Origin of the sequence: Paenibacillus sp. FSL H8-0079 (genome assembly GCF_037991315.1) — a bacterium.
Lineage (GTDB): Bacteria > Bacillota > Bacilli > Paenibacillales > Paenibacillaceae > Paenibacillus.
Map to the genome: position 1 here is coordinate 3,805,073 of NZ_CP150300.1, position 57,671 is coordinate 3,862,743.

The 57,671-nt window shown below is 45.2% G+C and carries 55 protein-coding genes and 2 riboswitches (2 of these 57 running past the window's edge); of the genes, 12 read left to right on the plus strand and 43 right to left on the minus strand.

The features are described from left to right. Both MHI06_RS16870 and MHI06_RS16875 read right to left on the minus strand, forming a co-directional pair. A protein-coding gene (locus MHI06_RS16870; protein WP_340398526.1) for a glucose 1-dehydrogenase crosses the window boundary here: on the minus strand, positions 1–82 show its 5' end (the start). Its footprint begins 692 nt before the window's first position; the window shows 82 of its 774 coding nt (coding positions 1–82); its start codon is at positions 80–82; the stop codon falls past the left edge of the window. Positions 83–379: 297 nt separating this feature from the next. Beyond that, positions 380–868 (minus strand): GNAT family N-acetyltransferase, encoded by a 489-nt coding sequence (locus MHI06_RS16875; RefSeq protein ID WP_145148348.1) that lies wholly within the window; start codon positions 866–868, stop codon positions 380–382. A 177-nt stretch (positions 869–1,045) separates the two neighbouring features. Here MHI06_RS16875 and xerS point away from each other — a divergent pair, with 177 nt between their 5' ends. Beyond that, positions 1,046–2,152 (plus strand): tyrosine recombinase XerS, encoded by a 1,107-nt coding sequence (gene xerS / locus MHI06_RS16880; protein WP_340402135.1) that lies wholly within the window; start codon positions 1,046–1,048, stop codon positions 2,150–2,152. A gap of 241 nt (positions 2,153–2,393) precedes the next feature. Here xerS and mobB read toward each other — a convergent pair whose 3' ends face one another. Both mobB and glp read right to left on the minus strand, forming a co-directional pair. Continuing rightward, positions 2,394–2,927, minus strand: a complete 534-nt coding sequence (gene mobB, locus MHI06_RS16885; protein WP_340398527.1) for a molybdopterin-guanine dinucleotide biosynthesis protein B — start codon at positions 2,925–2,927, stop codon at positions 2,394–2,396. Between the two features lie 7 nt (positions 2,928–2,934). Then, a complete protein-coding gene (glp, locus tag MHI06_RS16890; protein ID WP_340402136.1) occupies positions 2,935–4,203 on the minus strand; it encodes a gephyrin-like molybdotransferase Glp in 1,269 nt (422 codons plus the stop codon). A gap of 171 nt (positions 4,204–4,374) precedes the next feature. On the opposite strand from glp, the gene MHI06_RS16895 reads away from it, so the two are divergent. After that, entirely contained in the window at positions 4,375–4,665 is a 291-nt protein-coding gene (locus MHI06_RS16895; protein WP_169481005.1) for an HNH endonuclease, read from the plus strand. Positions 4,666–4,773: 108 nt separating this feature from the next. Here MHI06_RS16895 and MHI06_RS16900 read toward each other — a convergent pair whose 3' ends face one another. The 5 genes from MHI06_RS16900 to MHI06_RS16920 form a co-directional block, all read right to left on the minus strand. Next, entirely contained in the window at positions 4,774–5,520 is a 747-nt protein-coding gene (locus MHI06_RS16900; protein WP_340398528.1) for a DUF4247 domain-containing protein, read from the minus strand. A gap of 11 nt (positions 5,521–5,531) precedes the next feature. After that, on the minus strand, positions 5,532–6,038 hold the full coding sequence (locus MHI06_RS16905; protein ID WP_169481007.1) for a DUF4178 domain-containing protein: 507 nt from the start codon (positions 6,036–6,038) through the stop codon (positions 5,532–5,534). 23 nt (positions 6,039–6,061) lie between these two features. Beyond that, positions 6,062–6,463 (minus strand): DUF350 domain-containing protein, encoded by a 402-nt coding sequence (locus tag MHI06_RS16910; RefSeq protein ID WP_169481008.1) that lies wholly within the window; start codon positions 6,461–6,463, stop codon positions 6,062–6,064. A gap of 95 nt (positions 6,464–6,558) precedes the next feature. Further along, positions 6,559–7,230 (minus strand): PspA/IM30 family protein, encoded by a 672-nt coding sequence (locus tag MHI06_RS16915; RefSeq protein ID WP_076331579.1) that lies wholly within the window; start codon positions 7,228–7,230, stop codon positions 6,559–6,561. Between the two features lie 112 nt (positions 7,231–7,342). Continuing rightward, on the minus strand, positions 7,343–7,684 hold the full coding sequence (locus MHI06_RS16920; RefSeq protein ID WP_169481009.1) for a hypothetical protein: 342 nt from the start codon (positions 7,682–7,684) through the stop codon (positions 7,343–7,345). 154 nt (positions 7,685–7,838) lie between these two features. On the opposite strand from MHI06_RS16920, the gene MHI06_RS16925 reads away from it, so the two are divergent. After that, positions 7,839–8,630 carry a polysaccharide deacetylase family protein gene (locus MHI06_RS16925; protein ID WP_169481010.1) on the plus strand — a complete coding sequence of 264 codons (792 nt, stop codon included), beginning with the start codon at positions 7,839–7,841 and terminating at the stop codon, positions 8,628–8,630. A 105-nt stretch (positions 8,631–8,735) separates the two neighbouring features. Here MHI06_RS16925 and MHI06_RS16930 read toward each other — a convergent pair whose 3' ends face one another. The 3 genes from MHI06_RS16930 to MHI06_RS16940 all read right to left on the minus strand — a co-directional run bounded on the left by MHI06_RS16930 (position 8,736) and on the right by MHI06_RS16940 (position 11,999). Beyond that, positions 8,736–9,368: a 3D domain-containing protein gene (locus tag MHI06_RS16930; RefSeq protein ID WP_340402137.1), complete on the minus strand. Its 633-nt coding sequence runs from the start codon at positions 9,366–9,368 to the stop codon at positions 8,736–8,738. Between the two features lie 44 nt (positions 9,369–9,412). Further along, positions 9,413–9,608, minus strand: a riboswitch (cyclic di-AMP (ydaO/yuaA leader). A gap of 218 nt (positions 9,609–9,826) precedes the next feature. Continuing rightward, positions 9,827–10,549, minus strand: coding sequence for an amino acid ABC transporter ATP-binding protein (locus tag MHI06_RS16935; protein WP_017688094.1), 723 nt, complete (start codon positions 10,547–10,549; stop codon positions 9,827–9,829). Further along, positions 10,536–11,999, minus strand: a complete 1,464-nt coding sequence (locus MHI06_RS16940) for an ABC transporter substrate-binding protein/permease (RefSeq protein WP_169481012.1) — start codon at positions 11,997–11,999, stop codon at positions 10,536–10,538. The genes MHI06_RS16935 and MHI06_RS16940 overlap by 14 nt, the downstream gene beginning before the upstream one ends. 183 nt (positions 12,000–12,182) lie before the next feature. Between MHI06_RS16940 and MHI06_RS16945 the strand changes: the two genes are divergently transcribed. Both MHI06_RS16945 and MHI06_RS16950 read left to right on the plus strand, forming a co-directional pair. Beyond that, positions 12,183–13,358 (plus strand): M20 family metallopeptidase, encoded by a 1,176-nt coding sequence (locus MHI06_RS16945; protein WP_169481013.1) that lies wholly within the window; start codon positions 12,183–12,185, stop codon positions 13,356–13,358. A 419-nt stretch (positions 13,359–13,777) separates the two neighbouring features. Further along, the gene (locus MHI06_RS16950) at positions 13,778–15,559 is read left to right on the plus strand and encodes an alpha-glycosidase (protein WP_340398529.1); all 1,782 of its coding nucleotides are present in this window, start codon (positions 13,778–13,780) and stop codon (positions 15,557–15,559) included. 134 nt (positions 15,560–15,693) lie between these two features. Here MHI06_RS16950 and glgA read toward each other — a convergent pair whose 3' ends face one another. Further along, complete coding sequence (glgA, locus tag MHI06_RS16955; RefSeq protein ID WP_340398530.1) at positions 15,694–17,136, minus strand: glycogen synthase GlgA; 1,443 nt, start codon at positions 17,134–17,136, stop codon at positions 15,694–15,696. Beyond that, entirely contained in the window at positions 17,133–19,139 is a 2,007-nt protein-coding gene (gene glgB / locus MHI06_RS16960; RefSeq protein ID WP_340398531.1) for a 1,4-alpha-glucan branching protein GlgB, read from the minus strand. Before glgB ends, glgA begins: the two co-directional genes overlap by 4 nt. 193 nt (positions 19,140–19,332) lie before the next feature. On the opposite strand from glgB, the gene MHI06_RS16965 reads away from it, so the two are divergent. Further along, positions 19,333–20,559 carry a glucose-1-phosphate adenylyltransferase gene (locus tag MHI06_RS16965; protein WP_340398532.1) on the plus strand — a complete coding sequence of 409 codons (1,227 nt, stop codon included), beginning with the start codon at positions 19,333–19,335 and terminating at the stop codon, positions 20,557–20,559. Between the two features lie 122 nt (positions 20,560–20,681). On the opposite strand, the gene MHI06_RS16970 is transcribed toward MHI06_RS16965, so the two are convergent. The 5 genes from MHI06_RS16970 to MHI06_RS16990 all read right to left on the minus strand — a co-directional run bounded on the left by MHI06_RS16970 (position 20,682) and on the right by MHI06_RS16990 (position 26,210). Beyond that, complete coding sequence (locus tag MHI06_RS16970) at positions 20,682–22,181, minus strand: HAMP domain-containing sensor histidine kinase (RefSeq protein ID WP_340398533.1); 1,500 nt, start codon at positions 22,179–22,181, stop codon at positions 20,682–20,684. Beyond that, complete coding sequence (locus MHI06_RS16975; RefSeq protein WP_017688086.1) at positions 22,178–22,876, minus strand: response regulator transcription factor; 699 nt, start codon at positions 22,874–22,876, stop codon at positions 22,178–22,180. Before MHI06_RS16975 ends, MHI06_RS16970 begins: the two co-directional genes overlap by 4 nt. Continuing rightward, positions 22,869–24,188: a hypothetical protein gene (locus MHI06_RS16980; protein WP_169481019.1), complete on the minus strand. Its 1,320-nt coding sequence runs from the start codon at positions 24,186–24,188 to the stop codon at positions 22,869–22,871. Before MHI06_RS16980 ends, MHI06_RS16975 begins: the two co-directional genes overlap by 8 nt. A 22-nt stretch (positions 24,189–24,210) precedes the next feature. After that, positions 24,211–24,936: an ATP-binding cassette domain-containing protein gene (locus MHI06_RS16985; RefSeq protein ID WP_062834868.1), complete on the minus strand. Its 726-nt coding sequence runs from the start codon at positions 24,934–24,936 to the stop codon at positions 24,211–24,213. An 83-nt stretch (positions 24,937–25,019) separates the two neighbouring features. Next, positions 25,020–26,210, minus strand: coding sequence for an MFS transporter (locus tag MHI06_RS16990; RefSeq protein WP_340398534.1), 1,191 nt, complete (start codon positions 26,208–26,210; stop codon positions 25,020–25,022). Between the two features lie 391 nt (positions 26,211–26,601). Here MHI06_RS16990 and MHI06_RS16995 point away from each other — a divergent pair, with 391 nt between their 5' ends. Both MHI06_RS16995 and MHI06_RS17000 read left to right on the plus strand, forming a co-directional pair. Continuing rightward, positions 26,602–27,522: a helix-turn-helix domain-containing protein gene (locus MHI06_RS16995; RefSeq protein ID WP_340398535.1), complete on the plus strand. Its 921-nt coding sequence runs from the start codon at positions 26,602–26,604 to the stop codon at positions 27,520–27,522. A 49-nt stretch (positions 27,523–27,571) separates the two neighbouring features. Continuing rightward, a complete protein-coding gene (locus tag MHI06_RS17000; RefSeq protein WP_340398536.1) occupies positions 27,572–28,336 on the plus strand; it encodes an HAD family hydrolase in 765 nt (254 codons plus the stop codon). Positions 28,337–28,371: 35 nt separating this feature from the next. On the opposite strand, the gene MHI06_RS17005 is transcribed toward MHI06_RS17000, so the two are convergent. The 9 genes from MHI06_RS17005 to pdhA form a co-directional block, all read right to left on the minus strand. Beyond that, a complete protein-coding gene (locus tag MHI06_RS17005) occupies positions 28,372–30,711 on the minus strand; it encodes a DNA topoisomerase 3 (protein ID WP_340398537.1) in 2,340 nt (779 codons plus the stop codon). 125 nt (positions 30,712–30,836) lie between these two features. Beyond that, positions 30,837–31,328: a Fur family transcriptional regulator gene (locus tag MHI06_RS17010; protein ID WP_036613667.1), complete on the minus strand. Its 492-nt coding sequence runs from the start codon at positions 31,326–31,328 to the stop codon at positions 30,837–30,839. Between the two features lie 274 nt (positions 31,329–31,602). Continuing rightward, positions 31,603–33,090 (minus strand): glutamate synthase subunit beta, encoded by a 1,488-nt coding sequence (locus tag MHI06_RS17015; protein ID WP_340398538.1) that lies wholly within the window; start codon positions 33,088–33,090, stop codon positions 31,603–31,605. A gap of 616 nt (positions 33,091–33,706) precedes the next feature. After that, positions 33,707–34,195: a dihydrofolate reductase gene (locus tag MHI06_RS17020; RefSeq protein ID WP_062834874.1), complete on the minus strand. Its 489-nt coding sequence runs from the start codon at positions 34,193–34,195 to the stop codon at positions 33,707–33,709. A gap of 50 nt (positions 34,196–34,245) precedes the next feature. Then, the gene (thyA, locus tag MHI06_RS17025; RefSeq protein WP_091020739.1) at positions 34,246–35,040 is read right to left on the minus strand and encodes a thymidylate synthase; all 795 of its coding nucleotides are present in this window, start codon (positions 35,038–35,040) and stop codon (positions 34,246–34,248) included. A gap of 530 nt (positions 35,041–35,570) precedes the next feature. Continuing rightward, the gene (lpdA, locus tag MHI06_RS17030; RefSeq protein WP_169481026.1) at positions 35,571–36,986 is read right to left on the minus strand and encodes a dihydrolipoyl dehydrogenase; all 1,416 of its coding nucleotides are present in this window, start codon (positions 36,984–36,986) and stop codon (positions 35,571–35,573) included. Positions 36,987–36,989: 3 nt separating this feature from the next. Next, the gene (locus MHI06_RS17035; RefSeq protein WP_340398539.1) at positions 36,990–38,312 is read right to left on the minus strand and encodes a dihydrolipoamide acetyltransferase family protein; all 1,323 of its coding nucleotides are present in this window, start codon (positions 38,310–38,312) and stop codon (positions 36,990–36,992) included. Positions 38,313–38,488: 176 nt separating this feature from the next. After that, positions 38,489–39,466: an alpha-ketoacid dehydrogenase subunit beta gene (locus MHI06_RS17040; RefSeq protein WP_017688073.1), complete on the minus strand. Its 978-nt coding sequence runs from the start codon at positions 39,464–39,466 to the stop codon at positions 38,489–38,491. A 101-nt stretch (positions 39,467–39,567) separates the two neighbouring features. After that, positions 39,568–40,635 carry a pyruvate dehydrogenase (acetyl-transferring) E1 component subunit alpha gene (gene pdhA / locus MHI06_RS17045; protein WP_017688072.1) on the minus strand — a complete coding sequence of 356 codons (1,068 nt, stop codon included), beginning with the start codon at positions 40,633–40,635 and terminating at the stop codon, positions 39,568–39,570. Positions 40,636–40,891: 256 nt separating this feature from the next. Between pdhA and MHI06_RS17050 the strand changes: the two genes are divergently transcribed. Both MHI06_RS17050 and MHI06_RS17055 read left to right on the plus strand, forming a co-directional pair. Further along, positions 40,892–41,626 carry an alpha/beta hydrolase-fold protein gene (locus MHI06_RS17050; RefSeq protein ID WP_169481028.1) on the plus strand — a complete coding sequence of 245 codons (735 nt, stop codon included), beginning with the start codon at positions 40,892–40,894 and terminating at the stop codon, positions 41,624–41,626. A 618-nt stretch (positions 41,627–42,244) separates the two neighbouring features. Beyond that, a complete protein-coding gene (locus tag MHI06_RS17055; RefSeq protein WP_340398421.1) occupies positions 42,245–42,385 on the plus strand; it encodes a hypothetical protein in 141 nt (46 codons plus the stop codon). Between the two features lie 121 nt (positions 42,386–42,506). On the opposite strand, the gene MHI06_RS17060 is transcribed toward MHI06_RS17055, so the two are convergent. Both MHI06_RS17060 and MHI06_RS17065 read right to left on the minus strand, forming a co-directional pair. Further along, entirely contained in the window at positions 42,507–42,977 is a 471-nt protein-coding gene (locus MHI06_RS17060) for a low molecular weight protein-tyrosine-phosphatase (RefSeq protein WP_340398540.1), read from the minus strand. Position 42,978: 1 nt separating this feature from the next. After that, positions 42,979–43,680, minus strand: a complete 702-nt coding sequence (locus MHI06_RS17065; protein ID WP_169481030.1) for a trimeric intracellular cation channel family protein — start codon at positions 43,678–43,680, stop codon at positions 42,979–42,981. Between the two features lie 131 nt (positions 43,681–43,811). Between MHI06_RS17065 and MHI06_RS17070 the strand changes: the two genes are divergently transcribed. Both MHI06_RS17070 and MHI06_RS17075 read left to right on the plus strand, forming a co-directional pair. Next, entirely contained in the window at positions 43,812–44,453 is a 642-nt protein-coding gene (locus MHI06_RS17070) for a thiamine diphosphokinase (protein ID WP_062834879.1), read from the plus strand. Between the two features lie 296 nt (positions 44,454–44,749). Beyond that, positions 44,750–45,250 (plus strand): C40 family peptidase, encoded by a 501-nt coding sequence (locus MHI06_RS17075; protein ID WP_169481032.1) that lies wholly within the window; start codon positions 44,750–44,752, stop codon positions 45,248–45,250. A 108-nt stretch (positions 45,251–45,358) separates the two neighbouring features. Here the strand turns inward: MHI06_RS17075 and MHI06_RS17080 are convergent, their stop codons facing one another. From MHI06_RS17080 to MHI06_RS17140, 13 genes are all read right to left on the minus strand, one after another. Then, positions 45,359–46,063: a response regulator transcription factor gene (locus tag MHI06_RS17080; protein WP_340398541.1), complete on the minus strand. Its 705-nt coding sequence runs from the start codon at positions 46,061–46,063 to the stop codon at positions 45,359–45,361. Between the two features lie 118 nt (positions 46,064–46,181). Next, positions 46,182–47,234, minus strand: a complete 1,053-nt coding sequence (locus MHI06_RS17085; RefSeq protein ID WP_340398542.1) for a ThiF family adenylyltransferase — start codon at positions 47,232–47,234, stop codon at positions 46,182–46,184. Further along, a complete protein-coding gene (locus MHI06_RS17090) occupies positions 47,231–47,998 on the minus strand; it encodes a thiazole synthase (RefSeq protein WP_340402138.1) in 768 nt (255 codons plus the stop codon). Before MHI06_RS17090 ends, MHI06_RS17085 begins: the two co-directional genes overlap by 4 nt. Before the next feature lie 2 nt (positions 47,999–48,000). Next, on the minus strand, positions 48,001–48,204 hold the full coding sequence (thiS, locus tag MHI06_RS17095; protein ID WP_062834883.1) for a sulfur carrier protein ThiS: 204 nt from the start codon (positions 48,202–48,204) through the stop codon (positions 48,001–48,003). Further along, the gene (thiO, locus tag MHI06_RS17100; RefSeq protein WP_340398543.1) at positions 48,201–49,370 is read right to left on the minus strand and encodes a glycine oxidase ThiO; all 1,170 of its coding nucleotides are present in this window, start codon (positions 49,368–49,370) and stop codon (positions 48,201–48,203) included. Before thiO ends, thiS begins: the two co-directional genes overlap by 4 nt. 14 nt (positions 49,371–49,384) lie before the next feature. Continuing rightward, positions 49,385–50,047: a thiamine phosphate synthase gene (locus MHI06_RS17105; protein ID WP_340398544.1), complete on the minus strand. Its 663-nt coding sequence runs from the start codon at positions 50,045–50,047 to the stop codon at positions 49,385–49,387. A gap of 228 nt (positions 50,048–50,275) precedes the next feature. Continuing rightward, a riboswitch (TPP riboswitch) is annotated at positions 50,276–50,385 on the minus strand. 75 nt (positions 50,386–50,460) lie between these two features. After that, positions 50,461–52,011, minus strand: a complete 1,551-nt coding sequence (locus tag MHI06_RS17110) for an ABC-F family ATP-binding cassette domain-containing protein (protein WP_036613631.1) — start codon at positions 52,009–52,011, stop codon at positions 50,461–50,463. Between the two features lie 137 nt (positions 52,012–52,148). Then, positions 52,149–53,132: a hypothetical protein gene (locus tag MHI06_RS17115; RefSeq protein ID WP_340398545.1), complete on the minus strand. Its 984-nt coding sequence runs from the start codon at positions 53,130–53,132 to the stop codon at positions 52,149–52,151. Continuing rightward, positions 53,119–53,670 carry a hypothetical protein gene (locus tag MHI06_RS17120; protein ID WP_340398546.1) on the minus strand — a complete coding sequence of 184 codons (552 nt, stop codon included), beginning with the start codon at positions 53,668–53,670 and terminating at the stop codon, positions 53,119–53,121. The genes MHI06_RS17115 and MHI06_RS17120 overlap by 14 nt, the downstream gene beginning before the upstream one ends. Then, the gene (locus MHI06_RS17125) at positions 53,667–54,065 is read right to left on the minus strand and encodes a hypothetical protein (RefSeq protein WP_340398547.1); all 399 of its coding nucleotides are present in this window, start codon (positions 54,063–54,065) and stop codon (positions 53,667–53,669) included. Before MHI06_RS17125 ends, MHI06_RS17120 begins: the two co-directional genes overlap by 4 nt. A 16-nt stretch (positions 54,066–54,081) precedes the next feature. Continuing rightward, a complete protein-coding gene (locus MHI06_RS17130; RefSeq protein ID WP_062834890.1) occupies positions 54,082–54,567 on the minus strand; it encodes a hypothetical protein in 486 nt (161 codons plus the stop codon). Between the two features lie 62 nt (positions 54,568–54,629). Continuing rightward, positions 54,630–56,696 carry a hypothetical protein gene (locus MHI06_RS17135; protein WP_340398548.1) on the minus strand — a complete coding sequence of 689 codons (2,067 nt, stop codon included), beginning with the start codon at positions 56,694–56,696 and terminating at the stop codon, positions 54,630–54,632. Next, positions 56,686–57,671: the 3' portion of an ATPase, T2SS/T4P/T4SS family gene (locus MHI06_RS17140; RefSeq protein ID WP_340398549.1), read on the minus strand. It continues 841 nt past the right edge of the window; the window shows 986 of its 1,827 coding nt (coding positions 842–1,827); its start codon lies off the right edge, out of view — the gene reads right to left on this strand; the stop codon is at positions 56,686–56,688. Before MHI06_RS17140 ends, MHI06_RS17135 begins: the two co-directional genes overlap by 11 nt.

Sequence of the window (57,671 nt, forward strand, 5' to 3'; positions counted from 1 at the left end):
TCGCAATTGCTTTTCCGATCCCTCTCCCCGCGCCTGTCACTAGTGCTGTCTGTCCATCGAGATGGAATGTAGGTACGTTCATGTCACTCACTCCTTCATCAGATTTATAAGTTGAACTAAAGATTATTTACACTGACACTACGATGACAGAATAACCTTCCAATCGCTGTTATCCCCAGATTTTTTGATTCCCTTTTTCGAAGGGGAAAATCCGGGGATAGCTTATGCTTCCGATGCAGCTTTCTTTCAGAAAGCTTTTAGGCGAACGCTTCGCTTTTTCAGTTTTTTTCTGTCCTCTCCGTTATCGTGTAAATGATTAGTTCAACTTATATCGCAAATCATGCAAATGCTTTATATGTAAGTGAAGCCCCGATTGGGATCAGGTTACAAAATACTGGCTTGGATTGCCCAGCTCTGGATGGAACTTTTCTCGAAAGCGGCCTCCTGTATACTCCCCTATAATTTTTCGCCAGAACGCCTGCGCAATGACATTGTTACGAACCTGAGTCACTTTCCATCTTCCTGGGAAACGTTTAAACAATTCATAGGCTGCCCGTGTGCCCACGCCACTGCGCCGATATTTTTGCATTACAAAAAATTCAGTCAAATAGTAGTCATTATCCTTACTTCCAGGCTCCAGTTTCTCCACCAAAGCAAACCCTGCAGGTGCCCCATCACTTGTAATCAAAAAAGGAAACTTGCGGTCCTCTTCTGTCCAGAATGCTTCCAAACCCGGATATTCCGGAAAAATACCGTTACTGTCCACATCAATATTCAGATATTTGGTAAAATCATAGAGATAAAATTGCATTAAATGCCGAATCACCTGACTGCGTTCCCGGGGAACCAGTTCTATTTGCATATTCATCCGGTTCACCTCCTCTGCTCTACGTATACTGATTACTTTAAAGGTTTACGCGCTGAAGGGCAAGGAAGCATCCGCTACCTGCTACCTGCTTCAGTGAACAAGTTGTGAGCATGTAAATTATGGTACACTAGAGCATAGAATACTAACACATTGAATATTAATTTATATGTTTTTCACATGGAGGTGTCGAACTTGACCAACGTGCAAAAAGAGATTGATCGACGCAAGCTGGATGACAAACTACCTTCCATGCCTTGGTTCGTTCAGCAATTCATGGACTACAAGCTGCCTGACCTGTCCCCCTCTACCCTGCTCGAATATTTAAGAGATTACGAAGCTTTCTTCGGTTGGTTGCGAGCAGAGGGGCTGTCCGAGGCAAGCTCTAATAAAGAAGTTACTTTAACTGAACTGGAAGTCCTACGCATGGATTCGGTTACCGCCTATCGGTTATTTCTCACAACCAAACGGGAAGGAACCAATTCCAGAATTACCGTCTCTCGCAAACTCTCTTCCCTTCGCTCCCTTTTCCATTACCTGAGCCAGATTGCGGAAGACGAAGATTTCTACCCTTTGCTGAAGCGGAATATTATGGCCAAAATCGAGATCAAGCGCACGCATAAACCCAAGGATACCGCTGCCAAACTCAAAGGTAAAATTCTCGAGGAAGAGGAACTTCTGGAATTTATCGGTTATATCCTTGAAGGTTACGCTGTCGATATGGAGAAGAACAAGCAGGCTCTGTACTCCCATGAAATCAACAAAGAACGGGACGCCTGTATTGCCAGCCTGATTTTGAATTCCGGCTTACGTGTGTCGGAGGTCGTGAACCTGAACGTCGATGACCTCGATCTGAACAACAAACTCCTGTATGTTTATCGCAAAGGTAACAATGATGAGACGTACAAAACACCCGTTTATTTCAGGGAACAGGCCAAGGACGAACTCGCGACTTATATGAACCTGCGGCAATCACGTTACCGTACACCCAAGCGCGAAAAAGGTCTGTTCATTGCCATGCGCAACGGAGATTCGGAAGGCAGCCGAATGACCAAAAGAGCGATCCAGGCCATGATCATGAAATACGCCAAACGTTTTGGCAAGCCATTCTTGACCGTGCACAAATTACGCCATTCATTCGCAACTGACTATTATCTGCAAAATGATATCTACAAAACGAAGGAGCAGCTTGGGCACGCTTCAACGGAAACAACCGAAATTTACGCTCATCTCACCGACAAAACGATGTCCGAAGCTATCGAACGCCGTACTGACGATGGGATGTAACATCCCGAACATAATAAAAGCAGCAAGCCGCATCAAGGATTTCGATCCGAGAAAGGTCTGCTGCTTTTTTTGTTTTTTACATCATTCAAGGAAAAGAAGCACCAATAATTTTAGTTTACATAATAAATGTTACGTTATATTAGAAATGGATCAATAATGCTCTCTGTACATTCAATCATGTGCAGCGACGATAATGTCCCACTTCTTTACGTTTCCACGATTCGATTTCAGTATTCTTCCTTCACTTGCTCTCAACCATCTGTAACAACGCTTGGGCTATATACTCCGTTTCATGAACCGAGTACCACGTTATATCCCTGTTTACGACGCTTAGCTCCATCACCTGATCTAGAGATAACCATGAGATCATACCCATTACCCTTTCAAGGCGATCCACTAGTGTCAGATCTTTCTCTTCTCGAACCATCACCAACTTGGGATAAGAAGCCTCTTTGAATCCCTCTATAACAATCCAATCATACCCGGATAGACGACTTAACATATCCTCCAGCCTGGTTGCTTGTCGCTCCATAATGGCAGTGCGTTTCTCTGACATAACAACCACCGCCGCGGCCCCTGCCTCCCCAAATCGATACGAATCCGTTCCTTCTTGATCCATCTCGAAATGGTCGTGTCCATCATGCTTAATCGCGGCTACCTTTAGTCCCATGGAAGAAAAGTGATCAATTAGCGCGGCTGTCATGGTCGTCTTGCCCGTGTTCTTGTATCCAACTATCTGTATGATATGTGGTTTTGTTCCACTCATTTTAGTCATATACCAACTACCTCACATGACCTGAGGGCAGTTTGAGAATGCGCACCTGTTCCCCCGCAGGAATGCCTTTTTTCTCAGGAGGAATAACAATTAGACAATCACTGTCCTTAATCGTAATCATCACGCTGGATTCATCTACACGGGCAGCAGCGGGTATGGCATACACCATTCCGTTGCGGATCTCTGTGCGTCCACGTACGAATCGTGTGAAATTGTTTACTTTGGCGTACCCTTCTTCCAAGGTCGCAGTCCATTCTTCCAAATAAGGATGAGCATCGGCTTGCATGGAACGAATGGTTGGACGAACAAATAGACCAAAACCCACAAAACAAGCCCCTGGGTTACCCGAAAGCGCAAAAAGTAATTTGTCTTTGTACACAGCAGCTGTGGTTACACTGCCTGGTCGCATCGTCACTTTGTTAAACAACATCTCCACATGTTCTTCCAACACAAGTTCACCCATAATATCATAATCCCCGACAGACACTCCGCCTGTGGTCACCACGATATCATTATCTTGAATGGCTTCTTCCAGCTTCACCCTTGCTGTGTTCACATCGTCAGCAATGGAACCATACATTACCGGCTCTCCACCTGCTTCAACGACTAGAGAACGCAACATATAACTGTTGCTGTTCCGAATCCGACCTGGTTGCAGTGGCTCATCTACATCAAGCAATTCCGTTCCTGTGGCGAATATCGCAACCTTAGGACGTTGAAATACAGGTACTTCTGCAATGCCAAAAGTCGCTAACACGGACTGCTCTCCTGCCCTGATGATCGTTCCTGCTTCAAGCAGTTGCTGACTCTCCTGGACTTCCAGTCCAATGGGTGTGATGTTAGCGCCCGACAATATCTGCCGTTTCAATGCAATCCACTGTTCTCCGTTCTCTTCCTTACTCTCGGTCATCTCCATCATGACCACGGCATCCGCACCTTCAGGAACCTGTGCTCCTGTCATGATGCGAGCCGTTGTACCTGAAACAATGGTGTGGTCCGAGGTGTAACCGCAAGGAATTTCGTCAATTACCCGAAACCAGATTTGATGATCACTAGATGCATCTAGGGTATCTGTACTTATAATTGCGAATCCATCCATACCCGATCTGCGGAAGAATGGATACGGATGAGGTGCCTGAATAGTCTCTGCAAGTGTACGTCCATGGGCAGATTCGAGGCGAACTTTCTCTATGGAGCCTGAAGTCACGCGTGCAGCTATTTTGGCTTGGGCATCCGGTACCTGTACAGCTGTACGATTGAACTTGGCAGTTGTCATATCATATGAATGTGAGTTTAGTTTCAAAAGTATTCTTACCTCCTAGAGACATATCATCGTTTAAGAAAAGTGTAGCCCGAATGCGGTAAGATGACAAGTACATCGCTCACATCCAACATGAAAGCAAGCGTATATGCCCATAATACAAATGACAAAGGGAGGCGATACATCATGAGTGAACGATGTGAATTATGCGGAAGAGAACCTGTGGACACGACCATTCATCATCTGACACCCAAAGAAATGGGCGGAACTTTCCTGCCTACGGCCAATCTGTGCATCCCCTGTCACAAACAGATTCATTCGCTATACACCAATCGCGACATTGTAACTCTTGGTCTCACGGACCTGCAATCCTTGAGACAGGATGAACGAATGATGCCATTTATCCGCTGGATTCGCAAGCAGCCTGCTTCAACGATTCCCCGCGTACGCAAATCCAATCATGTTCGCAAATCGTAAACCAAAAAGAACAGCTCCAAGGTAATGTGCCGGCGAGATGAATCCGCCTTCCCTTTTCGCTGTTCTTAAATAAACTATTCGATTGACAGCGACGCTTACGATTAAATGTTATCTACGCCTCATAATGCGGCCGCCGCCCACTCTGGTTTTTGGTTTTTTATAAGATTTCTTAGGTGAATCAAACAATCCGCCCAGGCCACCACTGCTTTTGTTGCGATCAATGGTTCCCTTGCTCTGATCCTTGTTACGGTTGAATAATCCTCCGCCAGATCCCACGCTTGAATCTTTATCGCTTCCGCGCCTTGTAATTGTACCTTTCCGATCCACAGTAATGGGTGGAGCAACCTTCTTGTCATTACTCGTTGGTGTACGGTAAGATCCTGCACTCGGTTTATACGTATCTTTATTGGTATAACCCCGATAATTACCATTGCCCCGTCCACCAAAAGAATCGAACAGATTACCTATTAATGTAGCAGTCAGGTAACCTTGTAAAAAAGATGAATCGTAGTTCTGCCGAACATACTCCTTTGAGTCCACCTCAACCAAGGTATCCTCCGGCTTATTCGGATCTTGTTGCAGATGATAATACTCGTCCTGATACACCAGGAACATACGCTCCGTGTTCTCTGCCGAGATCTGATCCGGTTGCCTTTGGTCAGACAATTCCTGAGCCACTTCCGGAACCGTTCGGTCCGAGGCCCGGTACACATAGGACGTTGAGTTACCACTGCCACTAACCGATTCAAGCGGATATGTGTCCTGAACAGAAGGTGCTCCGCACGCGGACAACAGAGACATCACAAGGCTGAGGACCAGCATTAATTTTAATCCATGTGCCAAGCGTTTTTTCATTGGAACCTCTCCTAGCTCGAACGAATCACTTTGATATCCGCAGGAATAATGGACTCACCCTCATACAATGTAAATCTTCTGTCTTGCCACTCTACGCGAAGAAGCATATTATCATCCGACTGATACTGCCATACCAATTGTTCTCCTGCCTGGCCATACGGAGTTCTGCCTGCCGTAGATACCATGCCATCATATTCTTCCTCCAGATGATATGCGCGTCCATCCAGGTCCAGCAATGTAGGCACCTCATCAGGTGCATCTAGTCTGCCATCAATTGCTATATATAAGGCATAACGGGTAATTTCCCGTTCTTCGATATGCAAATATCGAAAGGCGGTACCATCCTGCAGCGTAAGCACAACTGCATTTCGAGCGCGATTTTGTACCCGACCAACGACTTCATAAGTGACGAGAGAAACCTCACAGATATCACCAGGTGCAAGCTGTAGCATGGTTTTCTCTGCCTGCGGCGGTTCAGGTTTCGTTAGTATTCCTTTAATTCGTTTCCATACACTCATGAGAATTACTCCTGTTCCTTATCTTATAAACAAGCTGCAATAATCAGTGCGCCCACGATATGTAAAGCGCCAGAGAACAACCCATATCCTGTTTTTCCTTGCTGAATTCCGGTATCCAGATCCAAAGTGGCCCATTTGCGAATCATAAAGTGTACGACACTCTCCAGAATCAACAAAATGATAAAGGATACAACGGAGACCAACAGTGCTTCTCCCAGGTGACCAGCCGTAGAAATAGACGTAGCGAGTACATACCCTTGTGCAAATAACTTCATAACCATACGTGTAGTAACGGCCATATTGCCAGCCTTAACTTCAGCAAAATCCTTATATTTCGTGAACAGTGAATCAACATACATCAGGACAAACAGCAAAACCGAACCAGATACGGTCCAGACCAGCATCGCCAAAATGTTCAAATCCATTTACACAGCCCCCACATATCAACATGAACCGCATTTAAAAGCGAAGGAGAAACGCTCTTCTCCTCCGCTGGTTAACCCTGCTGACAACCAAGGTGTTAGTTCTTATTATCGTACTGTTTCATCAATGCTGCGAGTTCGTCTTCAACAGCCTGGTCTTTACCCAACTTCTCGAACTCTTCGTCCAAAGACTTGCCTTTGGAGGACATTTCGTTGCTTGCTTCTGCCTGTGCTTCCATCTGCATCATTTTCTCTTCCATACGCTTCATGCCAGCACTTGCCGTATCAGAGCCAAACCCATTCAACGCTTTGTTGATTTCCGTTTGAGCTTTTGCTGCATTGTAACGTGCTACCAATGTCTCACGTTTGTTCTTCATTTGAGTCAACTGCTTACGCATCTCGTCGAGCTTGCCACGCAGGTTATCTGCAGAAGCCTTGTTCTGATCATAGCTGGTTTTGTACTCAGCCATCTTCTCTTCAGCAACCTTTTTCTCTTCTAAAGCACGTCGAGCCAGATCCAAATTCTGAGCACGAGCCGCCGTATGCGCCTGCTCTTCACGTTTCTTCACCAGAGCTTCCTGCTCTTCGAATAGCTGCTTGAATTTCTTCTCAATGGCAATCTGTGCGGCTACTGCTTTCTCCGCATCTTCCAGATCCTCTTGCATATCACGGATATATTGGTCCGTCATCTTGATTGGATCTTCCGCCTTGTCAATAATGGCATTGATATTAGACATTGTTAAATCACGCAATCGTTTGAAAATGGACATTATGTTATTCCTCCTAGTCGATATTACATCGTATATAAACATACATACGTAACAATCTACAACTCGTTTCAATTTTAGCAAATAAAATCAAAACTTGCGATTGCTCTTCATGTTAGGAAGATCCTTTATCCTTGTTCAGATGATCCTCCATTAGCCTCTCTGCAGTCTGCACGATTTCGTCGATCTGCATCCGTGTAATGGAATCAAAATGGATACCCATGATCACCGTAACGGTTACTTTCAGCTGAAGGGCAGCCTTTCGGGCAAGCCGCTCACACAGCTCTTGTTCCTTGTGACCCGGAATATGTACCGTCGTCCCGCTTACGCGCTCATGATCCACGTAGAACGTGGCTACAGCGCCAATATGCGCCTTTCCTCCGGTAACGAGAAAAACCTTATCATCTCCTGCCTCAATCACTTGTAAACGTATCGATTTCAAATCATATGTACTCATAACCATCCACCTATCCTTCTCTATATGTTATATATGGAGGAATTATGGCTTTAACAAGATAAATCCGCAATGAAAATTCTCACACTACGCATATTTTATGGACACCTCGGACATACCAAGGAGAACATCATTTTTGGAAAAGGAGGCCGTTATTATGCGCGTACGCCTCATTATGCTGATGGTTATCGTTATTTTTTTCGGAGGATACCATGCTCCAGCTTCATCGCGGGATGCTTCAAGCCCGCCAAGTGAATCAGTATCAGTTTCAGATTCCGCGGAAGAAGAACAACTGACATTGGGACAATTACGTCAAAAATATGCGGATACGTTCAAAACGAATGGTCCTTCAACGAAGCAGGTTGCCCTGACTTTTGATGACGTGCCCGATCCACGATTTACTCCACAGGTATTAGATGTATTGAAGAAATATAAAGTCAGAGCTACATTCTTTATCGTTGGTAGTCGTGCTGAGAAACATCCGGATCTGGTGAAACGTATAGTTAAGGAAGGGCATATTGTTGGCAATCACAGCTACAATCATCCGGAATTCAGTAAGCTGTCGATGAATGCCTTTCGCAAACAAATTTTACATACTGGGGATATCATTCATCACCTAGCAGGATATACGCCCAAGATGATCCGGCCACCTTACGGAGATATTAATGAAGAACAGCTGCAATGGGCTGCCAGACAACACTATAGCATTGTGAACTGGAACGTTGACTCACTGGACTGGAAAGGCCTCTCCAAGGAAGAGGTGAAGGATAACATCCTATCTGCCGTAAAACCCGGTTCCATCGTTCTGCAACATGCCGGGGGCGGTGTGGGTTCGAACTTGAATGGCACGATTGAGGCTTTACCTGAAATTATTGAGGAACTGCGTAATCGGGGGTATGAACTGGTCACCTTGGACGAGATGTTGGGGTTGCCAAAAGCCAAGGATTAGGATGTCCATGTAGGAAATGATGACGATGTTAAAAGGGTGCCTGTTCAATCGCAAGTAGCGACTGGCAGACACCCTGTTTGATTTCGGTTAGATGTAATTAATTTTCTACTTCAGAATATACAGCTCGATATCCTGGAAACCAAATGTGCTTACGGACTGCTTGCTACCAGGGATAAAGATATCAATCCGGTGACCCTTGATTGCACCACCAATATCACGTGCTGTCGCTACAAAAGCCTGCTTTGGCAATCCCGGATGGCTGTGACCGGTTACCAGTACTTTGGTTCCAAGTGGAATCACACTGGGATCAACCGCAATCGTACCCAATTCAAGATCATTCCCGAAGTAATCCACAGCACCCCATCCCCCATTTTCGGACGGATCTGCAGAGTATGCCGTTGCTTTCACGTTCACTGCTTTACTGTAATCGAACGTTTTTCCCCAGGCTTGAACAACTTTGTTATCTGCGTTAACGTCCAAGCTTGCTGTAGTCACAGTCTTCGCTTGGGTCTTGCTCTCCGTAGCCGCGGCAGCTGCTACATTGTTCGCCTTACCGGGAATCGTAATTTTCAAACCACCATAAATGTTGTAAGGCGAAATGTCGTTGTTTGCTTTAACCAACGTGTTGAGTGCTACTCCATACTGTTTCGATAAGGTGTAGAAGGTATCCCCTTCTTTGGCCACATGAACTGAATCTGCGTGAGCCGGAACGGCTTGAATGAGCATTACTGTTGTCATTAATGCTACTGCTGTTTTGGCTATACGTTTCTTGTTAATCATGGTCTTCCTCCCTCATTATGCCTGCGAAGTTAGTTGTCGGATTCGGATGAGGAGCCACCCTATAGGTTCTTCGTTACATTTGAAACATTATGTACCCCTAATTCACCCCAAGCAGTGTGCCTTAGATCTTCCCCCTGCACGGTCTGCATCGTTACATCCCCCGCACTCCCTGTCCGGAAGTTTCGGCAGAGTTCAATATATCACAATTTTGTAACCTGAACTTGTAGTAATTCTTACCAAATGGTTTTCAGCATGTCATCAACTGTAAGAATACTGGATAATTCAGAATAGTTTGACGAACCGATTTCTTTATATTTGGTAACAGAAAAGTTACTTTTCGAATCCTTAAGTGATTATTTCGCATAAAAAAATAGCGTCACCGACTCGAAGTCAGTAACGCTATTTGATCAGTTCTTTTAGAGTACTTTCGCAAGAAAATCACGTGTACGTGAATTTTTCGGTGCTCCAAACACCTCATCTGGTGTTCCCTCTTCTACAATAACCCCGCCATCCATGAACAGGATCCGGTCTCCCACTTCACGTGCAAAACCCATCTCGTGCGTCACAATGACCATGGTCATCCCGCCTTCTGCAAGACGTTTCATGACATCCAGCACTTCACCGACCATCTCGGGGTCCAGTGCTGAAGTAGGCTCGTCAAACAGCATCACATGCGGTTGCATGGCCAACGCTCTTGCAATGGCGATCCGCTGCTTCTGTCCACCGGACAGCTGATTTGGGAATGTATCTTTTTTATCGTACAAGCCTACCGTGTTAAGCAGATCAGCAGCAATTTTCTCCGCTTCCTGCGTGGATTGCTTCTTCACTTTAATTGGAGCAATCGTGATGTTTTGCTGAACCGTTTTGTGTGGGAACAGGTTGAAATGCTGGAACACCATGCCCATTTTTTCACGAGTCGCATTGATGTTGTGCTTCGGATCGGTGATTGATACGCCTTCAAAATCAATCTCTCCCGAGGTAGGCTGTTCCAACAAGTTCAGACAACGCAAGAATGTACTTTTACCTGAGCCGGAAGGACCGATAACCACGACAACCTCACCTTTGCCAATCGTCACGTTAATGCCCTTAAGTACATCGTTATTACCATAAGATTTGTGTAATTGTCTAACGTCTATCACTTGCACTCAACTTCCTTTCCAGTCGTCCCAGCAGCTTGGACAAAATGAACGTCATTACAAAGTAGATGGCTGCTGCAATTAGAAACGGACTCAACCCTTGGAACGTAATGTTCTTGACCACGCTAGCCTGATACATAATATCCACCATACCGATAACGGAGATAATGGAGGATTCTTTGATAATAGTCACGAATTCATTACCGATCGCTGGTAATACAGCTTTGAAGGCTTGCGGCAATATAATGTAACGCATTGCTGCCCCTCTGCCCATTCCGAGGGAACGCGCTGCCTCCAACTGACCACGATCCACACCTTGGATACCTGCACGGAAAATCTCAGCCAGATAGGCACCACTATTAATGGAAAGTGTGAGAATACCCGCTTGAAGAGCAGAGAAATTAATTCCAAACGTCAAGGAAATACCATAGTAGATAATCATCAGCTGTACCAGCATCGGTGTACCACGGATAACTTCAACATAAGCCGTACCGATCCAGCGCAAGATTGCAGCGTCATGCAAACGGAACAAACAGATGATCAATCCGATGATAACCCCAAATATTACACCAAGTGCAGATAACAGGAGCGTGTATCCTACACCTGTTGCATAGAAACTTTTGTACTCCCAGAATACTTGGAAAATATTTTGTGATTTGTTCGCTTTATCCGCCATCAAGAGGCTGGCGTCCGTCACCATCTGATTGATTTTATCTTCACTTTTCAGTCGCTCCAGTGTTCCATTTACTGCAGCTAGCAGCTCGGTATTACCTTTACGAATCCCGATTGCCGCTTCTGCTTGCTCTTCGTCCGGAACAGCAGCAGCAAGTCCAATGATATCGTCCAGATAACCTGCAGCAACCGTATCTTCAACGATTGCCGCGTCAATTCGTTTTGTTTGAAGTTGAAGCACGATATCCGAGATTTTATCCAGCGCAGTAAGCTTCGCTCCTGGAATACTCTGTCCGATCGTTTCCTGAATGGAGCCTTTCTGAACGCCAATCTTCGCATTTTCAAGTTCTGCCATGGTTGGATATTTGTCTTTATCCACATTGCGAACCATAATCACTTGTTTTGATTTATAATAGGTGTCGGAAAAATCGATACTTTTCTTCCGCTCATCCGTCGGCGTCATACCTGAAACCACCAGATCAACACGCCCGCTCTGCAATGAAGGCAGAAGACCGTCGAAGCCCATATCCTCAATCACAAGCTCAGCGCCAAGATCTTTGGCAATCTCTTTGGCGATCTCAATATCGAAGCCGACGATTTCATCTTTGCCATTAATCACTTTATGGAATTCATATGGTGCAAAATCGGCACTTGTACCGAGCACCAGCTTTTTACTGCTTGAATTATCTGTAGTTCCACTTGCAAATGCCACAGGAACGGCAGTCGTCAGCAGAATAACAAAGGTCAACAGCATCATGGTGTAACGACTTATCAATTTCAACCTTTTTCTCTCCCCTTACAATACTTTGTATGCTTCTCATGTTGATGACTGAGTCATTATAAAGTACAATGCATGATTATGCAATGCATTTTGACATTACAAATCTTGACTTGTTTCTGAAAAAATGAAGCAAACATGATATAATCAATGGATTATTTTCATTTTTGCATAAGGAGTTTACTAATGACATCTAATAAATCACAGATCCTGACGGTTATTGATCAATATACTTCCCGTTTTAAAGCCATTTCATCATATATCGGTGCCAACCCCGAACTGGGAAATGAAGAGTATCTCGCTTCTGCCCGTTTGAAAGAAGAATTGCTCTTCCATGGTTTCACTGTAGAGGCTCCAATTCTGGGACTGGACACAGCCTTTATCGGAACCTATTCGGCCGCCAAACCCGGCCCTACCATCGCATTACTGTGTGAGTATGACGCTTTGCCGGAGATCGGTCACGCCTGTGGTCACCATCTAATCTGCATGATGAGTCTTGGTGCTGCTGTTGGGCTGAAATCCATTCTGGATGAAGTAGGTGGAACGATTAAAGTGTTTGGTACACCAGCTGAAGAGACACGAGGTGCGAAAGTTCCGATGGCAGAAGCAGGCTTGTTCGATGACTGCGATGTCGCTCTCATGGCGCATCCGTATTATGCCTACGAAAAGTCCGGCAGTTCACTGGCTATTGATGCTGTACAATTTGAATTCCATGGCCGCTCTTCACATGCTGCTGCAAGTCCGCACGAAGGCATTAATGCACTTGATGCTGTCATTCAAACGTTCAACGGGATCAACGCATTCCGGCAACAAGTGAAAAGCACCGTTCGCATTCATGGTGTGATTAACAACGGAGGGCAGGCAGCAAATATCATTCCTGACTATGCTTCAGCCCAATTTTATGTACGTGCAGCAACTCGCAAAGAACTGAATATCCTCACAGAACGTGTCATTCAGATCGCTGAAGGTTCTGCTCTCCAGACAGGTTGCAAGCTGGTGACATCCAACTATGAAACGTCCTACGATGAGATGGTCACCAATGAAGCATTCTCAGCTGCTTTTAGTCAAAATCTAATGGAACTCGGCATCCCGCAAGAAGAGATTGTGAGTGGTAACGATCATGGCTCCATGGACATCGGTAACGTCTCCCTGAAATGTCCTGCCATCCATCCCTACATTCGTGTTGTAGACGAAGTGCACACACTGCACTCCATAGCCTTCCGTGATCTTGCACTCCAAGAGCGTGCGCTGGACGGGATGATTTTGGGAGCCAAGGCACTAGCTACAACAGCCTACGACGTCCTGAGCCAGCCGGAGTTGCTTCAATCCATCCGTACAGAGTTCGAGCAAGCTATTCGCTAAGAATCGCTTCAACATGCTATACAGGGGTGCCCTGAACAGACTTGAAATCCAAGCTTGTTCAAGGCACCCTTTTCTTGATTTAGCTGTGAGTATATTCAGTAAGAAGCTGGATATGCTGTGAAAGAAACCCTTGAAAACACTGAAAACAATACATTTTATTACAGGAATTGTGTTTCGTTTGCTGGCTAACTTGGTTAATTATAACTATAAGTGCGTGTTCAAAAGACCGGTTTTCAGTACCGAGAAGATGGGATAAAGCTAGAAATGGAGTAGCGGAGCGTAGGCAAAACTACGTGAGCAACGGACATTTCGGCTGAATTCCATATTCGATGCCAATGATGCCGATAGGCATCACTTGTAATCAAAAGCGGGCTTTTGAACAACCTCTATAACTTATCCTATATTCAGGAGGTGCTGTCATGCTGCTTGAAGCCATGTATCATGTTCCTCGTGACAAGTGGGCCTATGCCTATGATTCGTCTACCATACATCTACGCGTACGAACCAAGCGAAATGATGTGCAATACGTGACTGCACTGACCGGAGATAAGTACAATTGGAATGGAACTTACAAGGAAATTCAACTGGAGAAGGCTGCTGCCGATAGCATGTTTGATTATTGGGAGGCTGCCGTCAAACCTCAATTCAAACGCCTCACCTATATATTTCGGATAACCGCCGGTTCGGAAGATGTTTTCCTCGCGGATAACGGCATTCATTATGAGGCCCCCTATCCAACCGGAGGATATTATGAGTTCTCTTATATACATGAGATCGATGTGTTTAAGGTACCCGAGTGGGCCAAAGAAGCTGTATTTTATCAGATCATGACCGAGCGGTTTGCCAATGGAGATCCCAAGCTGAATCCTCAAGGAACCCACGACTGGGGTGGCAAACCTGAGCTGGACAATTATTTTGGTGGAGACTTGCAAGGTGTGCTGGATCATCTACATGACTTGACTGAACTTGGCGTGAACGCCATTTACTTTACCCCGTTATTCCAGGCTAATTCCTACCACAAATACGACACCATTGACTATAAAAAAGTTGACCCCCATTTCGGTGATAACGCCATGCTCAAACAAGTGACAGAAGAATGCCATCGCCTGGGTATCCGTGTCATGTTGGACGCGGTGTTCAACCATTGCAGTGAAGACTTCCCTCCTTTTCAGGACGTACTCCAACATGGAAAAAATTCAACGTATGCCGATTGGTTCCACATCAATGAATATCCGGTTCAGATCAAGGAGGGTATACCCACCTACGATACGTTTGGGTTCTATGGCAACATGCCCAAGTTCAATACAGCCAATCCTGAGGTTAAGGCATATCTACTCGATGTGGCTGAGTACTGGATAAAGGAAATCAAGCTGGATGGCTGGCGTCTGGATGTAGCGAATGAAGTGGACAACCATTTTTGGCGTGATTTTCGCAAAGTTGTTAAAGCCGCGAATCCCGAAGCCTATATTGTTGGTGAAGTATGGAGTGACTCCTTGACCTGGCTTATGGGGGATCAATTTGATTCCGTCATGAATTATCCTTTTGCCGACAAAGTGCTTCAGTTCTTCTGTGGATCAATGGATGGTTATCATTTTGCCAACGAAATGGGTTCATTGATTATGCGATACCCACAACAAACGAATGAGGTCATCTTCAATATGCTGTGTAGCCATGATACCCCTCGCCTGCTCACCCGGTTAGGAGAAGACAAACGCCGATTAAAGTTGTCAGTTGTATTTCTCTTCACCTATATCGGTACACCTTGTATTTTCTACGGCGACGAAGTTGGAATTAGTGGTGATGCTGACCCCGATTGTCGAAAATGTATGGAATGGGACCCGGCCAAGCAAGACAGAGAACTTTATGATTTTTATCGTCTAATGATCGATCTACGCAAAAGCAATGAAGCCCTGCGCAAAGGACGTTTCCGTTTCCTCAAGGCTGATCATAATGATCCCTGTATCGTGTACGAACGCGTAGATGACAACCTCCACTTTACTGTTTGGATGAACAATACACCTCAAGATCGTACGCTCTCACATCCCATGGAGACGAAAGACTGGAAAGATGCGTTAACCGAAGAGCCTGTGTTTCCAACCGATGGATTGATGAATATTAAGCTCGACCCCTATGGGTACCGCATTTTGTACAGGCAGCTCGATCCGGCGACCATCCATTTTAACGATTCAGTCCAAGCATAATCATGGCAAAGGGAAAACACTTCTACCACTTTCAGATAAATGGAGTACGTTCATTCTGAAGTCTCGAAGTGTTTTTTTGCGTAAAAAAGCCACAGCATCACATGCTGTGGCTCATTCACGACTGCATTAATTTATTAATTTATAGGTTCAAGCGTAATCCGGCGATAGATATCCATATATTCCTCAGCTGAGACGTTCCAGCTATATTCTCCGCCCATGGCATTCTTCACAATTTTCTTCCAGTGTTCTGGCTGTTTGTAGATCTCCTCAGCACGCCGAATCGTATTCATCATGTCATGTGCGTTAAAGCTCGTGAATGAGAAGCCATTCCCTTCTCCTGTATACTCGTTATATGCCTGCACGGTATCATTCAGACCACCTGTTTCCCTTACGAGAGGCACACTGCCGTATCGCAGAGCCAGTAGCTGGCTAATACCACATGGCTCGAATCTGGATGGCATCAGGAAGATATCACTGCCTGCATAGAAACGACGGGATAACCCATCGTTGAATGTAATCTGGGCAGACATTTTGAGCGGATAACGATTCGCAGCTTCACGGAACCAGTGTTCATACGCCTGCTCCCCTGTTCCCAGTACCGCAAATTGAATGTCATCATAGTACAATAATTCATCCAGGATGCGGCAGACCAGATCAAGCCCTTTGGAGTCCACGAGCCTTGTGACCATGACCATGAGAGGTACATCCGGGCGAACAGGAAGTCCGAGTTCCTTTTGCAGCTCAATTTTGTTCTCCGTTTTCTTGGACAGACTCGTTCTGTATTTCACTGGTATCTTAGTGTCCGTTGCCGGGTTGTAGCTCTTGGTATCAATTCCGTTCACTATCCCGCTGAAGCGATCTCCAAGAGAACTGAGCAGTCCGTCCAAGCCATACCCATAGTAGGATGTCTGCACTTCCTCTGCATACGTTGGACTCACGGTCGTTACATGATCTGCGTACACAATTCCTGCTTTCAGGAAATTGACATTACCATAATATTCGGCCCCATCCACAGTGAAATATCGATCGTCCAGCTCAAGGATTTCACTGAATAACTCATGCGGGAATACCCCTTGGTACAACAAGTTATGTATGGTGAATACTGTACGTATCTCACTATAGAATGAGTCGTGTCTATAGTGAGCTTCCAGCAACAAAGGAGTCATTCCCGCATGCCAGTCATGACTGTGCAGTACGTCAGGCTTGAACTCAATCTGTGGCAACACTTCGAGCACTGCACGGTTGAAGAAGGCGAAGCGCTCGCCATCATCCATATACCCGTACACTCCGTCACGCCCAAAATAATACTCATTATCCACAAAGTAAACTGGAATTCCATCAAAAACCAGCATTTCTATTCCACAATAGGGTCTACGCCAGCCAAGGGGCACATCTGTTGTAATGACTGGCTGTAATGCGTCTTTATACTCATCGGGAATTCCCTTGTATTTAGGCATAATCACCCTCACGTCTGCCCCGCCCTTCTTCAAAGCGAACGGGAGAGCACCGATTACGTCAGCTAGGCCTCCTGTTTTGATAAATGGATGTACTTCAGCAGCAGCAAATAGAATATTCATGCCTTTGTCCTCCTCTTCGGTTTGAGCGTATTACTTTCATTCTTATTCTTCGTTTTTGAACTGACGGAAGTTATACTCGCAGGCGATTCATCCGTTTTCCGACGCGTGTTCTTTTTTAAAATCACGATGCTCAGCGGAGGCAAAACCAATTCGAGACTATATGGATGCCCATGAAAAGGAATCTTTTCGGTAGGTAGCTGCATATCATTAGTAATGCCTGAACCGCCGTAAACGGAATGGTCACTGTTCAGTACTTCGGTATACATACCGGGACGCATGACACCAATCCGGTAACGCTCCCGCTTGACCGGCTGAAAGTTAATGAGCACAAGGAGTGTATCCGCAGGTTTTTTTCCTTTGCGTACATATGAAATGACACTCTGGTCCTGATCATCCGGAGTGATCCATTCATAACCGTCCAAGGAATGATCAAGCTCCCACAAAGCTTTTTCGCTCAAGTACAGGTTAGACAGCTCACGCTCAAACTTATGCAAATTGCGGTGACTGTCATAATCCAGCAAGAACCAGTCCAGTTGATCTTCATCTTTCCATTCGATGAACTGGCCAAAGTCTCCACCCATAAACAGCAGCTTTTTCCCTGGGAAAGTCATAAAATAGCCCAGAAAAGCACGCATGCCGGCAAATTTCTGTTCATAGGTTCCTGGCATCTTGTCGAGGAGCGACTTTTTGCCATGAACAACCTCGTCATGAGACAGAGGTAGCACATAATTTTCAGCAAAGGAGTATACGACCGGGAAAGTCAGCAAATGATGTTTGGAAGGACGCTCATGAAAATCAGATTCCATGTAATCAAGCGTATCATTCATCCAGCCCATGTTCCATTTGTAGTTGAAACCCAGGCCACCCTCATCTACAGGTAACGTCACCATTGGCCATGCGCTGGATTCTTCAGCCATCATCAATGCATAAGGGAAATACTTGAACACTGTCTCATTCAGCTGCTGCAAAAAAGCTACAGCTTCCTTGTTCTCAAGACCCCCTTCATCATTGGTAAGGTATTGTCCTGGCTGCTTCTCAAAATCAAGCCGAAGCATACTCGTAACCGCATCAACACGAAGTCCGTCAAAATGATACATCTCCATCCAATACAGTGCATTGGAGATCAGAAAGGAACGAATCTCAGGTTTCGAGTAGTCAAAACTGAGCGTACCCCAGCCTGGTTTCTCCGCTAACATCGGGTCTGCATACTCATACAAAGGCGTTCCATCGAACATACGCAACCCATGAGCATCTTTGGCAAAATGTGCAGGTACCCAATCCAGCAATACGCCAATTCCAGCCTGATGCAGTGTATCCACAAGATACATCAGATCTTTCGGGTGCCCGTAACGGCTCGTTGGCGCGTAAAATCCTGTATTCTGGTATCCCCAGGAAAGGTCATAGGGATGCTCACTGAGAGGCATCATCTCAACATGTGTATATTTCATTTCTAATAAGTAAGGAACGAGCAAGTCAGCCATCTCACGATAACTATAGAGGCTACCATCTTCTTTGCGCTTCCAGGTTCCCATGTGCATTTCGTAAATATGTAGAGGTTTGTTATACATGGCACGTTGTTTACGTCTCCAGGCTCCATCATTCCATTTATAACCTTCGATTGAACTGGTGACAGAGGCTGTCTGAGGTCGAACCTCCGCTTGAAACGCGTAAGGGTCCGCTTTGAGCAATTCTGTTCCATCTTCCGTTAATATACGGAACTTGTATAAAGTTCCTTCACTGATTTCCGGAAAAAAACGACTCCAAAATCCTGATTCGGGTATCTTATATAAAGGTTCCTGTTCGCCTTTCCAACCATTACGGTCCAGAGCGAGCCCTACTTCTGCGGCATTTGGTGCCCATACGGTAAAGCGATAACCCTGACGGCCATCGCAAGTCTCAGGCTGCGCGCCCAACATTCGATAACTGTGATGAAGGTTACCTTCATGAAATAAATAAATATGCTCCGGCAATATGTCCGGGTGTGCTAACGGTTGAATGGCCAAAAGATCACCTTCTTCTCCAGAAAATAGATATAACAGTAACCATTACCCCATTCTAGCCAAGTTGAAAAGAAAAATGCGGTGTTTTAAAAAATGTTGTATATTTTCAGAATTTTTACAGCAATCATCGTTTCACTTGCTACACTTTGCGTTAATGATGTACTACAATGCACAATATTTTGGGAGGGAAACGATTATGTTTAATAAAGATTGCATCGCTATGCTGTTGGCGGGAGGAGAAGGGAAGCGATTAGCCCCTTTAACCTCAAGTATCGCAAAACCCGCTGTACCGTTTGGCGGGCACTACCGGATCATCGATTTTCCTCTCAGTAACTGCGTTAACTCAGGGATCGACACTGTAGGTGTACTAACGCAGTATCAAGCGGATTCATTACATGATCATATCGGTGGAGGAGAACCATGGGGACATGGTAACTCAAGTGAGGCAGGAATCTCCTTGCTTCCATCTTATCATACAGGAAATGACGAATACTTGGGAACGGCGGATGCTATTTATAAAAATATCGACTATATTGACAAACAAAACCCCGAAAATGTTCTAATTTTGTCGGGTGACCATATTTATCATATGAATTATCGCGAAATGTTGGAGGCTCATCAAGCCAATAATGCCGCAGCAACGATTTCAGTTATGGAAGTTCCGTGGGATGAAGCACATCGCTTTGGGATCATGGCTGCCGATGCTGATCTGCGTGTAACCGAGTTTGCCGAGAAACCGGCTGAACCAAAAAGTAATCTGGCTTCAATGGGAATTTACATGTTCAACTGGAAGTACCTGAAACGCCATCTCTTGGAAGACGCTGCTAACCCTGAATCCAGCCATGACTTCGGTAAAGATGTGATTCCTCAGATGTTGAACGAGAATAATCCCCTCTTTGTCTATAACTTTAATGGTTATTGGAAAGATGTAGGTACAGTTAAGAGTCTGTGGGATGCACATATGGATCTGCTCTATAACGAAGAAGACTGGAGTCTTCAAAAAGAAAACTGGCCAATGTTTACTCGCGACTGGCGCTCCAAGCCAAGTGCTTACAAAGCTAGACATACGAAGATTGAACATGTGGCATCCATGATTCACGACTCTTGTGCCATTGAAGGTCGTGCAGAACGTTCCGTGATCTTCTGCGGTGCTGAAGTAGGTAAAGGCTCTGAGGTTAAAGACAGTGTCGTCATGCCTAACGCACGCATAGGTCGTGGTGTTCACATCGAACGTGCTATCATCGGTGAAGGTGCGATTATCAAAGACGGTGCAATTGTGAAGGGTACGGCGGATGAAATTGTTGTCGTTGGACCTAACGAGATCGTCTCTGCCAAGCCGGCTGTCCGTACGCAACCTGTCCGTATATTAAAAGAAGTATATGAAAAAAGTGGGCGCCTGCGCGCTGGTGAACTTTCTTCATAATTAAATAAATAATATTAAGAAAGGCGAGCCTCGGATGGCTCGCCTTTTTTTGTATTGATATGAGTGTTATGGAGCGTGCATGCTCGATCATCACGTAGAAAAATCTCTTATCTTTTAAAACCTTAAGACTTTTCTAGATCCAATTTCACATCGCTTGCTGTTCGCTCATCTGTGACTTCAGCATCACCAGACTGGGTTACAGATTCCTCTGTACCCATCTCCTCAGCCACAGCCGGTAACGTAACCGTAACGGTTGTCCCCGATCCGAGTTCACTCTGCATCGTAATGGTTCCCTCATGTAGTTCTACCAGTTCCTGCGTAATCGCAAGCCCCAGTCCCGTTCCCCCATTCTGATGATTGACCTGGAAGAAGCGGTCCCGCACTTTAATTAGGTGTTCCTCACTGATGCCGATACCGGTGTCCTGAACAGCTGCAATAATCTGACCATTCTCCTCTTTGACGGATAAGAATATCCAGGAATTTTCATGTGAAAATTTGATCGCATTATCCACAACGTTCAAGAAGACTTGTTTCAGTCTGTTGCCATCTCCATGGACATTATAAGCACGAGTCTCATCCGTTTCCAACTTGAGATGAACCTGTTTTTGTTCCGCTTTGGCCCAGACATTCAACATCGTTTCCTGTACAATTTCACGAATGTTGACGGTTCCTTTGACCAGCTTCATCTGATTCTGCTGCAATTTGGAGAAATCCAGCATCTCTTCAACAAGTCCAATCAGTCGTTCGGTTTCCTTGGAAATGATACCCATCCCGATACGAGTTTCTTCCGGATCGTAACCGCCTGAGTCCAGTGTCTCACTCCAGCCCTTGATACTGGTCAGAGGTGTTCTTAGTTCATGTGAGATCGAAGAGATAAAATCATCCTTGATCTGATTACTGCGTACGATTTCATGTGCCATAAAGTTAAGCGTCGATGCCAATTCGCCCAGTTCGTGCTTATAATTCCCTTTAACCCGGACATCGAGCCGTCCCCTGGCCATTTGAGCAGATACTGCAGTGATGTTGTTGATTGGGCGTACAATGGAGTTTGCCATACCAATACTGATGATCAAGACAATGGCTAGCACGGCAACACCGACTGCAGCGGCAAGCAATCCCATATTCAGCAGCTTGGAATTCACATCTTCCAGTGATGTCAGATATCGAATAACATAAGTATTTTCGCCGCCCAGATCAAACTTGTGTGAAACGGCCATGACGGATTCTCCAGTACCTGGTTGCCTTCCAATCCAGCGTCCCATATCCCCGTTCAAAGCCTGCATAATATCACTGGTTTGCAACACAGCACGGTCAGATTCAAAAGCAGTCGAACTCGCCAATACGCGCCCGTTCAGATCCAAAATTTCCAATTCAGTATTGGATAATGCCAAATTCACAATCAGTCTGGACAGATTATTACCGTCCTCCGTATTATTCTCACGGGCGATCGGCTCGAAAAAGTCCTTTGAATTGGAAATATGGGTACTAATCGTATTGTAGATACTTTCATAATAATACCTTTGTACTGCCAACATAAATACGAATTCGACCAACAGCAGAGCAAGAAAAACTACGAAGAAATAGTGTAGTACGATCTGCCGTGTAATGCCTTTTTTAATCATTGCTCCCGGCCCTTCCATTTGTACCCGTGACCCCATACAGTCTGCAGGTATTCGGGCTCGGAAGGATTGTTCTCAATTTTTTGACGGAGACGACGAATGTTTACATCCACAATTTTGGGATCACCCATGTATTCTTTGCCCCATACGTGATCTAACAACACATCACGGCTGAGCGGTGTATTTTCTTTTTCCAGGAAAAACTGAATCAATGAAAACTCCGTGGGAGTTAACTCAATGGCTTCATTCTGTTTTTTAAATTGTTTCGAGATCAGATCCAGTGAAAATGGTCCGGACTGGAACGTAACCTTTGCCGCAGTTTCCCGATGCACGTTCACACGACGTAACAAAGACTGAATACGTGCAATCAACTCTGTTGGGCTGAAGGGCTTGCTTACGTGATCATCTGCACCAACGGAGAGGGCGTATACTTTATCCTGTTCCTGAACTTTGGCGGTCAAGAAGATGATACCCAGACGTTCATTGGTTTCACGTATGCGTCGACAGACCTCAAATCCATCAATACCTGGTACCATGACATCCAGCAGAGCCAGATCAATATCCGGTACCGTTTGCAGTATGCGAAGCGCTTCATGGCCGTCTCCCGCTTCAAGCACTTCGAATCCGTTTCTCTTTAAATTAATCACTATAAAACTGCGGATGGATTCTTCATCCTCAAGAATAAGTACTTTACTCATTAAGTTCTCCCTTTCTATTCAGCTGAGAAGTATTACTCAGTGCATCTTTACCCGCCTCTGATTGTGCTACTCGTGAAGCAATAACTCGATCTTTGGTGCGCGTAATTTCCTTCCAGCTTTTACCCTTCTCCTGTTCCCACTGGGAAAGGGTGAAATATTTGATCTCTGCCACGGTTTCATCCGTATCAATCATTTTAAATCGAATATATTTTTCCTTTTCCGATTTGGTATCAATAGTGATTTTACCGTACCACTCTGGCTTAAGGTTTAGATGAAATAAATCAGCATCATCCCGGAATTGGAATGAGACAAATTTCTTGCCGTCTTTGCCATCCCATTGATAATAGGTATAGAACCACAACCGAGAGTCAAAAACGTAATGCTCCCAACCTTTTGGAGTCTCTTTGAGTCCAAACTCAATAATACCATCATTATCAACATCACCGCTTAAAATTTTGTCATCTCTGTACGTTTGATCCGGTGATTTGAAAGCATTGACTAACTTATTATCCTTAACATACATAATCTGTGAGAAGGAACTCCGATCATCCAGCTCTGCATCCAGTACAATGCCCATTTGTCCTTCTGCGATCTCTCCGCCCAGAGCATTATAAACTTCTTTAACGGTATAATCGGTCTGTACCCGATCAACTTCCTTGAAGCTTCCATCTTCGTACTGGTATAACGCAATCGTTGCAAAACCACTGTTGTTCAGTGAAATGATAACAAAATCACTCTTGCCATCTCCGCTCAAATCCAGCGTGTTCCCTTGTGCATCATCAATGATATATTGATTATACGGGACTCCACCCAGAACCTGTTCCAGTGCCCCGCCCTTGTACGAATAGGCAGTCAAAGCTTTTTGCTCCTGTAAACTAACCCCAAGTATAATATCGGGATTACCATCATTCGTAATATCCAATACTTTAAAGGATTGCAGCTCATTTCCCGGCACATCAAATGTAAGCTTTTTAACCCATGTGCCTCCCTGCTCTTCCAAAATCATGCCATGGATTCGAACATTCTCATTCGGCGTTTCATAAAATACAATCGCTTCCCGAGTCCCATCCCCATTCAGGTCTTCCACTCGAATCATACTGGTATTATTCATATCCTTGGGACGAATCAACGTGCTCTCTGGCGGCAGTTTAACCTGAACCACGTTGTACAGTTTTTCCTTATCTGTAGACATCATTGGTTTTCTCATCAAACCCTTGGGGTCACTTATGACAGTACATCCGCTTAGAACAGAACCAAGCATAATCGCCATCGTTCCTGCTGCAATGAAGCGTCCCCACCGTGAATTAAACAATCTCATCACTCTTTTCAATAGTTTAAATCTGGTTTTTTTCTTGCTGTGTCAGTCTGCGTCCACGAATATCAAAAGCAATCTTGCCGTCTGCCAATCCCCAGATCCGTGTGGCATGTTTCTCAGCAAGTTCAATAGGCAATACTGCAATAACCGTTGCACGTTCTTCTTCACATAATTTGCGTAGCGTTTCCAGCACCGAATCCGCTGTGTGAGGATCAAGACCAATCACAGGTTCATCGGCCAGAACCACTTTGGCACCATGAGCGAGCGCTCTTGCAATGGCCACACGTTGCTTCTCGCCACCACTCAGCTTCTCTGCAATCTGATGTGCTTTATCGAGTAATCCCAAGTTTTCGAGATAATCCATCGCACCCATATAATCATCGGAACGTACCATACCGGTCACCATTCTCCATACGGGAGTCTGACCCGATCGTCCGATTAATACATTTTTAAGAGCTGTACGTCTAGGAAATAATTCTGGATTTTGTTCCAAGTATGCCCATTCCCGTTTGATTTTCCGTTTACCGGACCAGCCTTCTTTTAAAATCTCGGCACCATCCACCGTAAACCGACCAGAATCCCATTTTTCCATCATGGCCAAACATTTGAGCAACATGCTTTTCCCACTACCGCTTGAGCCAACTACAGCAATCATCTCACCTTGTTGCATATCAAATCGAATATCCCGTAGAACGGGAACGCGGTCCACGCCAACGGATTTACTCAAGTTCTCTACTCTGATCATCGCGATGTCTCCTCTTGTCCATGTTTTTCCCTACCACTAGTGTACTCGGAAATGGACATCAATTTCCATGCGAACACCAGCTTCTATTTTAACACAGATTCGAACTCAGGTTTACGACGAAATAATATACCTGCCGCGCCGAAAAGAAGGTACATGATTCCCAGCAACGTAAACATGCTTCCAGGTGAAATCCAGTTGATCATCTGACCGCCCAGATTCGGTCCAATAATACTTCCAATCGTGAAATGAAAGGAAGCCACGACGTTGGCTGCAGGCAGCAATACTTTAGGCAAAATATCTGCGGCATAGGCAAGTCCCAGTGAGAAAAATGAACCGACCAGGCCACCTGCGATCGTTAACAATACAAGTGTCCACCAAAAATGCGTACCTGCGACTGGAACCAGCATGAAGATGATTCCTCCGCTGATGCCCGCAAACATTAACACCTTCTTTCGCCCATATCGGTCACTCAACATACCCAGAGGCAATTGAAGGAACAACCCTCCAATTCCGATAAAAGGAAGCAACGAGGAAATCTGATTGGTATCGAATCCAATACGTAGACCATACACGGGGAAGTTACTATTCATACCCGCCTCCATATATCCGTATAAGAGTGCTGGTAAAAGTGCATACCAAGCCCATGCCAGACTACGACGGAAGCGACGTTCCGGCAGTTGGCCATGCTCTGCTTTTTCCGGCTTCGTATCTGGAAGCTTCATTAATACCAGTATAAGCACTGCGGCAATACATACGAATAACACCCAGAAAGGCACTGCATCACCGAATCCAAGCAGCTTGATGCCCAGCGGACCAATGCTGAATCCCAGACCATAGGACATGCCATATAGCGATATGTAGCGTCCACGCTTTTCAGGTGCAGTAACGAGCAGCACCCAGAGCTGAGCCGCATAATGAAGTGCGCTGTCTCCTATTCCAACGACCAGACGCAAAATGAACCATATTTTAATATCTGGTAAGTACGGAAACAATATTAAAGGGACCATGACCAATATCAGGCCACCCACAATCAGCTTTTTGAACCCGAGTGCTCCCAATAGTCGCTCCGCAACTAAAGTCATGGCAAAAGAGCCAATGTACAACGCGGCGGCGTTTAATCCGTTTAAACCTGGTGAAACTCCTTTTTGCTCCAAAAAAATCGAAAGCACAGGTAGTAGAAGCCCCTGACTAATTCCCGCTACCACAATAACCGTAATCAAAATCAGATAATTGGCTGTCGAGTGTGATAGTTTGGGACGAGTAATCGATGACACGAATTCATTCCTCCTGCGAGCACACAAAGAAAAATCGCCATCGCTGACGACTTTCGTATGGTATACATATGGTTTTGAGCTGCTATTCATGGATCAGGGCTTTGCCCCGGACTTGAACATTATAGTGGACAACGCCCTGTAAAACAAGCCATAATAGAGGTTGTTCAAAAAGTTCACTTTTGATTACGAATCATGCCTAGTGGCATCATCAGCTTCGAAGATGAAATTCAGCCGAAATGTCCGTTGCTCACGTAGTTTTTATACGCTCCGCTACTCCATTTCTATCTTCATTCCATCTTCTTGGTACTGAAAACCAGACTTTTTGAACACGCACTAATCGTACTTAAGTCGCTGCGTACATTTAGATGTGACGGGAGGATTCTGCAACATTATGGCTTATCATGTTAAAATTGATGTTTCACCGATATATGAAATGCTCAACAGCTTTCTGGTTTATGTCACGAAAAAATGGATTCAGCATCTGGATATTGGTCCTGAATGGATTCTGGAAGTGGAAGGTAAACTAAGTTCCAATGTCCGAGCTGCGCTCGCACCTGCTGCCACTTGGCCTTTTGATGATTTTGATGTCTTGTTTGCATGGGCAGCATATCAAAATGATACATCGGAGAATCGTGATTTTCTGGACATGCTTGCCGGAATGACAGCGGAAGACCTATATGCACGGGTCTCTCCTCTTCTGCCTGCTCTTACAATAGAAGAATCTACGCGCATTCGGAACAGTTATGTCCCATTATTGCGACTATGGGATGAACACTACTGTCAGAATATGAGCGAAGATCAGCGTGTGTGGCTTGAAGAAGATGCCGAAGAAAAACGCATTTTGCTTGATAAAATGGGACCTGAACTTCTTATTGAATATGCTACAGCCGGTGTTCTTGTTGAACCGATGCCTGGACTGAACGAAGTCATCCTCTTCCCCACAGTGCACAATCGTCCTATTAATATGTACTGCTTCTATGAGGGTATGATGATCATTCAGTATCCCGTAGATGTCCCCGAAGAGAATGAAGACCAGCCGCCAACATGCCTTTTACGTTTCACCCACGCACTGGCTGATCCCGAAAGACTTCGTCTGCTTCGTTACGTTTCGGATGAACCCAAATCCCTCGCTGAGATGTGTGAAGAATTGGGTAAAGACGAAGACCCGGTCAAAGACCAGGTGATGGCGCTACGTATCGCTGGCCTGCTACGAACTCATTTGCTCGGAAGTAACCGTAAAGAGAAATACAGTATTCGACCGGATGGCGTATCTGAATTGAATATGTTCCTTGAATCTTATATTCGCATATAATTTAGTTGAACCATTGTGGAGTTACTGGCTACAAGGAGTGAGTTAGAACATGAAAATAATGAAGCAACATATTTTGTTTGACCTTGATGATACACTTGTATATTGTAACAAGTATTTTAACCTGATTTTGGGGGAATTCTTCGAGAATATGCAGGAGTGGTTTGATGGACATTCTCTGACAACGCAAGAGATTCGCGAAAAACAGCTGGAGATTGATGTAACTGGAGTGAACAAGCTTGGATTTGCAAGTCATCATTTCCCGCAATCCCTGATTGATACCTATCGTTACTTCTCCGGGAAGTTCACGAGATTAACTTCTCCCAGAGAAGAGTCCTATCTGAGCAAGTTGGGCATGAGTGTGTACGATCAGGAGGTTGAACCCTACCCTCATATGGTTGAAACGCTTGAGAACCTTAAAGTAGCTGGACATTCCCTCTACTTATATACGGGCGGCGAAACCGTGATCCAACAGCGAAAGATTGATCAAATGAAGCTCTCGGCTTATTTTGATGATCGGATCTATATCCGACAACACAAAAACATCGAGGCACTGGAAGGCATTCTGTCTAACGGTCCGTTTGATCGTCGTACAACATGGATGATCGGCAACTCACTACGGACAGACATAATGCCCGCGGTAAAAGCCGGAATTCACAGCATATATATCAAACAACCGAATGAATGGCAATATAACATCGTAGAACTTCAGCCTAATCCGGAAACATCGATGTATACCATCACTGCACTCGAAGAGGTACCGAAGGTCATACACGAAAATATACAACAGCAGCAACAGAAAAGGACCCTTGGTTAAGGGTCCTTTTTCTTTATGTTAACTGTTAACTAAGATCAAGCATCCTGCTTCTCACCAGATAACTTGCCTGTTACTACGTCCTGCAAAATAATACGAGCTTTCACCGTACTTCCGTCTTTTCGTTTGAAAGACAGCACTTGCGTACTCCCCTTCTCAATCAGCGATTTTAACATCGTACTGGTAATTTTTTTGCCCGCATACTCTTTCCAGACCACAAATGAGCAGCCTTCCTTGAAACGAGAACATCCATAGCCCTTCTTGCCCTCTATGATCTGGCCTGTGCATCCGGGAGAAGGACAAGGTGCCAGTAACTCTCTCACTCCGGATGGACTCGCAGTTGAGGATGGCGCCTTGGTTATCGCACTTTTCCTACTGCCAGATCTGGACGAAGATACCGAAGTCTGACGGGACGTTTTTACACTTGAACCGCTACCAGCTGTCTTGGCAGATGTCCTCGTATTGCCAGCCTGGGTTCTGGCTCCCTTGCCTTTTCCCCTACCTGCACGCGAATCTTCTCCAAAAGCATCTGCTGGAGCCGGAGCTTGTACACGCACTTTCTCAATGATGGACAAGGTGAATTTCTTGACGTTCTCCATGAACTTGTCCTGACCCGCCTCACCTTTGGAAATCTGATATAACCTTCTTTCCCATTGTCCGGTCATCTCAGGTGAAGTTAACAGATCTACGCCCGCGCGGCGAATCAATTCAATCGCGGTTCTGCCTTTGAGCGTTAACTGCATTTTCTTCCCTAGCAGCGTAATGTAACCTACGTTTTTGAGGCGTTCAATCGTAGCCGCACGTGTAGCCGGAGTACCCAGACCACTATCTTTCATTGCATCTCGCAGCTCTTCATTCTCGATCTGCTTGCCTGCACTTTCCATCGCTTTCAGCAATGTTCCTTCGGTATAACTTTTGGGAGGCTGGGTCGCCTTCTCCTTGAACTCACTCTTCGTACATTGAACAGGCAGGTCAGGTTGTACAGCAAAAGCCTTGTCCGTCCACTCTTCAGCTTCCTCATCCTCATTGCCGTTTTTCTTGGTCTTCTTCTTGCCTGCACCGCCCTGTTCCTGATCTCCAGAACCGAGGACCACTTTCCATCCGAGGGACAACAGCTCTTTGACAGATGTCTTAAACTGATGTTTCTCCACTTCGGTGAGCACCGTATGCTGTTTATACTCCGCCGGAGAATAAAAGTGGGACAAGAACCGTCTTACAATCAAGTCATAAATGTTCTGTTCATCCTTGGATAAGGTACCCGGTCGCTTCAATGTAGGCAAGATCGCATGGTGATCTTCAACCCTGCTCGGATTACATACCCCTTTATTATTCTTATGAACAAGCTCCGGCTTGGCCCCTTGCGCAAGCTCACTATAGGTACCGTTCTTGAGCAGGTTCAGCGTTTTGTGCATACCTTCGATATTCTGTTCTGTAACATAGTTGGAGTTCGTCCGCGGATACGAAATTACCTTGTGTCTTTCATACAAGGCCTGCGCAATATCCAGTGTTTTTTTGGCACCGTATCCGAACTTGGCATTGGCCTCACGCTGTAGTAGGGTCAGGTCGTACAAACGATACGGATACTCCTTCGTCTGCTTTGCTTCGTATTTAGTGATCTGTCCTGTCTTGCCCTTCACACTGGCTGCAATGGCCTCTGCTGCCTCGGCATCGGTCAGCTTGTCGCCTTGACGCAGCCCCCGATACTCGACACCTTCCTGCCGAAACCAGGCGGCCACTTCATAAAAGGTCTGCGACTGGAATGCTTCAATCTCGATTTCCCGATCATAGATTAGCGCCAGTACTGGCGTCTGCACACGGCCTACAGACAACAATGCATTATGGCGGGTTGTAAACGCCCGTGAGGCATTCATACCGATCAGCCAATCGGCTTCACTTCTGGCGCGAGCTGCATGGGTTAAATTTTCAAATTCAGAGGCATCCTTCAGACCATCAAAACCACGTCTAATGCTCTCTGCTGTCAAATCCGATATCCATAGACGCTTTACAGGCTGGCGCAGCTTCAGTTGCTGTTGAATGAGGGCGAAGATGTACTGCCCTTCTCTCCCTGCATCGCAAGCATTAACGATCGCTGAAGCCCGTTTTGCCAGTTCTCCAATCATTTTGAGCTGATCTTTCGTTCTTGGATTGGGTACAATCTTGAACTGATCGGGTATGATCGGCAGGTCCGCTATGTTCCAGCGTTTGTACTTCGTATCATAGGCATCCGGTTCAGCCAGTCCAAGCAAATGCCCAATCGCCCAAGTGATGATGTAATGCTCACCCTCCAGATACGTGCGATTGTTCTTGGCCTTTGGTTCTATGACGGCGGCAATGGTTCGACCCATGTCGGGTTTTTCCGCTATAACCAGTGTCTTCATCCGTCCATCTCTCCTCCTTCACCGTCCGCATGACGGCAAAAAGGGGCCTTCCGTCGACGGAAGCCCCTTGCTTCTGATACTCATTATATCAGATTTTGAATTCGGGAGCACCCTCCCGAAATGAATTATCCTGCTGCCTGTTCTTTCAGTACATGCTTTTGTCTGCACTCTTTGCATACACCTTGGAAATCCAGACGATGGTCTGTAACTGCAAAGCCATACTGACGCTCAATTTGTTGTTCCAAACGAAGCAGCCCATCTTCCATAATCTCTTCTACTTTGCCACATTCTGTACAGATCAAGTGATGGTGGTGATGGGAACCATCCGTACTTCGCAGATCGAAACGCGCAGCACCGTCGCCAAAGTTAATCTTTTCAACGACCTGAAGGTCACTCAGCAGTTCGAGAGTTCGGTATACGGTAGCCAATCCAATCTCAGGGAACTGCTCCTTAACCAGCAGGAATACTTCCTCTGCGCTAAAATGATCCTTCTCATGTTCAAGCAGAACACGTACAGTAACTTCTCGTTGTTGTGTTAACTTATATCCTTTTTCAACCAATTGATTTTTAATGTGAAATATCTGTTCTGAAATGGACTTGTCCCGGTTACTTGCCATAGCAGGTCGCACCTCCGGTTTATATTCATTAGATTTTACTTTTATCGTACTGATTGTTGGTTTCAGTGAATCCTTATTTATAATCATTATAATATAATAATAAATCTTTATCACTCAAAAAGCAATGCTATTGCTCACACTTGCGTGAAAGATGTAGTCTTTTCTATTCAAAAGACAACAAACAACCCCCGCTGAACGCGAGGGTTGTCATTTATATCTAATCTATACTTTTACTTGTTTAGTATTCATGTAAATCCGTTCTTGTTGTAGAACGTTACACCAGAACCGTAGCACCCATCAAGTATTTGTCCACTTCACGAGCAGCCTCACGGCCTTCATTAATCGCCCATACAACCAAGCTTTGACCACGACGCATGTCACCTGCTGCAAATACTTTATCCACATTGGTATTGTATTTGCCATAACGTGCCTTAACGTTCGTGCGACGATCTGTTGCAAGTCCCAGTTGCTCTACCAACGTTTGTTCCGGTCCATCAAAACCAATCGCAATCATGGCCATTTGAGCCGGGAATACACGCTCTGTACCTGGAATCGGCTGATAAATCTTGCGACCTGTCTCATCCACAATACGCTCGATCTGCACCGTATGCAATTCTTTGAGGTTACCTTCATCGTCTCCGACAAATTTAGTTGTCATGATTGAGAATTCACGTGGATCTTGACCAAACATCGCTTTGGCTTCCTCTTGTGCATAATCAAGTGTATACACATTCGGGAATTGCGGCCAAGGGTTGTTAATGCGATCACGTTCCATCGGCGCTTGTGTATGTGTACCGAATTGTGTAACAGTACGACAACCATGACGCAGCGATGTAGCTACACAGTCAGATCCTGTATCACCGCCACCAATGACGATAATGTCTTTTTCCTTAGCGGACAGATATTGGCCGTCTTCCAGATTGGAGTCCAGATAGCTCTTAATGCTGCCGTTCAGGAAATCCATGGCGTAATGAACGCCTTTCAAGTCGCTACCTTCAATGTTGAATTCACGTGGTTTAGTTGCACCACCGCACAATACAACAGCGTCATAATCATCTACCAGTTGTTGTGCTGCAATATCTTTACCGATCTCGGTGTTCGTGATGAATTGGACACCTTCTGCTTCAAGCAGATCAACACGACGTTGAACTACATTTTTATCCAATTTCATCGTCGGGATACCATACATCAGCAATCCACCGACACGGTCCGAACGCTCATACACGGTTACCGAGTGTCCTGCTTTATTCAACTGAGCCGCAGTAGCCAATCCCGCTGGACCTGAGCCTACGACAGCTACACGTTTACCCGTACGTTTTTCAGGAGGTTGGGGAACCACCCATCCTTCTTCGAAACCTTTTTCAATAATAGCTTCTTCAATGGTTTTGATGGTTACAGGCTGACCGATTAAGCCAACTGTACATGATCCTTCACAAGGAGCAGGACAGACGCGACCTGTAAATTCCGGGAAATTATTCGTTTTGTGGAGGCGCTCAAGTGCTTCTCTCCAAAGTCCGCGATATACAAGATTATTCCATTCTGGAATCAGGTTATGCACGGGGCAACCTGACGTGCCGCCAATCATATCTATACCTGTATGGCAATACGGGGTACCACAATCCATGCATCGTGCACCTTGTGTTCTGAGCTCTTCTTCTGCCATATGTTTATGAAACTCTTCCCAATCTTTAATCCGTTCCGCTGGCTCTCGATCCGCTGGCAGTTGACGTTTGTATTCCATAAATCCAGTAGGTGTAGACATCTTACGTTTTCCCCCATCCGTTCTTGTCTTAATCCCTTCATGTGCATGGTTCTATATGAAATGGATTACTCATTACTTGAGTTTTTGTCTATTGTATCACAAAATCTTCTCGAAGATATTTCAATTATAGTAGCATTTCCTGTGCTGAATATTAAATGGATTATCCGCATAATTATTTGTATTTTATACATCATATCTTTCAAGTCTACCTATGGTCAATACCCTTATTTTGGTGTTAATTACGATTTTGAACTGCGAAATTTGGTGTTTGATAGAGAGACAAAAGGTCGAAACGTTATGTAAATGTCAGATAATTTGTCATCAAACTCAACATATTTTGCTATAAATCGTTCTCATTTCCGAATATTAGCCCTGTTTTAGGACTTCACAACGTTAAAACCTCAAAACTTTTACACTTTTTTACTCTTATATGCTAGGTCGTATGTATAATATACATACGCATCATTTATTCATGTTATATTAATGTAATATGCGTTCTACTCTAAACAAGTGACTCATTTTTTTTATAAAGAAAAGACGCTGTTCACGAATAATTCGCAATCAGCGCCTCTCATCATACAAGTACGAACGAAGTCAGGATATTTTTATACAATATTTACCGTTTACGTTCATAAAATTCGAATGTATACGCGTGAACATTTTTCTCATCCTGCTCGCCTTCAATCTGTTCAATCAGTTCCCATTCCGACCAGTCCACTTCAGGGAAAAAGGTATCTCCCTCAAAATTCTCATGAATTTTGGTCACCACAAGACGGTCTGCAAGTGGCAAGAACTCACGATACACTTGGGAACCCCCAATTACGCACAGTTCCTCACCTTTGGTTACGCTCAAACCCTCTTCAATCGTATGCACAATCTCAGCTTGTTGCACTTTGTAGTTCAAATCTCTTGTCACTACAATATTACGGCGCTGAGGAAGCGGCTTACCACCAAAAGATTCCCATGTGTTACGTCCCATGATAATCGTTTTGTTCAGCGTACGTTGTTTAAAAAAGGCCATATCCTTGGGTAGACGCCATGGAATCGAATTGTTTAATCCGATCACACCGTTCTCCCCCATTGCCCACACAAGTTCAATACTCAAGGGTAATACACTCCTTCAATCCAAGTCTCTTGTCGAGATTGAACACATAATTAGACTGCAATTGGAGCTTTAATGCCTGGATGATGCTGATAGTTCTCAAATTCGAAGTCTTCAAACTTATAATCGAAAATAGAATCTGGTTTACGCTTGATTACCAGCTTAGGTAAAGCATAGGGTTCACGCTCCAGCTGTGTTTTAACCTGGTCCACATGGTTAGAGTAGATGTGAACATCCCCTCCAGACCAGATGAAATCACCCACTTCAAGATCACATTGCTGCGCAATCATATGAGTCAAGAGCGCATAACTAGCGATGTTAAACGGCAACCCGAGGAACGTATCCACGGAACGCATCGTTAGCATACACGATAACTTACCCTCTGCAACGTAAAACTGAAACGCGAAATGACAAGGCGGAAGCTTCATATGATTAATCTCCGCCACATTCCATGCGCTAACAAGATGGCGGCGTGAATCCGGATTGTTTTTGATCGAATCAATTACTGCGGATATCTGATCAATTTTCTCTCCGTTCGGTGCTTCCCATGTGCGCCACTGCGAGCCGTATACTGGTCCGAGATCCCCATTTTCATCAGCCCAGTCGTCCCAGATCTTCACACCGTTTTCTTTCAAATAAGATATATTGGTATCGCCACTCAAAAACCATAACAGTTCATGAATAACCGATTTGAGATGAATTCGTTTGGTTGTTACTAACGGAAATCCTTCGGAGAGATCATAACGGAGCTGTCTGCCGAATACGGATTGTGTTCCTGTTCCGGTACGGTCTCCTTTATGCACGCCGTTGTTCAGAATATCCTGTAATAAATCAAGATAGTTTTTCATGTTGATATCCCCTCACTGTTATACTACTCCAGAATAGAATTGGCTCGTATATCAATTGAACTAAAACCATGTACACTTGCCCACTCCGATGACCGAACAACCTTCCGATCGCTGTTATCCCCTGATTTTTTCGATTCCCTTTTTCAAAGGGAAAAATCCGGTGATAAAGGCGAAGCGTATGCTTCCGATGCAGCTTTCCTTCAGAAAGCTTTTAGCTCCGCTTCTTCAGGTTCTTTCTGTCCTCTACGTTCTCGTGTAAAAGATTAGTTTAACTTCAATACTAATTGCATAGACCATGATTAGCTTGGAAGCCACATCATGACTGATCATTACAACAGTGTACCACAATTGAGTTGTTGGATAAAATCAATTCAATGAAACTTTTAAGCATGTAACTTTTCATCATATCATACACACTAGTATCTTTATTTCTCGGCTTTTGCTCAGAAAAAGAGACGAATAACGCGTTAACGTCATTCGTCTCTTCTGATATACGTATAATACCGGACGGATCCGAAGCTTAGATGATCTTAACGGGAGATGATGTGGATCGGGTGACCCATTACCAATTCCGCAGCTTCCATCACGATTTCGCCCAATGTTGGGTGAGCGTGAATTGTAAGAGCCAGATCTTCCAAAGTAGCGCCCATCTCGATTGCCAAACCAAGCTCAGCAATCAAGTTAGAAGCTTCCAGACCTACGATTTGGCAACCCAATACGAGGCCGCTTTCTTCGTCAGCTACGATTTTCACGAAGCCTTCAGCATGGTTCAAAGATACAGCACGGCCGTTACCCGCATAAGGGAATTTGCCTGCTTTTACTTTGTGACCTTTTTCTTTAGCTTCTTTTTCAGTGTAACCTACGCTGGAACACTCTGGATCTGTGAAGACAACAGCTGGCATACATTTGTAGTCAACTACAGATGGTTGTCCTGCGATTGCTTCAGCAGCCACTTTACCTTCATAAGAAGCTTTGTGTGCCAAAGCCAGACCAGATACGATATCACCAATTGCGAAGATTTGCGGGATGCTAGTACGGCCTTGGTGGTCAACTTTAACGAAACCACGCTCGTCAACGTCTACGCCAATCAGGTCCAGACCAAGCTCACCATCTGTATTTGGACGACGGCCAACAGTAACGAGCAGATAATCTGCAGTTACTTCTTTGGATTCACCATTTACAGAGTATTTAACAGTTACATCTTTATCCGTTTGCTCAGCACTTTCAGCTTTTGCACCCGTTACGATTTCGATGCCTGTTTTCTTCATGTTTTTAGCCACGAGGCTAGTCATGTCTTTATCGAAACCTGGCAGTACTGTATCCAAACCTTCGATGATTGTTACTTTTGCACCGAATTTGGAGTACATTTGGCCAAGCTCAGCACCAATATATCCGCCACCGATAACGATCATGCTTTTTGGTACTTCAGGCAAGTTCAAAGCTTCTGTCGAAGACAGAATGCGTCCGCCAAACGGGAAAGGTTTCAGTTCGATTGGACGGGAACCTGTTGCAATGATTGCATTTTTGAAACGGTAACGCGGAGATTCGTGATCGTTGAATACACGCGCTTCGTTTTCGTTGATGAACATGCACTCACCGTTGAAAACTTCTACTTTGTTGCCTTTGAGCAAACCAGCTACACCGCCAGTCATTTTCTTAACAACGCCGTTTTTGAATTCTTGAGTTTTGCTGAAGTCCACTTTTACGTTCTCAGCAGAGATACCAAAAGCTTCACCGTGAAGTGCAGACTCATATTGGTGTGCAGCCGAGATCAGGGCTTTGGATGGAATACATCCGCGGTTCAAACAAACGCCGCCCAGTTCGGATTTGTCTACGATCAATACGCTTTGGCCCAATTGAGCAGCACGGATGGCAGCTACATAGCCACCAGGTCCTGCACCAATTACTAATGTGTCGATATCGAGAGAAGCGTCGCCTACTACCATATCTTACACCTCCATAACAAGCAGCTCAGGGTTAGCGAGCAGCTGTTTAATGTAATTCATAAAGTTTTGTGCTGTTGCGCCATCGATGATACGGTGGTCAAAGCTCAGGGAAAGAGCCATTACAGGTGCTGCAACTACTTCGCCGTTTTTGATCACAGCTTTTTCGCTGATGCGTCCTGTTCCGAGAATAGCAACTTCAGGGAAGTTGATGATTGGAGTGAAGAACATACCGCCAGCAGAACCGATGTTACTGATGGAGATTGTGCTTCCTCTCATTTCGTTTGCGCTCAATTTGCCGTCGCGGCCACGAGCTGCCAGATCACGGATAGAATCAGCGATCATCCAGATGGATTTACGATCAGCATCTTTGATAACAGGAACGATCAAGCCGTTGTCTGTATCTGTAGCGATACCGATGTTGTAGTATTTTTTGTAAACAATTTCGTTAGCTTCTTCATCAATCATAGCGTTCAGAGCCGGGAATTGGCGGGAAGCCGCAACCAGCGCTTTAACGATGAATGGAAGATAAGTAACTTTTGTTCCTTTTTTCTCTGCGATTGGTTTCATACGAGTACGGAAAGCAACCAACTCCGTTACGTCAACTTCGTCCATGATTGTAACGTGAGGTGCTGTGTAAGCCGATTTAACCATTGCATTAGAGATCGCTTTACGGATACCTTTGAATGGTACGCGCTCTTCTTCAACGTGTTGATCAGCTGCAACAGCTGCTGGTGCTGCAGATTTTTTCTCTTCTTGAGCCGGAGCTTCGGAAGATGCTGCTGCGGAAGAACCGCCACCGTTTTTGAAGGATTCAACATCTTCTTTGGTTACTTTACCGTTGTTGCCAGTGCCGTTAACCTGAGCGATGTCTACACCTTGTTCGCGAGCAAACTTGCGCACGCTTGGTGTTGCCAGAACGTCTTTGGCAGGTACTGCCGGAACGCTGTTGTTGCCGCCTTCTTTAGCTGCATCCGGGCTGGAAGCTGCTGCGGAAGAACCACTTGTGTCAGCTCCGCCTTGAGCTGCATCTTTCTCTTGCTCGCCTTGATCGCCAGCAGGAGCGTCGTCTTGCTCAGGAAGTTCGCCTTCTGCATCGATGATAGCTACAACTTCACCAACGTGGCAGATTTGACCGTCTTTAGCGAATACTTCTGTAACTGTTCCGTTAACCGGACAAGGTACTTCAACAACCGCTTTGTCGTTCTGTACTTCCATGATGATATCGTCGTCAGTTACTTTGTCACCGACTTTGATATGCATCTTGATGATTTCGCCTTCGTGTAGGCCTTCGCCCAATTCAGGGAATTTATATTCAAATTTAGCCAACTGAAAAACCTCCTTGATTATGTGCTCAATCCTGAAAACAACCCTTAACTCCAAGAAACAACTGTTACTGCTAATGCAAATAACTGTTACTCAAGGGGCTAATGGCTGTTTACAGTGCAGCTTGCGCCGCGGTGTGAATCACCATACTGCGCCTTGCGGCATGTCAGATGATTAAATTAGAAATTTACGACTTTGTTAACCGCAGCAACGATACGCGCTGGGTTAGGCAGCCAAGAATCTTCGATTTGTGCAAAAGGATATACAGTATCCGGACCAGCTACACGCAGAACCGGTGCTTCCAAGTGCAGGATTGCTTTTTCATTGATTTGGGCAATGACTTCAGCTGCAACACCTGCGCTCTTTTGAGCTTCCTGTACAACAATTGCACGGTTTGTTTTCTTAATAGAAGCAACGATGGTATCGATGTCGATCGGGCTAACCGTACGAAGGTCGATAACTTCAACTTTGATTCCTTGTTTTTCGAGTTCATCTGCTGCTTTCACAGAAGTGTGAACCATCATACCGTAAGTAATGATCGTTACATCAGAACCTTCACGAACAACGTTCGCTTTGCCCAACTCAACAACGTAATCTTCTTCAGGCACTTCTGCACGGAAAGCATGGTACAAGTTCAAGTGCTCCATGAAGAATACAGGATCGTTATCGCGAATAGAAGCGATCATCAGACCTTTTGCATCGTAAGGGTTAGAAGGAACAACTACTTTGATACCTGGTGTTTGCGTAAGCAGACCTTCCAGGGAATCTGTATGCAATTCTGCCGCTTTTACACCGCCACCGAATGGTGTACGGAATACGATTGGAGAATTGTATTTTCCACCGGAGCGGAAACGCATACGAGCAGCTTGTACTACCATTTGGTCAAGGGCTTCGAAGATAAAACCAACGAATTGGATCTCAGCAACCGGACGGAAGCCTTGTACACCCAAACCTACAGCCAGACCACCAATAGCGGACTCAGCCAATGGTGTATCAAATACACGCTCTTCGCCAAACTCTTTTTGCAGACCTTCCGTTACACGGAAAACGCCGCCTACATTACCTACGTCTTCACCGAAAAGCAGAACGTTAGGATCACGTTTCAACTCCACGCGAAGCGCATCACGGATTGCTTCTTTCATGTTCATTTGTGCCATTTGCTTCATTTCCTCCTTAAACATTGACAGTTCACATTTGAATTCGTACATGTATACCGGGACATTAAAGTCGCGGATGTTTATGCTTTATCGGAAAAAACTTATTGGAAATCAGCTTTTTGCTCTTCCAAGTGCTTAGGCGTTTGTTCGAACATGCTGTCGATCAAGCCTGAAATCGTCATTTTCTCGGTTTTTTCCGCTTTTTTGATCTCTTCATTTACTTTAGCTTTTGCTTCTTCTTTCACACGTGCTGTATCTTCTTCAGTCCACAGACCTTTTTTCTCCAGATATTTAGCGAAACGTGCGATAGGATCTTTAGCAGACCATTCTGCCTCTTCTTCTTTTGTACGATACTTGGAAGCATCATCCGAAAGGGAGTGAGGACGGAAACGGTATGTTACTGCTTCGATCAATGTTGCGCCTTCTCCGTTACGTCCACGCTCAGCAGCTTCCTGAACAGCTTTGATAACAGCGAAGATGTCCATACCGTCAACTTTGACACCTTTGATGCCTGCTGCTACCGCTTTGTGAGCGATGGACAGAGCTGCTGTTTGTTTAGCAAAAGGAGTTGTGATGGCATAACCATTGTTTTGTACGAAGAAGATAACAGGCAATTTGTATACACCAGCATAGTTCAGACCTTCATAGAAGTCACCTTCAGAAGAACCGCCATCACCTGTGTATGTGATAACAACTTGTTTTTGTTTCTTCAATTTGTAACCCATTGCGATACCCATTGCGTGCAGGATTTGTGCACCAATGATGATTTGTGGCATCAATACATTAACGCCATCTGGAATTTGTCCACCATGTTGGTGTCCACGGGAGTACAAGAATGCTTGATAAAGAGGAAGTCCATGCCATACGAGTTGCGGAATGTCACGATAGCCAGGACATACAAAGTCTTCTTTTTCAATTGCAAATTCACTACCAACCATTGTAGCTTCTTGACCAGATACTGGAGCATAGAAACCAAGACGACCTTGACGGCCCAGGTTTACTGCACGGTCATCCCAAGTACGGGTAAATACCATGCGGTACATAATTTCTTTTAATTGATCATCGGAAAGTGTAGGCATCATGTCTTTGTTAACAATTTCGCCGTCAGGAGACAGCACGGACAGAGCTTCTACATCCTCTGTATACACTTCATAAGGAACCTTGCTCATTTTTTTCTTCACCTCAACAAAAAATTTGAATATCAAGTTCCGCTGTTATAATATTATTATACACCTGTTTCACTCCATACGTCAAAGAAATCCGTAATTTTTTTATGTTTCCTGCCGGATTGTATGTATAACAGGGGTTTAATATTGGTATAACAGCATAATACATGATTGCGTGTTTGACCTAACCCCGCACAAGGGTAATCTTACCGTATTGCGCGGTCGAATGCAAAAAATTAACCGAGAAAGGTGACGTTTTATGACGGATTCCCGCTATTTGAAACGCACGATTGTGAAGGAAGAGATTGAAAGTCGCTATCTCGGAGAGAAACGAACGCTCCGTATTTACCTTCCTCCGGGCTATAACGAATTGCTCAGCTACCCTGTCGTTTATTGTCAGGATGGCGAAGAATTTTTCAATTTCGGGCGAATTGCAACAACAGCTAACCGAATTATTCTGGACGAAGGAGCCGAGCCTTTCATTATTGTAGGGGTTCAGGTGGATGTGTCTGTGAGAACGCAGGAATATGCTCCATTTGGAGATCGGTTCAAGGCATATACCGCTTGCTTCGCTGAAGAGATTATTCCCTATATAGAAGAGAAATATCCTGTGCGTCGTTCTCCGCAGGAACGTGTTCTTGCCGGAGACTCGCTCGGTGGCAGTGTTTCGCTTCATCTTGCTCTGTTATATCCTGATCTGTTCACACGTGTCATTAGCATGTCTGGTGCCTTCTACTCCGCTTCTCAGGAAATCTATGCCGCAGGCGAAGATCTGTCCTGGCTCTCGATCTGGATGATCGTTGGTTTGCAGGAGACTGCCTTCCAAGCAGACACCGGTACGTATGATTTTGTACAATTGAACCGGGATACCCGTGATTTGCTGGAAAAACGAGGTGCTCTCGTCTCCTACCAGGAGAAAGACGGGAACCACCAATGGGGTTTTTGGCAAAATGAATTGCCAGAAGCATTGCTTTATTTTCTCCAAGAAGGATAAATGGACCACATCAACAGGCGGCTGAAATGCCGCTTTTGTTTCCTAACTAAATGATACCGCTTACATACTAGAGTAAAAGGCTGGGCAAAACCCAGCCCCTCCTCATCAAACCGTACGTGAGGTTTTCCCTCATACGGCTTTCCGATGTTCATCTTTCATGGGCATGCAGCATATTTGCTTTGGCCTCATGACCTAGTTTCCCCTATAAGAGTTGTTGAGTGTTTTCTAGCGTGTCGTTAGCCATTTTGGCATTCACGAACTCGTACCTCTTGGTGAAACGTGAACAAAGTAGGGCTCCTTCCCTCCCGCAGGTTGTGTTGTCCTGCGTTCCCAGGTAGTATGAGCCCCTCGGACTCCCTTCCTGCTGTTCACTCACTTCACCTTCTGGCTTATAGAGTACCACTTTACGGATTCATAAAAAAAAAATCCGTGCAGGGGAGGGTCTCCCCAGTTCACTACATCCTCTTTCAGACCATGCCGCTCCCCTTACGCCGGAGGATTCTTCGCTGTCGCTCCAAGTTCAAAACAGCTTCCCTGGCCTTCGTCCATCTACACGAGACTCGGCTTCCTCTTTTCCCTCTTGCAAGGCCTTTTTGACGACGCGGCAGGATTCACTTGATGTTACGGCCTGGACTGTCGCTCGCCCTGTCTCTGACAGGTACTTTCGTCGATACGCTTTTACGCACAGATTTCTCCATACGCAAGTATCCTAGCTACACGGGGCTTGGCCTCTCCCGCGACCGGATTTTCATCGGCTAGAAGATGCGTGCTTAGCTGGGCACGCTGTAAATTGAAAAAGAAGCAGGATGTCCTGCTTGCTTGAGTACTCACTCCTGCTTCTTTGTCCGGCTACAAGTTAAGTATGAGTTCGTGTTATTAACTAGGCTAATGAATGTTCAGCTTCAATCTTTCTCAACAAAACATCGCAACCTGCATTAACCAACTCGTACACCTCTTCAAAATTGCCTGTGTGATACGGGTCTGGTACTTCTCTAAGCTTCTCATCCGGAAGCAAGTCCATGAACTTGATGATGTCCGCCTCAGCTCCGCCTGGAACGTTGCGCACATTATCTGCATTGGAATTATCCATACACACAATGTAATCAAACTGAGTAAAGTCTTCGCTGGCGAATTGTCTCGCTGCCATGTTGGCATAAGAAATCTGGTATGAATCCAGCAAGTTCCGAGTCCCTTCATGCGGAGGTTTACCAACGTGCCAGTCCCCTGTACCCGCTGAGTCCACACGAATCTGATGTTCGAGCCCCTTCTCTAGGACTTTGTGACGCAGGACTGCTTCAGCCATTGGTGATCTACATATATTGCCCAGACATACAAACAAAACGTGAATCATATTAATCCCCCTTACTTAGCGTACCTTGAAGTACCGACGATGCTGGCTGTGTTACGATGCTCTCCGGCTGAGGATTGACGTTCCCCGTCCCCGATGGCACGAGCGAACGACGTGGCAGCTTCCATTTATAATGTACAGAACACATCCGGAAGAACACAACGGCCGCAAAACAAAGTAATAGCCCCACATTCGTTGTTAACCAACCCATACCTATGACAAAACCGGCTGTCATTGCCCATACAGCATAAATTTCATCACGCAATACAAGCGGTTTACGTCCAGCGAGCACATCACGAATAACGCCTCCACCAATACCGGTCATTACTGCTGCAACGATAACTGCACTAATGGGATGTCCCATATTTGCCGCGTATAATGCGCCTTGAATTGCAAATGCTGCGAGTCCGATTGCATCGAACAACGCCTCTGTTCGCTTCCAGTGACCAATCCACTTGAGTGGCAGCACAAACGCAATCGCGACAGATACCAAGGCCAACATAATAAGTGATCCCTGACTCCATAGTGTCGTTACAGGTATACCTATAAGTACATTCCGGATAATCCCGCCTCCGAATGCAGTCACAAGTCCAAGTACCAGTACGCCCAAAATGTCATATTCCTCTTCCATTGCTACGAAGGCACCGGACATTGCAAATGCGATGGTACCTATAATGCTGAATACTTCAAAAATGTGTAAGTCCAACCTGTTCAAACCTCACTTTTCAAGTCATCTCCGTGTCGCTCTACCCATTGTATCCGCGAGCACTGAAATTGTGCAACCACATTTTGTGGATTATACTGGTTTGGTGAAAGAATTAGGAAGGATGAAATAAAATGACGGTGAAACGGATTGTTATTTTTACAGGCGGAAATCTATCTGCGGAGTTACTTCAGGAAATACGAGATGATGACATGATCATCGCAGCTGATCGTGGTGCATTATTTTTGATCGAACATGGCATTCAGCCTCATATTGCAGTTGGAGATTTTGATTCTATTACTGAAGAGGAACTTACGATTGTTAGCAACAATAGCATTCAGTTTATTTCATGCGACCCTGTTCATAAGGATCTTACCGATACGGAAATGGCTTTTGAGACAGCGCTGGATCACGAACCTTCTCACATCCTGATGTTGGGTGCTACAGGTACTCGAATGGATCACACACTCGCTAATGTACATATTATGGTTCGCGCGATGCAGCATCATATTTCCTGTGTCATTCAGGACAAGCACAACTACATGACACTGACAACATCCAAAGCTGTGGTAGAACACCGGGACTATAAATATGTTTCTTTACTCCCCCTCACTCATGAGGTTACAGGAATAACTCTGGATGGTTTTATGTATCCACTGGATCAAGCCACCATTCGCATGGGACAATCCTTGGGTGTAAGCAACCAACTCTTAGGCACTTCCGGTACAGTCACCATCGATAGTGGCTTACTACTGATTATTCAGAGCAAAGATTGAATCTATTAGCATGCTTCATCGTTATTTATTACGTTTTTGTAACCAGTGATTTCGTTAAGAAAATAGGTTCCTACACAACAAAGACCCTTGATAACCAAGGGTCTTTTCTATTTCATCTTTGTTTACCATTCGTCAATGATTAATTTTTTGACATTTTTAATTGTATTTTAATAAACATACCCAAACCACTGTGGCGCAAGGGATCACACGTCCCTATCCAATTTCTAGGCTGTTACAAAGCTGTTATACTCGCTCTAGCAACTTAACGAAAACGAATTTTGGAGGTACTAACTAATATGAAAACAAACATCTTTGTCCAAAAGGCCGTAACCGTCGGGTTGTGCGCTACACTAGGTTTTGGAGCTGTACTAATGACTAACGCACCTGTTGCACAGGCAGCAACTGCATCTGTGTCCACAGGTCAACAGATTGTTAACTATGGTAAACAATTTACTGGAACTCCATATAAATTTGGTGCCTCAACAACAACAACCAAAGTTTTTGACTGCTCTTCTTTTATGAAATATATTTTCAAAAAGTATGGTGTAGACTTGCCGCGCACTTCCGTGAAACAATCTAAAGAAGGCACAGCTGTGTCCAAAGCTAATCTGCGTGTAGGCGATCTGGTATTCTTCTCCAGCGGTAGCCGTTCTACTGGCTCCAACATCACTCATGTAGGCGTGTACGCAGGGAACGGAAAGATTCTGCATACGTATGGATCTCCAGGCGTAACCCTTTCGGATCTGAATTCCGGTACTTGGGAAAGAACGTATATTAAAGCTCGTCGTGTACTTTAGAATTATATATTGCTAAGAAGTAAAGACCGGACGAACTGTTCCGGTCTTTTTAATTACCCTTTTTTCTCCACACTCTAAACTGGAGTTTCATGGAATTCGGTGATAAATCTAATTTTTATCATGAAGCATGTAACCGATCCCACGAACGGTATGAATCAGTTTCACACTTCTTCCCTTGTCCACCTTAACCCTCAGATGTTTGATATACACGTCCACTACGTTGGTATCCATGGCATACTCATATCCCCATACTTCCCGCAAAATATCACTCCGTGTACATGCTTCATTCACATGCAGGGCCAAGAATTCTAGCAATTCGTACTCTTTTGGCGTTAATGTCAGGTATTCACCCCCACGATTTACCCGCCTTGAACGCAAATTCACTTTAAGATCATGGACTACAATAACTTCTTCGCCCTCTGGTGTTGCATTCGCGAAAACACGCAATAAATTTCGTATTCTAGCCAGCATAACATTCAAGTGAACAGGTTCCTCCATTACATCATTAGCTCCATAATCCAGCCATTCCACGATGAATTGAGGAGATGCATTTGACGTGATAACCAGTAGAGGTACAACCTGACCTTTACCTATCCATTGTTTCAACTCTGCCTTCTGATCTTGTTGCCGATATACCTCCCCCTCATCCAAGTCTAGCAAGATGATCAGGTTAAATTTTGATAACGAATCCTCGACGGATTGGTTTAGTTCAGACTCTTTCTTTCGTTGCACCTCATACCCTTCGGCACATAATATGTCTTGAATAAGGCTGACCTGTTCTCCTGCTCCAATCAGCAAAATGGCTGTTTTCACTGTTTTTCACCCGGCCTGTCTCTGTCCCGCTGCTCGCAGCAATGGTTGGTACAGTTAGCATGCCGTAAAATGAAAAAGTCCATTCCCTCTAGGGAACAGACTTTGCTTCTTTCTTGCTTTAACCAAAGTAGCGGTGAACAAGCGTACGTGCTTCCGCTGTATCTTTGGTTCCGTGTACGAGTACACGTCCATCCTGGAAAATGACCATTCTGTGGACTCCTGTTGTAAAAGAAACCAGAAAAGGATTGGATTCCACTTTACCTTCCTGAAGTCTATCCAGGCGATCCGCCGTATGTTGAAGATCCAGATTCATGCGTCGAGCAGGTCGGATCTGAACCGTATCTCTGCCACATAATACATCGGTTTTCTCCAGATTGGACGCAGAAAGATATGGATACGTTGCCGAATCTCCGCAGGAAGGACAGTCTTGCTTTTTCGCACCATCCACATTGATGGATATGTATTCGTTCCTCCACACGTCAAATGACAACAACTTGCGTCTCAAAGCATTCGTATTGCCGCTAAGCAACTTCATCGCCTCTGCGGTCTGATTCGCCGTTACCATCTGCACCGCTTGAGGAATAATGCCAGATGTATCACAGGTATCTCCCCCCAAAGGGACTTCACCCAGCAAACAATTTAAACAGGGCGTATCTCCAGGCATAAACGTATAGGTAATGCCGTAACTGCCCACGCATCCACCATAAATCCAGGGAATACGGTGCTTCTGTGCCATATCATTAATGAGTAGTCGGGTATCAAAGTTATCCGTTGCATCCATAATCAAGTCTGCATGCTGAATGAGTTCTTCCAATTCATCCACTCTGACATCCAACACTTTCCCTTGCACATGAACCGTGGAATTAATGGCAGATAAACGTTTTTCCGCCGCCATCGCCTTCGGCATCCGTTCAATTGCATCCTGTTCTACATATAATTGCTGTCGCTGCAGATTACTCCACTCGACATAATCACGATCCACGATCGTGATGTGACCGACTCCTGAACGAACTAACGTTTCTGCGATTCCTGTTCCCAGTGCACCAGCACCAACGATTAAAACTCTGCTGTCGCTCAATCTGACCTGACCTTCCTTGCCCAGCGGCGCGTAGCGTTCCTGTCTGGAATACCGATCGGCCTGCTCGGAAGATGTTGATTGTTGATCTATCATGTATGAACCATTCCTTCCACCGGACTGCTGGCTGCTGCATAACGCTTCACAGGAATCATGCCTGCCTCATATGCCAGTCTACCTGCCTCTACCCCCATTCGCATCGCTTGAGCCATGCTCACCGGATCTCTTGATCCAGATACGGCTGTGTTCAACAATACGCCATCCGCACCAAGTTCCATCGCATAAGCAGCATCTTTGGGGGAGCGTAACCCTGCATCCACAATTACAGGTACAACGGCCTGCTCAATGATGATCTCAAGGTTATAGGGATTGATGATGCCTCTGCCAGCTCCGATGGGAGAAGCGCCAGGCATTACAGCATGTACGCCAAGCAGTTGCAGCCTTTTGGCCAGAATGACATCATCCGAAATATAAGGCAATACAGTGAAGCCCTTTTCAAGCAAAATTTCGCAAGCCTTGTACGTTTCAATCGGATCTGGGAGCAACGTAATTCCATCTCCAATGACTTCGACTTTTATCATATCACAAAGTCCCGAAGCCCGCGCAAGCTCGGCAATTCGCACCGCCTCTTCCGCAGTGGAAGCCCCAGCTGTATTCGGAAGAAGCGTGTATTGGTCCAGATCCAACGTATCCAGGAAATGCTTCTGGTTACGCTCCTCCAGATTCAGACGACGAACAGCAAAGGTTAAAACTTCCGTTTCAGATGCTTCCACAGCCTGACTTTGCACTTCCAGATCCGAAAACTTGCCTGTTCCGAGCAACAATCTGGACTCAAACGTATATTTCCCAATGTTCAACATCATCAACCGCCTCCTACAAAATGTACAATCTCGATTCGATCGCCTTCTCTTAATGCCGTCGTCTCATGATACTCACGCGTTAAAATATGCCTGTTCAGCTCAACAACTACAGTCTTGACTTGTAGGTCAAAAGATTGGAGCAGTTTATCCACACGATTCAATCTGTCTTCTATCTCCATCCGTTGACCATTAACGATGATATTCAATGCACCACTCCCTTTCTGTTTAATCGCTCAGGGCTCAGCGCCTCAATTCCGAGTTCTTCTGAGCTTTTGCCCGCGAGCAATTCAGCGATTAATCTGCCAGTTATCGCACTGAGCAAAATACCGTTACGGAAATGTCCAAAGGCGGTAAACAGCCCGGATATACTTTCGCAAGCACCTATATAAGGCAGCCCATCCGGAGTTGCCGGCCTTACGCCTGCCCACGCTCGCAAAAATTGTGCTTCTTTCATCCCAGGTACCCAGTGGGTAGCCGCTGTTAACAGCTTCTGAACACCCTGTACAGAAACATTCAGATCCGTTCTGCCTGGCAGACTGGTTGCCCCGAGCCAAACCTCTCCATTGGCTTTGGGAACAATATAGATATCTTCTGCGTACACCGTTCTGTCAGGTCTGTACCCTGCATGTTCAGCTGAGAACTGCACGGCGGCTATTTCTCCTTTTACCGACCACACAGGCAAGCTTAGGTTCACATGTCTCATCAAATCTTCACTCTGTAATCCAGCCGCTATAACGACATGTTTACAGGTCATTTCGCCGATCGATGTGGTGATTCCTTGCACCCCGTATTCGTTTACTTGCACGCGTATATCCTGTATGCCCTCCATTACCCGCGCTCCCATTGCTTGAGCGCATTTGGCGTATGCCTTTGTTAGATGGACTGGAAGAACTTCACTCTCGTAAGGCCTGTAGTAGGCTCCATACGTATCTCTGTTAAGCCATGATGCCTCCTGCTGCACAGCGTAACGATCCCACCACACCTCATCAGTAGACAACGCAGACCTCCGATTGTCCTTATAACTGCTTAATTCACTGTATGAACGAAAAGGGGTTAGGAATCCATGGCGTTGCAGACCAGTCTCTACCTCGCTGAGAGTAGTCATTAGCACCTGTTGCTCATGAAGTAACTGCCTGCTCTGCCTGGCAAGCTTAGCCATCAAAGGATGAGCAAAATCCTCACTATCTGCCGCCAGCATTCCAGCCGCTGCGCACGAAGTTCCTACCGCGATTGCTGAACGCTCTACCAACAATACATCCTGGCCACGTGAAGCAAGTTCATATGCGATGGCACATCCAACAACGCCTCCGCCTACAACAATCGTTTCGGCATGAATCTTATTCGGTCTATCAGTAATGATCTCTTTCATCATCTCATCTCCTTGATTCAGCGGCTCAGACTTTCTGTATCAACGATAGCCTGCCTTAATGATGCAGCGGCCCGATCCGGTGAATCACTCGCCCATACATTCGAGATCACGGCGGCTCCCTGTGCCCCTGCGGAGCGAATCGCGTGAATATTTCCCGGTTCAATGCCCCCGATCGCAATGACAGGAATGGAGACACCCCTGCACACTTCAGCAAGAGCATTTAATCCTCTTGGTTCAAGATCCGGCTTACTGCTGGTTGCGTAGACATGCCCGAAGAAAAGGTAAACAGCTCCCCGTTCTTCAGCGATTTTTGCCTCATCTATTGAATGAACAGATACACCCAGACGAAGTCGGTACACATTGCTTATGCCATCATTGTTGTAGTTACGTATAGCCTCTTGCCCCCAGTGCACACCACCATAAATTTCATTTTGTGGGGACAGCTCTGAGCCATTGATGACGATCCGGCAAGATGGAACTCCAACACCACGCAGACTTTCAGCCCAACCGACCTTTTCTTGCCATGTGAGTTGTTTCTCTCGTATGTGAATATAGTCCACCCATGGCCAGACGTCTTTTGCTGCTTTCACAAAAGATGCTTGATCTCCAGCCCCCGTAGATACAACATGCAGTTCAAATGATCCGTGAACATGTTCATGAGAAATTGCCGTACCGTTCATCCCCTTCCATCCATGAATGCTACAAAAAAACACAAAAAAGCCACTCCCGTAGGGGAGTGGCTGCGTATTAATTATTGGACCAGATGACTGACTGATACATACAGTTCATTTCGTGCAAAACAGCTATGGAACTTATAGCCATAACGTTATACACAGAACTGCATGTTTCAATTCGCTAAGCAGACGATTGTCATTCTTTCGAATTCCCGTTTGCTCACGTCATTCACTGAAACGAGCGCGCCACTTCCCTACGCTGGTATGATCCAGATCAGGTGCAAAGGGTCCGGAATCGCATTCTTCCATCTCAGCCGCATCGTGCGGCCCCCCTAGTGTTCATATGAAGTTGTAGCCTATATTACCATAGACGGATTTTTTTGTCACCGTTCATTTCTATTAAGCGTTGCTTGAATTGTCTAGTTTTTCTCAGACCATTCTTCAACATTCCATGTTTTCGTGACCCAACCCTCGTAGAAATCAGGTTCATGAGATACCAGTAACACCGTTCCCTTGAATTCTTGCAAGGCACGCTGCAACTCAGCTTTAGCTGTGACATCCAGATGGTTCGTCGGCTCATCGAATAGAATCCAGTTACTTTCACGCATCAAGAGCTTGCATAAACGAACCTTGGCTTGTTCTCCACCACTCAGCATGTTAAGCGGACGAGTAATGTGCTCATTTTTCAACCCACAGCGAGCGAGATGACCCCTAACCTCATTCTGGGTCAAATGTGAAAACTCATTCCACACATCCTCAATCGGTGTGATATTTCCAGCACGAACTTCCTGCTCAAAATAGGCCGTTTCGAGATAATCTCCCAAAAAGGTCTTTCCACTGAGTGGAGATATTTTTCCCAGGATGGTTTTCAGCAGTGTCGATTTACCCACACCATTACAACCTACGATGGCAATTTTCTCACCGCGTTCAATCGTCATTGTCATCTTAGGCAGTAAAGGATACGTATATCCAATTTCAAAATCAATACCCTCAAAGACCGTTTTACTGCTCGCGCGGGCATCCTTGAATTTGAACGTTGGTTTGGCCGCCTCATCTGGACGATCAATACGTTCAATCCTGTCCAGCTGCTTCTCCCGGCTCTTCGCTCGACCTGAAGTTGAAGCACGTGCCTTATTACGCTGAATGAAATCTTCCTGCTTCTTGATGTACTCTTGCTGCTTCTCGTACGCATCAATATGCTGGGCTTTATTCATATCCGCCATCTCCAGGAACTTGTTATAGTTCGCTGCATATCGCGTTAATTTGGCAAATTCCAAATGATAAATGACATTTACGACTTCATTCATGAATTCCGTATCATGGGAGATTAGAAGAAACGCATGAGGGTAGTCCTTCAGGTAACGCGACAACCATTCAATGTGCTCTACGTCCAAATAGTTGGTCGGCTCATCCAGCAATAGAGCTGTAGGTTTCTCGAGCAGAAGCTTGGCAAGAAGCACCTTCGTACGTTGTCCACCACTTAGAGCTGCGACATCTCGATCAAGGCCAATTGCAGACAAACCAAGACCATTGGCCATCTCTTCCACTTTTACGTCAATCAGATAAAAATCGCCCTGTTCCAGTTGTTCCTGAATATCGCCCATCTCTTCCAGCAACTGCTCCAGCTTATCTGGATCTGCATCTGCCATCTGGTCCGTAATATTCATCATTTCTTTTTCCAATTCAAGCAACGGAAGGAATGCATCCTTAAGCACGTCACGGATGGTTTTGCCTGGCGTAAGCTTCGTGTGCTGATCCAGATATCCATAACGGACCTTAGGTGTCCATTCGACTTTTCCACTGTCTTTAAGCAATTTACCGGTAAGGATGTTCATTAGTGTGGATTTACCTACACCATTGGCACCCACAAGTCCTACGCGCTCTCCGGCAAGTAAGCGAAACGATACATTTTTAAATAACGTGCGATCTCCAAAATTGTGACTCACGTTCTCTACTGACAATAAACTCATAAGATGAGGTTGCTCCTATCTATTAACATTACTTTTGTTATTGTTCCGAAACCCTATTCTAGCACAGGTCCCGTCTTTTCTGAAAGTAATGTAAACATAACAGGAACCTCTTCCATGATTTTGTCATTCAGGCTACGCTACCGATTAGAGCAGTTATATTCGAAATAACCTTGTGCAGCTGCTTGTCTTGCGTCTGTGAACACCTCTTCGGCACGGTAACCATTACCACATGTGGAGGGATAGTAGTACTTGATACCCGTTAAAGGATCTATCCCACCTACAATGGCCGTTTTCTTCACTAGTCTGCCTCCACCAATCGCATAATTGTTGATCTTCTGATCACCCACACCTATACCCTGGATAAAGGCCATAATCCCTGTATCGTTAATGGAGTTATACCAATCTTCCTGCGCAATCAGGGGCATCGTAAACGTATAGGATATACCGTTCTTTCTGGCAAACTCATTATGACGGTTAATCACATCAGCCAGATCATCCTGCACAGTGCTTACAATTCGGCTTCGTCTAACTTGCTCAAATACGCTGGTATTCTGAAGTAAAGGAATTTGAGTGCTAGCAGCGAGTTCTTTTTGAAATCCCTCAACCCATTTCCCTGCATTTGCGTCATAGGCATATACGTAATCGTCCAGTGTAAAGTTAATACTGCTACCATTTGAATCTGAGTATGTATAAGGTTTCTTGGGGCTCCACACTTGCCGGAAAGAATCTTCACGGTTACCTGTCAACTCTGTTTCTGTGGACAACATATAAAAGCCGTCGTAATCCAGAATAACTACGGCAGGAATGTAATTAAACATGTTTCGAATAGCTGCAGGATCATCCTGAATCCCCATATTCAAAGCCAGCGTCTGAGTAAATGTCAACAAGGCAAGCTCCTTGTCCGCTTTAACAAACTTGGTTGAATCATAACCTGCTTCATCATTTTGTTTCTCATTCTGATGCATGACCGCACCTGCATCCATGACTGCGGTTTGAAGTGCAGATCTGTATCGATGTGCAAGATATTGAGCCTCTTCGGCATCTTGGGTATGGAGTGAGATGATCCAGAAGAGCGGGAAGAAGATCAGTACGAATACAATGGATAGCTCAGTAATCTTCATTAAGGACCATACCTCCGTATGTGACAAATACCGCTGAAGCCTGAGCCGTACTACTCAACCATTCACGAATAAGCATGGAAGGTGTACGATTTGTATTTTGGAGAGTCACGGTGAAAAAATCCCCTGTCGTCAACGTATATCTTCGGCCAGGATCATCAACCGGTATCACACCTGAGGATGGGAAAAGTCTTTCTCGAATCTGAGCTGCATAATATCCATCCTGCACTACCTCATAGGTCCCGGTAAAACTATTATTGTCCATCGGATCTGTATAGTGAGGTACGTATTTCTTATGTAAATGTTCCATCGACACCTCATACACATTGCCCGTCTGGGTCAGTTTCACCTCAAACTCAGCCAACATTCGAGGTGAAATATATCCTTTCGTTCGAACAGCATCGACAAAACGTGTTACATTCTGAACCGCCGTCATACGTGCTATATCATCCTGCCGATCCGCTGTTTCAGCAGCTGGATACACATAGAGCAGAAGGACTGCGAGCAATACGGCGAATAGCTTGGATGCGGCATTAATCAATTCACACTGGCCTCCTTCCAAAAAACAATCTTGAGCAGTTCTCCAGTTTCATTTCGTATAAACTCAGGACTGTAGGTGGCATCGAGCTGGACAGGAATTGTCGCTGTTTTGCTAACAAGAGGATCGATCACATACGAAGTCCCATCTACCTCCACAGGAATGCCTGTACCTGTCATCTGCCTCACGGTATGCAACACTTCTGCACCACTATACTGATCAGGTTTGGTGGTATGCAGTGTTGTTGTCAGCCGACCTTCCATACCTGCTGTTGTCTGTACTCTGTCGTTCAAAGCCACTGATAAAATCTTAACATTCTGTTGCCCGTACAGGCAGGCTGTCACAAACAGGACAACCGCCGTACAAAACAACATAAGATGCTGGGTATTCTGGGACATGTGAAACCAACTCCTGTCAGGATTGCTGGAAGATCAGCCCTCTTACCACGTTGGAACGGTCTTTTACGATAATGGCTTTGAATTTACCACTTGGATTGACATATTGATTATCTTTTTCACTCATGGTCTGGTTAATAATCCCCACTTTATCGTCAGGTGCAATAACCGAGCCGTAGTCCGCATTATTGAGATCCTGTGAAATGTTCAATTGATTGCCATACCATTGACCCGCTTTATTTTTACCTGTAATAACTTGAATACCGAACTGATCCTTGTCCGCGTATTTACGCAGCGCATTGGTAACCTGTGATCCACTGATCGTTGTTCCGTCATATACCGTAAATGCAGCCTGGGACAACTCGGTTTGGATATCAGCAAAATTGTTCTGGGCCGTCTTGGTTGCCTCCTGAGCCGAAATAAACAATAGAACTACAATTGTGATCAAAGCTATTGTTAAAAATATCCCTGCTGCCACCTTTAAAGCGCTTGATGCATTGTTCATGATAAATCCTCCCAAGTTATAAGTGATTAAACTATTTCAGACTGTTACACAGATGAACTGTGCTACAGTTTCTGAATTTGCTCATAATAAATGTTCATCTGCAAGAAGCTCATGCCGACCAATGGAATGACCAGATACAAAAAGATAAGGGCATACATAGGTGTAAACCCGATGGTTCTCCCCCATGATGCTTTTACATCAATCATTTTGCTATATTCCTGCTTGCGTTGTTCAAAATAGAATGCCATCATGCTCTCAAGATCATCGAAGGCTTCACGTATTGAGATTTTTCCAAGGGCAAGCTGCAATTTATCCACCAGTCGCTGGAACTCGGGCAAGCCCGCCTCTTCCTTTAATTGTTCAAGTGCAAGCTCTGGCCCATGTTCAAAATGCAACAAACATTTTTGCAGCGGACGCTTAAAAATGACGGAAAATCGATTAAGCCACTCCAATATCTCCTCCACTGACATCCGGTCCATCTCACGCAAAATGGAAATCACCGTCTGAAATTGATAGATTTCATGCCGCATATCCAACCTGCGCATTTTCCGCTGAAATAACATGAGCCATACGGGTATGTAGTACCCAGCTACACCGATGACAATCGCTATAATCATTTCCCACCAACGTACATATTGCTTGTTATACACCTCAAGTTTTTGCATAATACGGGCGATCGTCTCAGCCTGGGTGTCATGGTCCAGCTGAACGGGAGATAGCTGTTGTAACGCTTTGGAGATGTCTTCGTATGTAGCTCCTCGGTTCATTTCTACACTTTCAAGCACGGATTGATCCAACGCTGTTTTTTCCTCAGCCTTCCTGAGATCCGCTTCAGCCATTGCGCCAAACATTCGGTCATCCCGGATCGGATCATGCAAGATGTGATTACGTTCAACCTGATGTAACAGCAAGATACAGCCCATTGTAAGAACCAAACAACCTGCGAATAACATCACTCGACGAATGGCAAGCCATTCGTATTTCAGCTCCGAGCTGCTCTCCCTCATCAGTCGTATCGTTTGGCTGTACTGTGTACTGCCAGGTTTCGCCGCAAACAACATCGCCAATTTCCGTATGAAAGTTTGCTTGTACAGAAACTGATCCAACCATGAATGCTTATGCCCTGACCGGTAACGGGTCTCATCGTATTGCTGGAGCCTTTGCAGAAGCAAATAAGCAAGGATAATGATGACATAGATCGATATTTTGGTTACAAAACCGATTTTGCTGCGATAAAATTCATCCATCGTTGGAAAACTGACTCTGGCCCAGCGTTCGATCGGAGCGGTGAACAATACTGGAGCGAGCGCGATGATATTAAGTCCTTTGAGCAGGTAATCCAATTTATCACGCCGCAATATCTCCAAATGAATCTCCTGGGTCAGATTACCAAGTCCCTTGAGATAGATAGATCCTTGTGCTCTGTCCTCATCCCCGAACTCCATGACCATATAGGAAACGCCTGCAAATCCTTTTAGAAAACGGTTAGGAGCCACTTCATAATAACGCTCAAGTGCTTCATTCGGATCTGGAGAAGTAAGAGCTTCGTAGATCAGTCTTACCTGTTCCGCTGCTTCTCCTGTACCTGCTTCAGCAGCTTCATAGAGCGCTTCCTCAACCATGCCATGCTGATGATACCGATGCCTTACATCTGCAAATAGATCCAGCATCTGCACCAGCAACCTTTTCTCCATACGACTGAGGCACATATCCAGCACCAGGCTGTTTAGCACCACAGCACAGAGCACGGACAATATTACAAAAGCGATACCCGGCTGCAGAAGAAACAGAATGACACTTATGCCTCCATAGCCACCTAGGATAATGAGAACTACTGTCATCGTCAGTCTTCGAAGTGAAGGCTCATCCCCAATGTGGCGAAATGAAATACGCTTTTGTACTTGTAGAATATAGGCTGATAACAGTGGGACTTTCATTCCAAGGCGGTAGGACTGTAACAATAGGGATCCCAGTCCCTTGAATCCCTTGCCGCCGGGAGTTAGAATAACGCCGGATTGACTTGTTGGACCACCTCCTCTGCGACGTAACACACCCAAAACCAGAAGTGTGATCAGCAGTCCTCCTGCACAAATACTTAATACGAGGAGCAGAATCCATTTAATTGTCATGCTGATCACCCCAGTGTTGCTTCATAAACTGCTCAAATCTCTCAGCATCCTGCAAAGTCATCTGTTCTCGCATATCCATCATGCATCCCGCAGAGATTGGAGCTGTCGCAACGTACTCTCCATCTCTGTACTCCACAACATTACGAAATGTAAAACCTGCCCTCTCTTCCACGCTGTCACCTTGATTCGCACGAGGAAGACACTCCGTAATACGTTCGATATATCTTCGTCCCTCAGCATCTTTCTTCATATGAACATCGAAATTAATGACACTGACAACCTGCTCCTCAGCAATATGTTCATGTTGGAACATGCCTGTCTTGAGCAAGGAATTACGCAGGGAGAAGACCAAATCACGAAAGGTTTTGGCATGGTGGGTAAACAGGGTGAACAGACTGGCAACCTGGGACATTTGAATCATCCATGCAGCCACTTCATCACTCGCAACCTCACCGAGAATATTGACGGTACCATCCGTCTTTTTCTGCAAATCAAGCCCTTGTTGACCTGAAATGTGTTCAGTCTCTCGGAAACTCAAAATATTACGTCGGCTATAAATCCGTCTTAATTGCAGTTCAAACGCCATCTCCTGCACCCGAAGGGTATACGATGCATAGATGTGTTTGACCATAGCCATGAGCAGCGTCGTTTTACCAGACCCCTGTGCCCCGGTTACAGCTGTAATCCGACTTCCTTTCATCAGATATTGAAGCAATGTAATTGGCAGATTTGCGTTGTTACCCGTAACCAACTGTTCAAGTGAGGCATTCGGAATATCGAACTTCCGGACGAAGAACGCCCATGATTCTGCAAAAGGAGGACGAACCACAACGACACGAGAGCCGTCTTTCATCTCATTCACTTTGTATCCACTTGCTTCCGACAACTGTCCCGGATAATTGTATTTGTATATATTCTGGCACACCCGTTTCAGTTCACGGATGCTGCCGAATGACAGAAAGGACAGATGAATGG

What these genes read in the sequence shown, in the direction of transcription:
- MHI06_RS16875 (WP_145148348.1), bottom strand. Translation starts at nt 868, where the DNA reads ATGAATATGCAAATAGAACTGGTTCCCCGGGAACGCAGTCAGGTGATT.
- xerS (WP_340402135.1), top strand. Translation starts at nt 1,046, where the DNA reads ATGGAGGTGTCGAACTTGACCAACGTGCAAAAAGAGATTGATCGACGC.
- mobB (WP_340398527.1), bottom strand. Translation starts at nt 2,927, where the DNA reads ATGACTAAAATGAGTGGAACAAAACCACATATCATACAGATAGTTGGA.
- glp (WP_340402136.1), bottom strand. Translation starts at nt 4,203, where the DNA reads ATGACAACTGCCAAGTTCAATCGTACAGCTGTACAGGTACCGGATGCC.
- MHI06_RS16895 (WP_169481005.1), top strand. Translation starts at nt 4,375, where the DNA reads ATGAGTGAACGATGTGAATTATGCGGAAGAGAACCTGTGGACACGACC.
- MHI06_RS16900 (WP_340398528.1), bottom strand. Translation starts at nt 5,520, where the DNA reads ATGAAAAAACGCTTGGCACATGGATTAAAATTAATGCTGGTCCTCAGC.
- MHI06_RS16905 (WP_169481007.1), bottom strand. Translation starts at nt 6,038, where the DNA reads ATGAGTGTATGGAAACGAATTAAAGGAATACTAACGAAACCTGAACCG.
- MHI06_RS16910 (WP_169481008.1), bottom strand. Translation starts at nt 6,463, where the DNA reads ATGGATTTGAACATTTTGGCGATGCTGGTCTGGACCGTATCTGGTTCG.
- MHI06_RS16915 (WP_076331579.1), bottom strand. Translation starts at nt 7,230, where the DNA reads ATGTCCATTTTCAAACGATTGCGTGATTTAACAATGTCTAATATCAAT.
- MHI06_RS16920 (WP_169481009.1), bottom strand. Translation starts at nt 7,684, where the DNA reads ATGAGTACATATGATTTGAAATCGATACGTTTACAAGTGATTGAGGCA.
- MHI06_RS16925 (WP_169481010.1), top strand. Translation starts at nt 7,839, where the DNA reads ATGCGCGTACGCCTCATTATGCTGATGGTTATCGTTATTTTTTTCGGA.
- MHI06_RS16930 (WP_340402137.1), bottom strand. Translation starts at nt 9,368, where the DNA reads ATGACAACAGTAATGCTCATTCAAGCCGTTCCGGCTCACGCAGATTCA.
- MHI06_RS16945 (WP_169481013.1), top strand. Translation starts at nt 12,183, where the DNA reads ATGACATCTAATAAATCACAGATCCTGACGGTTATTGATCAATATACT.
- MHI06_RS16950 (WP_340398529.1), top strand. Translation starts at nt 13,778, where the DNA reads ATGCTGCTTGAAGCCATGTATCATGTTCCTCGTGACAAGTGGGCCTAT.
- glgA (WP_340398530.1), bottom strand. Translation starts at nt 17,136, where the DNA reads ATGAATATTCTATTTGCTGCTGCTGAAGTACATCCATTTATCAAAACA.
- MHI06_RS16965 (WP_340398532.1), top strand. Translation starts at nt 19,333, where the DNA reads ATGTTTAATAAAGATTGCATCGCTATGCTGTTGGCGGGAGGAGAAGGG.
- MHI06_RS16970 (WP_340398533.1), bottom strand. Translation starts at nt 22,181, where the DNA reads ATGATTAAAAAAGGCATTACACGGCAGATCGTACTACACTATTTCTTC.
- MHI06_RS16975 (WP_017688086.1), bottom strand. Translation starts at nt 22,876, where the DNA reads ATGAGTAAAGTACTTATTCTTGAGGATGAAGAATCCATCCGCAGTTTT.
- MHI06_RS16985 (WP_062834868.1), bottom strand. Translation starts at nt 24,936, where the DNA reads ATGATCAGAGTAGAGAACTTGAGTAAATCCGTTGGCGTGGACCGCGTT.
- MHI06_RS16995 (WP_340398535.1), top strand. Translation starts at nt 26,602, where the DNA reads ATGGCTTATCATGTTAAAATTGATGTTTCACCGATATATGAAATGCTC.
- MHI06_RS17000 (WP_340398536.1), top strand. Translation starts at nt 27,572, where the DNA reads ATGAAAATAATGAAGCAACATATTTTGTTTGACCTTGATGATACACTT.
- MHI06_RS17005 (WP_340398537.1), bottom strand. Translation starts at nt 30,711, where the DNA reads ATGAAGACACTGGTTATAGCGGAAAAACCCGACATGGGTCGAACCATT.
- MHI06_RS17010 (WP_036613667.1), bottom strand. Translation starts at nt 31,328, where the DNA reads ATGGCAAGTAACCGGGACAAGTCCATTTCAGAACAGATATTTCACATT.
- MHI06_RS17015 (WP_340398538.1), bottom strand. Translation starts at nt 33,090, where the DNA reads ATGTCTACACCTACTGGATTTATGGAATACAAACGTCAACTGCCAGCG.
- thyA (WP_091020739.1), bottom strand. Translation starts at nt 35,040, where the DNA reads ATGAAAAACTATCTTGATTTATTACAGGATATTCTGAACAACGGCGTG.
- lpdA (WP_169481026.1), bottom strand. Translation starts at nt 36,986, where the DNA reads ATGGTAGTAGGCGACGCTTCTCTCGATATCGACACATTAGTAATTGGT.
- MHI06_RS17040 (WP_017688073.1), bottom strand. Translation starts at nt 39,466, where the DNA reads ATGGCACAAATGAACATGAAAGAAGCAATCCGTGATGCGCTTCGCGTG.
- pdhA (WP_017688072.1), bottom strand. Translation starts at nt 40,635, where the DNA reads ATGAGCAAGGTTCCTTATGAAGTGTATACAGAGGATGTAGAAGCTCTG.
- MHI06_RS17050 (WP_169481028.1), top strand. Translation starts at nt 40,892, where the DNA reads ATGACGGATTCCCGCTATTTGAAACGCACGATTGTGAAGGAAGAGATT.
- MHI06_RS17055 (WP_340398421.1), top strand. Translation starts at nt 42,245, where the DNA reads ATGTTACGGCCTGGACTGTCGCTCGCCCTGTCTCTGACAGGTACTTTC.
- MHI06_RS17060 (WP_340398540.1), bottom strand. Translation starts at nt 42,977, where the DNA reads ATGATTCACGTTTTGTTTGTATGTCTGGGCAATATATGTAGATCACCA.
- MHI06_RS17070 (WP_062834879.1), top strand. Translation starts at nt 43,812, where the DNA reads ATGACGGTGAAACGGATTGTTATTTTTACAGGCGGAAATCTATCTGCG.
- MHI06_RS17075 (WP_169481032.1), top strand. Translation starts at nt 44,750, where the DNA reads ATGAAAACAAACATCTTTGTCCAAAAGGCCGTAACCGTCGGGTTGTGC.
- MHI06_RS17085 (WP_340398542.1), bottom strand. Translation starts at nt 47,234, where the DNA reads ATGATAGATCAACAATCAACATCTTCCGAGCAGGCCGATCGGTATTCC.
- MHI06_RS17090 (WP_340402138.1), bottom strand. Translation starts at nt 47,998, where the DNA reads ATGTTGAACATTGGGAAATATACGTTTGAGTCCAGATTGTTGCTCGGA.
- thiO (WP_340398543.1), bottom strand. Translation starts at nt 49,370, where the DNA reads ATGATGAAAGAGATCATTACTGATAGACCGAATAAGATTCATGCCGAA.
- MHI06_RS17105 (WP_340398544.1), bottom strand. Translation starts at nt 50,047, where the DNA reads ATGAACGGTACGGCAATTTCTCATGAACATGTTCACGGATCATTTGAA.
- MHI06_RS17110 (WP_036613631.1), bottom strand. Translation starts at nt 52,011, where the DNA reads ATGAGTTTATTGTCAGTAGAGAACGTGAGTCACAATTTTGGAGATCGC.
- MHI06_RS17115 (WP_340398545.1), bottom strand. Translation starts at nt 53,132, where the DNA reads ATGAAGATTACTGAGCTATCCATTGTATTCGTACTGATCTTCTTCCCG.
- MHI06_RS17125 (WP_340398547.1), bottom strand. Translation starts at nt 54,065, where the DNA reads ATGTCCCAGAATACCCAGCATCTTATGTTGTTTTGTACGGCGGTTGTC.
- MHI06_RS17130 (WP_062834890.1), bottom strand. Translation starts at nt 54,567, where the DNA reads ATGAACAATGCATCAAGCGCTTTAAAGGTGGCAGCAGGGATATTTTTA.
- MHI06_RS17135 (WP_340398548.1), bottom strand. Translation starts at nt 56,696, where the DNA reads ATGACAATTAAATGGATTCTGCTCCTCGTATTAAGTATTTGTGCAGGA.